Source organism: Paracoccus sp. Z118, assembly GCF_019061185.1.
Classification (GTDB): domain Bacteria; phylum Pseudomonadota; class Alphaproteobacteria; order Rhodobacterales; family Rhodobacteraceae; genus Paracoccus.
The window spans coordinates 1-56,812 of sequence record NZ_JAHQZU010000004.1 but is presented as its reverse complement, the minus strand read 5'-3'; the positions used below and the strand labels follow the sequence as shown (position 1 = coordinate 56,812).

The window sequence follows — 56,812 nt, the reverse complement described above, 5'->3', positions numbered from 1 at the left end:
GATCAGCAGCGGGACGTGGTAGTGATCGTCCTCACCCATGCCGAAGCGGATCGGCACCTCGTCCAGAAACCGCGGCTGTCCGCCTTGCGCACCTTGGGCGTCCAGCCATTCGCCGACATGGAACACCAGCTCATAGCGGCCCGCGGCGAAGCGGTCCTGCGGCAGGATCGGCCCGTCGGTGCGGCCGTCGTCGTTGGTCGTGACCTCGGCCAGCGCGCGGCGCGCGCCGTCCAGCGCGTGAAGCGTGATCCGCATTCCCGCCGCCGGGCGCCCGTTCGCCGTGTCCAGCACATGGGTCGTCAGATAGCCCGCCATGCGTCCTCCCCCTTGTCCGTTGCTTTTCGCCATCCTTAGCCCAGACGGGCCGCGCGACGATAGGCGGGACCGGCCCGGATGCAGTTTATAACTTTGCGAAAGACTGGCATGGTCGCCCCGACCGCGAAAAGGCCGACCGCGAAAGGACCGCCCGTGACCCGCACCCTCACCGCCCGCCCGCTCGACCCCAAAGCCTTCGCCCCGTTCGGCGAGGTGATCGCCGCCGAAGGGCCGCCCGACCGGATCATCAACGCAGGCCGCTGCGGGCGATTCCACGACCGCGCGCGGCTGGATGTGGACGGACGGGCGGGGATCTCGGTCTTTAGGTCGGAGTCGGTGACGCTGCCTCATGCGTTCTCGCTGGTCGAGCGGCATCCGCTGGGCAGTCAGGCGTTCCTGCCGATGACGCAGAGCCCGTTTCTGGTCATCGTCGCGCCGGATGAGGGCGGCAGGCCGGGAACGCCCGTCGCATTCGTGTCCGCGCCGGGGCAGGGGGTGAATATCGGCCGCAATGTCTGGCACGGGGTGCTGACGCCGCTGGCCGATCCGGGGCTGTTCGCCGTGGTGGACCGCTGCGCCGAGGGACCGAATCTGGAGGAATACACCTACGATCAGCCGTGGACGGTGGTGCCGGGCTGACCGCCCAGGAGCCTGCGGATTGACGTTTTCCGGCTCAGGGGGCAAGACCGCGCGAGGATTTTGCATGGGGAACGCCGAGATGTCGCACTTCACCCGCCGCGGCGCGATCGCCGCATTCGCCGCCGCCGCGACCCTCGCGGGCGCGGCTTACGCGCAGGACGCTGACTGGCCGACCGGCCCGGTGCGCGTCGTCGTCGGCTTCCCCGCCGGATCGTCGCCCGACACGCTGACCCGCCTCATCACCGAGCCGTTGGCCAAACGCCTCGGCCAGCCGGTGGTGGTGGACAACAAGCCCGGCGCGGGCGGGGTCATCGGCGTGCAGACAATGCTGATGGGCAATGACGGCCATACCTTCGCCACCACGATCAACGGGCCGCTGACGACCTCGCAGCGGCTGGTGCCGAACCTCTCCTACGATCCGGCGACGGACGTGGCGCCGGTGGCGCTGATCGCGACCAGCCCGCTGGTGCTGGCGGTCAACGCCGAATCGCCCGCGCAGGATCTGGCGGGCTTCGTGGATCTGGCGAAGGCCGAGCCGGGCGCGCTGACCTATGGCTCGGTCGGGCAGGGCTCGGGCGCGCATCTGACGGCGGAGCTGTTCGCCAGCGCGGCCGGCGTCGAGATGCTGCACATCCCCTTCACCAGCTACGCCGAGGTCACGACCTCGATCGTCGGCGGCGAGATCGACTCCGGCTTCATGGCCCCGTCCGCCGCGCTGCCGCAGGTGCAGGCGGGCGCGCTGCGCCTGCTGGGCGTAACCTCGCCCGAGCCGTCCGCCGTCGCGCCTGACGTTCCGGTGATGGCGGGGCAGGCGGGCCTGCCGGCGGATTTCCAGGCCGAACTGTGGAACGCCTTCATCGCCCCCGCCGGCACCGATCCGGCGATCATCGAGCGCTTGAACACCGAGATCAACGAGATCCTTCAGGACCCCGCCGTGACCGAGCCGCTGCTGGCGATGGGCTGGCAGGCCCAGCCCGGCACGCCCGAGGAACTGGCGACCCGCATCGAGGCCGACACCGCCATGTGGGGCGGGGTCATCGACCGGGTCGGCGCGGCGGCGAACTGAGCCGACCGGCGCGATGCAGCGGGACCATCACGACCTCTGGGGCGGCCTGACGCTGGCCGCCGCGGGCCTTGGCGTCGCCGTCTGGTCAGGGGTGCATTACGACTTCGGCGCGCTCCGCGCGATGGGGCCGGGGTTCTTCCCGACGATTCTGGGGGCGCTGCTGGCGGTTCTGGGGCTGCTGGTCGCGATCCCCGCGTGGACCCGCGCGGGCGTCCCGAGCCCGATCCACTGGCCCGAGGCCTTGGCGGTGCTGGGCGCGATCGTGCTGTTCGGCTTCGGCATGCACCGGCTGGGGCTGGTGCTGACGACTGCGCTGGCCGTGCTGCTGGCAAGCTGGCCGGCCGAGCGGCCCGGCTGGGTCTGGCGGCTGGCGCTGTGCGCGGCGGTCACGGCGCTGGTCTGGCTGGTCTTCGGGGTCGGGCTGAAGATGTCGATCCCGCTCTGGCCGCAGCTTTCGCGACTGGGGATCGGCTGAGATGGGCGCCTGGGAAGGGCTGCTCTACGGGCTGGGCGTCGCCCTCCAGCCGGAGATCATGCTTTACTGCCTCATCGGCGTGGTGCTGGGCACTCTCATCGGCGTGCTGCCGGGGATCGGGGCGATGGCGGCGATCTCGCTGCTGCTGCCGATCACCTATTACATCACGCCGGAAGCCGCGCTGGTGATGCTGGCCGGGGTCTATTACGGCTCGCAATACGGCGGCGCGGTGTCCTCGATCCTGCTGCGGCTGCCGGGAACGCCGCAGTCGGCGGTGACGGCGCTCGACGGCTATCCGATGGCGCGGCAGGGGCGGGCGGGACAGGCACTGTTCGCGTCGATGGTGTCCAGCTTCGTCGGCTCGATCCTCGGGATCGTGGTGCTGGTGCTGCTGGCAAGCTGGCTGGGGCGGGTGGCAACCCAGTTCGGTGCGGCGGATTACGCGGCGATGATGATCCTGGGGCTGGTCGCAGCATCCACCATCGGCGGGGGTGCGCCGGCCAAGAGCTTTGCGATGGTGGTGCTGGGGCTGATCCTCGGCACCGTTGGAACAGACGTGAACAGCGGCGTGCAGCGGCTGACCTTCGGGTCCACGCAGCTGATGGACGGGGTGAACCTCGTGGCGCTGGCGATGGGGCTGTTCGGGGTGGCCGAGGTGATCGGCAACATCCGCGGCAGCGATCACGGCTCGCCCGACAAGGTGACGTTCGCGCAGATGAAGCCGACCCGCGACGATTCGCGGCGCATGGTGATGCCGACGCTGCGCGGCTCGGCCCTCGGCAGCTTCTTCGGCTCGCTCCCCGGCACCGGGTCCACGATTTCATCGTTCCTCAGCTACGCGATGGAACGCCGCGTCGCCCGCCAGCCGGAACGCTTCGGCAGCGGCGCAATCGAGGGCGTGGCTGGCCCCGAGGCCGCCAACAACGCCGCCGCCATCACCGCTTTCGTGCCGACCCTGACGCTGGGTATCCCCGGCGATCCGATCATGGCGCTGATGCTGGGCGCGTTGGTGATCCACGGAGTCCAGCCCGGTCCGATGATGCTGGAGGCGCGGCCCGAGATGTTCTGGGGCCTCGTCGTCAGCTTCGGCATCGGCAACCTGCTGCTGCTGATCCTGAACCTGCCGCTGATCGGGATCTGGGTTTCGCTGCTGCGGCTGCCGTTCCGCTGGCTTTATCCGGCGATCATCGTGTTCGTCTGCCTCGGCGTCTATTCCGTGCGCGGCAGCAGCTTCGACGTGCTGGCGGTCGCAATGATCGGGGCGGTCGGCTATCTGCTGGCGCTGGCCCGGTTCAGCCCGGCGCTGCTGCTGCTGGGCTTCGTCCTCGGCCCGCTGATCGAGACGAACCTGCGCCGCGCCATGCTGATCTCGCGCGGGGACCCGATGGTGTTCCTCGAACGGCCGATCGCGGCGGGTTTCATCCTAGCGAGCGCGGCGCTGATCCTGTGGTCGGTCTGGGGAGCGGTGCGCTCGGCCCGGCGCAGGTCGGCAACGCGGTGAGATCAAGCGAAATGCGCAGCCCCGAAGGGCTGCGCACGAGGGTCGGGAGAAGACCCTGCCCAATCCGCACCCGTCGCCGCCGTCACGAGGTAACCAGCGACAAAAAAACAAACATGGCGGTCGGTGCGGACCAGCCGGGTCTTGCAGTTGCGCGGCGAATCTGCGCCGCGACGCCCCGATCCTCTTCAGGGGACCGCCGGGGACGGGGCGAGCCGTCCGGCGACCGTCGATCCTGTCGCGACCCGGCCGGCGCCAGCGCCGGATTCGCTCCGGCAGACGGATGGCGCGTAACCTGCCGTTGCACGGCGATGGGTCGCAGTTGATCTTGTATAGTTATCGATCAATTGCCGCGCGAAGTGCTTGCATTTATTCCGGGCTGGCGCAGGCTGATTGCGAGAAGTTCGCATAAGTATGTGGTTGCATGACGCTCGCTGATCTCGACTCGTTCGACGTGGCACTTCTGATCGCGCTGCAGCGGGACGGCGCGATGACGGCTGCGGCCCTGTCGCAGGTGGTGAATCTGTCCCCCAGCCAATGCGCCCGCCGCCGCGCGGCGCTCGAGGCTTCCGGCGTGATCCAGGGATACAACGCGCGCCTGAACCCCATCGCGCTCGGCCTCGGGTTGCGGGCGATGGTGCGGATCAACCTGCGCCGCGACGGCCCGGACAGCGACGAGGAGTTCATGCGCTTCGTCGATGGGCTGCCACAGGTGGAATCGGCGTTCTCGGTCGCGGGCGATGCCGATTATGTGCTGGACGTGCGTTTCCGCGACATGGAATCCTTCGGCAGCTTCGTCCACGAGACGCTGCTGTCGCATCCGCGGGTCAGTCAGGTCCGTGCGGACGTGGTGATGCGGACGCTGAAGGATCGCGCCGCGCTGGACCTTCGCGGCAACGGAAGATAGGGGAACGGGCATCGCCGAACTGGGGGCCCGCATGACCCGAACCATCACGCCGCGCCGCGCGCTGATCTCCGTCTCCGACAAGACCGGGCTGGAGGATTTCGCCCGCGAGCTTTCGCGCCGTGGCATCGACCTGCTGTCCACCGGCGGCACCGCCGCCGCGCTGCGGGGCGCGGGGCTGGACGTGCGCGACGTGGCCGACCTGACCGGCTTTCCCGAGATGATGGACGGCCGGGTCAAGACGCTGCATCCCAAGGTCCATGGCGGCCTGCTGGCGCTGCGCGACGACCCCGCGCACCGGGCCAGCATGGACGAGCACGGGATCGAGGAGATCGACCTGCTGATCGTCAACCTCTATCCGTTCGAGGCGACGGTGGCGAAGGGCGCGGGATATGACGACTGCGTCGAGAACATCGACATCGGCGGCCCGGCGATGATCCGCGCGGCGGCCAAGAACCACGCCTTCGTCACCACCATCGTCGATGTTCAGGACTACGCGGCCCTGCTGGCCGAACTCGACACGAACGCTGGCGCTGTGACCTGGGCCTTCCGTCAGCGCATGGCGCAGGCGGCCTATGCCCGCACGGCGGCCTATGACGCGGCGGTGTCCACCTGGATGGCGGGCGCAATCGGTGAGCAGACCCCGCGCCGCCGCGTCTTCGCCGGAACGCTGGCCCAGCCCTTGCGCTATGGCGAGAACCCGCATCAGCGGGCCGCGTTCTATACCGACGGCTCCACCCGCCCCGGCGTCGCCACGGCGCGGCAGTGGCAGGGCAAGGAGCTGTCCTACAACAACATCAACGACACCGATGCGGCGTTCGAGCTGGTGGCCGAGTTCGCCGAAGGCCCGGCGGTCGCGATCATCAAGCACGCCAATCCCTGCGGCGTCGCGCAAGGCGATTCGTTCGAGGCGGCCTATCGCCGCGCCTATGACTGCGACCGCACCTCGGCCTTCGGCGGGATCGTGGCACTGAACGGCACGCTGGACGAGGCGACCGCCCGCGCCATCACCGAGATCTTCACCGAGGTCGTGATCGCCCCCGATGCGACCGACACAGCGCGCGCGGTCTTTGCGGCCAAGAAGAACCTGCGCCTGCTGACCACCGGCGGGCTGCCCGATCCGCGCGCCGGCGGGCTGGCCTTCCGGCAGGTGGCGGGCGGCTTCCTCGTGCAGGACCGCGACTCGGGGCATGTCGCCCGCGCCGACCTGAAGGTCGTGACCAAGCGCCAGCCGGATGCGGCGGAGCTGGACGACCTGCTGTTCGCCTGGACCGTCGCCAAGCACGTCAAGTCCAACGCCATCGTCTATGCGAAGGGCCGCGCAACCGTGGGTATCGGCGCCGGGCAGATGAGCCGGGTCGATTCCACCCGCATCGGCCGCCGCAAGTCCGAGGACATGGCCGAGGCGCTCGGCCTTGCCGCGCCGCTGACCGAAGGGGCGGCGGTTGCCTCGGACGCGTTCTTCCCCTTTGCGGACGGGATCGAGGCGCTTGCCGCCGCGGGCGCGCGGGCGGTGATCCAGCCCGGCGGGTCGATGCGCGACGCCGAGGTGATCGCGGCCGCCGACCGGCTGGGCCTTGCGATGGTGTTCACCGGCCAGCGGCATTTCCGGCACTGACGGGCCAGATCACGCATGACCGACAGCGACGACACAGCCCACGCCGCACCGAAGGAGCCTGCACCGCAGGCCACCCCGCCCAAGGAAGGGCCGCCGAAGGAGCCGAAACCCCGCAAGCCGCGGGCGACGACGCAAAAAAAAACCGCAGGCAGCGCCCCCGCCCGCAAGACGGGCGGCAGGGGCTCGCGCAAGGCCCCGCCACCGCCGCAGGGAACGGCGCTGCGGGCAGCGCTGATCGTCGCAGCCGTCATCATCGCCATCGACCAGCTGACGAAATACATCGTCGTCCACGCGCTGAACCTGAAGGTGATCCAGGAGCTCACCGTCTGGGAGCCCTGGCTGAACTTGCGGATGGCCTGGAATCAGGGCGTCAACTTCGGGCTGTTCAGCTCGGACGTGGAGGTGATGCGCTGGGTGCTGATCGCCGTCGCGCTCGCCGTCTGCCTGTGGGTTGCGGTCTGGCTGTGGCGGGCGCGGCCGGGGCGCTTGGCGCGGATCGCATCCGGCCTGCTGATCGGCGGGGCTTTGGGCAATGTCATCGACCGCGTGGCCTATGGCGCGGTGGCGGATTTCCTGAACATGTCGCTGCCCGGCTGGCGTAACCCCTACAGCTTCAACGTGGCCGACATCGCCATCTTCGCGGGGGCGCTGGGGCTCGTATTCCTGCCGGCGCGCGAGATCGAGCCCGACAAGACCCGTGACGGGCGGCGCAAGACGCGCTAAACCCTCCCCGACAAGGAACCGGAGAGTGACATGCGGGCAATCGTGCTGAGCCTATCCGTGGTCGTGCTGGCCGCATGTTCGGGCGACGGAAGGCTGATGAACCTGACCAGCGGCAACGGGCCGGACGAGTTCGCGATCGTCCCGACAAAGACGCTGCAGATGCCCCCCGACCTGAACCAGCTTCCCCCGCCGACCCCCGGCGGCGGCAACATCACCGACCCCACGCCGGAAGCGGATGCGGTGGCGGCGCTCGGCGGCAACCCGGCGCAGCTTGCCGCGCAGGGGATCGGACCGGGCGACGCGGCGCTGATCGCCTATGCCGGGCGCGGCGGCGTGCAGCCGGGCATCCGCGAGATGACGGCGGTCGAGGACGCGGAATACCGTTCGCAGCACCGCCGCCGCCCGCTGGAGGTGCTGGCACGGACCAACGTCTATTACCGCGCCTACGAGCCGCAGACGCTGGACAGCTGGGCCGAGCTGGAACGCTGGCGCCCGACCGGCGTGCAGACCCCCTCGGCGCCGCCGCAAGGGCAGGCGACCGCCCGCGGCCGGGTGCTGCCGACGCGCTCTGCTCCCGTGGAAGACCGGATGTCCGACTGACGGGGGTCACCCTCGCCCTTCCGGGGCGGACCCTCTGACACGCCGCGGCCCGTCGGGGTGGCCGGACGCTGGCCGGTTCTGAGGCTTGCAAACCTTGACAGCGGCTCCCGCCCGCCGTAAGCGAGCCCCGTTCCGCCCGCCTTTCCGGCCGCGCGGGGCCGAGTTGTCCGCGACCTTGTAAAACGGAAATTCCCATGCCCGTCCTTCTGCCCGCCATTCTGGCGATGGCATCCGTCGTCGTTGCCTCCAACATCCTCGTCCAGTTCATGCTGGGCGACTGGCTGACCTGGGGCGCGATGACCTATCCCTTTGCCTTCCTCGTCACCGACATCACCAACCGCGTCCACGGCGCCCCCGCCGCCCGCAAGGTGGTGATCGCGGGGTTTTCGGTCGGGCTGCTCTGTTCGCTGATCGCCGCCGGGCTGGACGCGACCACGCTGCGGATCGCCTGCGGCTCCGGCGCCGCGTTCCTGGCCGCGCAGATGCTGGACGTGGCCGTGTTCGACCGCCTGCGCCACGGCAGCTGGTGGAAGGCGCCGTTCCTGTCCTCGCTGATCGGCGCGGCGCTGGACACGCTGCTGTTCTTCACCATCGCCTTCGCCGCGTTCCTGCCCGTGGACGCGAATACCGGCTGGGCGAACGAGGCCGTGCCGCTGCTCGGGGTCGGGCCGCTCGCGCCCGTCTGGATGTCGCTCGGAGTCGCGGACTGGCTGGTCAAGATCGCGCTCGCACTACTTGCGCTTGTGCCCTTCCGGTTCGCCGTCCGCAAAATACTGTCCCGCCCCACGTGAATTTGCGTTGACTAACGGATCAGCTGTGGCAGGCTTGGGTCAGCGTCAACGCAGTGAAAGGAGGTGGTCCAGTGTCGAGAGTGATGTTGGAGAGAGGTGTCGGAACAGTCAGGGGAAGGACCGCCTGAGGGCAGCCCCAAGGGTGACAACCCCTGCCTGGGACCGGATTCGTTCCGTCCCTAACCGGACCATCTTCCCGGATCTCGCGGGCCGCTCCCAAGGGGCGGCCCGTTCGGTTTTTCGGCCCCTCGGGCAGCCGCGCGACCGACGGCAGGGTAGCCGCGATGCTCATGCCGCAGAACGGCCGCCATGCCCCCCGGTCGTTTATCTGCGGAGGGGGCATCTGCACGTCGGTCCGCGACGGCACCCCGATCATCATCAATCCCTGACGACTCCGCCGAAGCGAGCCTGGGCATCTTCTGTCCAGAAATATCTCGGGGGCTCGGGGGCTGGCCCCCGAAGCGGCCCCTTAAAGGTAACCCCCGGAACCTCCGGTTGCTCCATGCCCACGGCCATTGAGGCGTCGGCGCTGGGGATCATCTTCGGGGCTGACTGCTTGGGCCGGATGCCGCTTTCGGGCCGCGCGATCCATGTGGATGCGGCGCAATCACCGGCTTGCGGGCAGGAGATGGCGACGGGCGATCCAGTCTGCCCCGACAGCCTGCGCCGGCCACCCGAACGAAAAAGCCCGGCCGCATCGCTGCAGCCGGGCCTCGAAGTCATTGGCTCGAGCCGATCAGATCCGCTCGATGGCGATGGCGATGCCCTGGCCGCCGCCGATGCACATGGTGATCAGCGCCTTCTTTCCGTCGATCCGGTCCAGCTCATACATCGCCTTCACGGTCAGGATGGCGCCGGTCGCGCCGACCGGGTGGCCGAGGGCGATGGCGCCGCCGTTCGGGTTCACCTTGGCCGGGTCCATGCCCAGTTCCTTGCCGACGGCGAGCGCCTGCGCGGCGAAGGCCTCGTTCGATTCGATCACGTCGAAGTCGCCGATCGACAGGCCGGTCTGCTCCATCAGCTTGCGGACGGCCGGGATCGGGCCGTTGCCCATGACGCGCGCCGGGACGCCCGCGACGGCATAGCCGAGGATGCGCGCCTTCGGCTTCAGGCCGGCCGCCTCGGCGGCTTCGGCCCGCGCCAGCACCAGCGCCGCCGCGCCGTCGTTGATGCCGCTGGCGTTGCCGGCCGTGACGCTGCCGCCGTCCTTCTTGAAGGCGGGGCGCAGGCCGGCGAGCTTCTCGGCGCTGGTGGCCTTGGGATGCTCGTCGGTGTCGAAGGTCACGGTGCCCTTGCGGGTCTTGATCTCGACGGGGACGATCTGCTCCTTGAAGCGGCCTTCCTCGATCGCGCGGGCGGCGCGGTTCTGGCTTTCCAGCGCGAAGGCGTCCTGGTCCTCGCGGGTGACGCTGGCCTCGCTGGCCACGTTCTCGGCGGTGATGCCCATGTGGCCGGTGCCCATCGGGCAGGTCAGCGCGCCGACCATCATGTCAACGGCGGACTGGTCGCCCATCTTGGCGCCGTGGCGCATCGAGGGGAGGATGTAGGGGCCGCGGCTCATCGATTCCGCGCCGCCGGCTATGGCGAAGTCGGCATCGCCCAGCATCAGCGCCTGCGCCGCCGACACGATCGCCTGCGCGCCCGAGCCGCAGAGCCGGTTGACGTTCATCGCCGGGGTCGCGTCGGGAATGCCCGCGTTCAGCATCGCCACGCGGCCCAGATACATGTCGCGCGGCTCGGTGTTGATGACATGGCCGAAGACGACCGTGCCGATCTGGTCGGGCTGGACTCCGGCGCGTTCCATCGCGGCCCTGGTGACGGTCGTCGCGAGGTCGATGGGCGCGACGCTTGCGAGGCTGCCGCCGAAGCCGCCGATGGCGGTCCGGGCGCCGGACAGGATGACGATCTCGTTCTCGGCCATGTCTGGTCCTTTCGAAGATGGGTGGCTTGGGCCAACCCTAGACGCAGCGGCGGGCTTGGGAAAGTCCGATGATGCCGCAGGGCAGCAAAAGCGGAACTCCGCCTCCTGACGCATTCCTGATTTCCCTGAAGCGCGGAATCGCCCTACATTCGCCGTCAAAAAAGACGACCAAGAAAAAAATACGAGGCGGCAGATGAACAGGTATCTGAAACTGGGGATCATTCTCCTGGTGGCGTCGTGCGGCGGGGGCGGAGGCGGCAAGGCGCCGCGCAATCTCGACAACGCCTGCGCGCTGGTCGCGGAACGGCCGGCCTATCTGCAGGCGATGCGCCAGGCCGAACGGCGTTGGGGCGTGCCGGTGCATGTGCAGATGGCGACGATCCACCAGGAATCGCGATTCGTGGGGAACGCCCGCACCCCGCATCAGTTCGCGCTGGGGATCATCCCGCTGGGGCGGCAAAGCTCGGCCTACGGCTATTCGCAGGCGCTGGACGGCACGTGGGAGGAATATCTCAAATCCACCGGCAAGCGCCGCGCCCGCCGCGACAACATCCGGGACGCGACCGACTTCATGGGCTGGTACATGAACGGCACGACGCGCAGCCTTGGCGTCCCGCCTCACGACGCGCGCAGCCAGTATCTCGCCTATCACGAGGGGCGGACCGGCTTCGCGCGGGGGTCCTATAACAACAAGGCGTGGCTGGTGACGGTCGCCGACAATGTGGGCAGCCGGTCCGAGCGTTACCGCCAGCAGCTCGCCTCCTGCCGGAGGCGGTGACGGAAAGGGCCAACGCCTCGATGGCCGTGGCATGGCTCAGCCGGAGGTTCCGGCGTTCCTTTCAGGGCCGGTTCGGGGGCCAGCCCCCGGGCCCCCGGGATATTTCCGGACAGAAGATGCCCTGCGTCGCTTCGGCGGGGTAGTGAGGGATCGAGATGCCCCGCCGACAGGCTGACGGGGCCCCTTTCGCTTACTGGATGATGAAGCGCGAGGAGGGGATGCTCACGCCCGTCTGCATCTCGCCCAGGATGACGGTGGTCTTCTTGCCCGCGTCGTCGGTCACGACCCACTGGCGCAGCTGCGTCGGGTTGGCGGTGAACACCAGCTGAATGTTGCCGTATTGCGGGTTCGCGGGGTCCTGAGCGGTGACGACCGTGGTGTTCTTCTGCTCGGAATGGCCCGTCACCATGTTGGCGCGGCCGAGATTGATGTTGTCGGCCAGGATGATCGACAGCGGCGTGCGTGACAGCGGGTATTGCTGCGGACGGCCCGAGTTCGACTTGCCGTCATAGACCGCGACCTGTCCCGCCGAGGCCAGCACCAGCGTATCGTCGCCGTTATACTCGAACCGCACCCGGTTCGGGCGGTGGATAAACACCTTGCCCGTCGTCACGGACCCGTTCGGGTTGACCTGCGTGAAGTCGGCCACCGCGGTCCTGAACGAGTTCAGGTAGCGCGACAGTTCGTTGAGGGGAATCTTCTCGGCCGCCGCCGGCAAGGCCGAGGCGAGGGCGAAGACGACGGCGAAGGCGGGCGCAAGTGCGAGCGAGCGAAGGTTCATGGATAGGATCATACCGCCTGGTCAAAGGGTTGCACGTCACGAAACCGGGACGGCCCGGCCCTGAACGCTCGCGCGCATGTGAGGGTTCCGAGCGGAGGATTGCCGCGGGCGGTTACAGCGGGCGCCCGGTCAGCAGCCGCGGCATCGGGTCCATCGTCAGCCCCGCCGCCTGCCGCATGAAGCGGCGGCGCAGCGGGCCGACCGCGGTGATCGCGCCCATGCCGAGGCCGCGCGCCGTCCGCAGCAGCGGGTTTCCGTTCGAGAACAGCCGGTTCACCCCGTCCATCCCAAGCCCCAGCGCGGTCCCGTCGAAGCGCCGCCAGCGCTGATAGCGGGCCAGCACGTCCGGGGCCCCGATATCCTCGCCGCGCCGCCATGCCGCCACCAGCACCTCGGCGAGCGCCGCGACGTCGCGCAGCCCGAGATTGAGGCCCTGCCCCGCGACGGGGTGGACGCCATGCGCCGAATCGCCCGCCAGCGCGACGCGCGGGGCGACGTAGTCATGGGCGATGCTGAGGCTCAGCGGATAGGTGAAGCGCGGGCCGGTCAGGCGCAGATCGCCCCGGAAATCCCCGAAGCGGGGGCGGACGACGTCGAGGAAGGCCGCGTCGTCCAGCGCGGCGATGGCGCGGGCGCGGGCCTCGTCCTCGGACCAGACGATCGAACTGCGGTTGCCGGGCAGCGGCAGGACCGCCAGCGGGCCGGTCGGCATGAAGAACTGATGCGCCTCGCCGTGATGGGGAAGCTCGTGGTCGAGCGCGGCGACCAGCGCCGTCTGGCCATAGCGCCAGCCCGCCCGCCCGATCCCGGCGCGGGTGGCGACGCCCGATTGCCGCCCGTCCGCGCCGACCAGCAGTCGCGCGGTCAGGCGGCGGCCGTCCGAAAGCTGAACCGCGACGCCGCCCGGACCGGCCTCCTGCCCCGTGACCGAGGTGCCGGGGATGTGGGTCACGCGGCCCTGCATCGCCGACATGAGGCCGCGATAGAGGAAGCGGTCCTCCAGCATGTGGCCGAAGGTGCCTTCCTCGATCTCGGCGCTGTCGAAGACCAGCGCGAAGCGGTCCGCGCCTTCGCCGGGGATGCCCTGCGTCGCGATCACCTTGTTGATCGGCTGCGCGTTGGGGGCGAGGTCCTGCCACAGGCCCAAGGCCATCAGCAGCCGCCGCGAGGCCAGCGCCAGCGCATAGGCGCGGCCGTCGAAATCATCCGCCGCGCGGTCACTGGCCGGGCGCGCATCCACCACCGCGACCGACAGCCCCGCCGCCGCCAGCGCCAGCGCCAGCGCCGGCCCGTTCAGCCCGCCGCCGGCGATGATGACGTCGTGATCGTGGCGCATGGGTGGCCTCCTGCTGTCGGCGGCAGCTTACCCGCGGGGCAGGGGAGGGTCCATGCGGCTTCGCCGCAGTTGAAGGGGCGCAGCGCCGCCGCTAGCGTGTCGGAAGGCGGACGGGAAGGAACGGGCATGGACTGGCTGACATCATCGGCGACCGAGCAGGGGCGGGCCATCCTCGCGGGGCTGGTCAGTCCGATGGATCTGGCCGACGGCTATCTGGACGCCATCTCGCGCCACCCCTACGGCAGCCGCATCTATGCCCGCGTCACCGAGGACCGCGCGAAGACCGAGGCGATGGCCGCCCATGACCGCGCCCGCGCCGGGCTGCGGCGGGGGCTGCTGGACGGCGTCGCGCTGAGCTGGAAGGACAATATCGACAGCGCCAATATCGGCACCGAGGGCGGCTCGCGCCTGCTGGACGGGCGCATTCCGACGGCGGATGCCGAGATGCTGGCGGGGGCGTCGTTGCAGGGCCTCGTCTGCCTCGGCAAGACCCACATGACGGAGCTGGCGTTTTCCGGGTTGGGGGTGAACCCCGGCACCGCGACGCCGCCCAACAGCCTCGATCCGGGGCTGTGTCCGGGCGGCTCGTCGTCGGGCGCGGCGGTGTCGGTGGCATTGGGGCTGGCGGCGGCGGCGATCGGGTCGGATACCGGCGGCTCGATCCGTCTGCCGGCGGCGTGGAACAACCTCGTCGGGTTCAAGCCGACCTCCGGCGCGCTGCCGATGGGGGGCGTGCTGCCGCTCTGCACCAGCTTCGACATCGTCGGCCCCATCGCCCGCACGGTCGAGGACTGCGCCGAGATCATGGCCGTCCTGGCGCGGGGCAAGGTCGCCGACCTGCGCGGCGCGGCCGCGCGCGGGCTGCGGCTGCTGGTGCTTGGCGGGTTGCCCTATGCCGACGCGCAGGAGGCCCCGGTGCAGGCGTTCGAGGAGGCGGTCGCCCGCCTCTCCGCCGCCGGCGCCGTCATCACCCATGCCGAGCCGCCCCAGGCCGCGCAGGCGATGGCGCTGGGGACGCCGCTTTACGCGGCCGAGGCGCTCGGCCTCTGGCGCGCGCAGATCGAGGCCGCGCCGGACCTGATGAACCCGGTCACGCTGACCCGCTTCCGCAGCGGCGCGCAGATGTCCGCGCCCGAGTTCGTCGAACGCTGGGCCGACCTGCGCCGGGCGCAGGCGGCATGGGCCGAGGCCGTGAGCGCGTTCGACGCGGTGATCCTGCCGACCGCGCCGATCCTGCCGCCCGACGCAGCACGGGCCGAGGCGGAAGCCGACTATTTCACCCAGCAGAACATGCTGTCCCTGCGGAACACCCGGATCGCCAACGTGCTGGGCCTGCCCTCGGTCAGCGTCCCAACGGGGCGGCCCGCCTGCGGGATCATGCTGATGGGCCGCGCCGGGCAGGACCGGGCGCTGCTGCGCGTCGCCGCCGGGGTCGAGGCGGCGCTGAAACCGTCCGCGTGACGGGCCGGCAGTCTGGACGCAATGGCGTTTTGCCGGTAGTCTCGCCGCAAACGGGGCGAAAACGATCCCGTAAACCCGAGGCAGACATGGCATATCCCGAGCGGTTCTCGAACCTGCCCGATTACGCGTTCCCGCGTCTTCGCCGGCTTCTGGCCGACCTGACCCCGCCTGCGGGCGTCGCGCCCGTCGTGATGACCATCGGCGAGCCGCGCCATGCGATCCCCGATTTCGTTGCGCCCACCGTGGCGAGAACCGTGGGGGAGCTGGCCAAGTATCCCCCCAACGAGGGCACGCCCGAGCTGCTGGCCGCGATCTCGGGCTGGCTGAAGCGCCGCCACGGCATCGAGGTGGGCACGGATCGCATCACCGCCCTGAACGGCACCCGCGAGGGGTTGTTCAACGCCGCGCTGGCGCTGTGCCCGGAAACCAAGAACGGCGGCCAGCCGGCGGTGCTGATCCCCAACCCGTTCTATCAGGTCTATGCCGTCGCCGCTGCCGCGGTGGGCGCACGGCCGGTCTATGTCCCGGCGACCGCCGAGACCGGCCATCTGCCCGATTTCGCCGGTCTGGATGCCGCGACGCTGGACGCCACCGCGATCTGCTACATCTGCTCGCCCGCCAACCCGCAGGGAACGGTGGCGGACCGCGACTATCTTGAGACGTTGATCGCGTTGGCCGAAAAGCACGATTTCCTGATCTTCGCGGACGAGTGCTATTCCGAGATCTGGCGCGACACCCCGCCCACCGGCGCGCTGGCCGTGGCCGAGGCAATGGGTCTGGCGGGCCGCGTGGTGATGTTCAACTCGCTGTCGAAACGCTCGAATCTGCCGGGGCTGCGGGCGGGCTTCGCGGCGGGATCGGCGGAGAATATCGCCCGCTTCCGGGTGCTGCGCAGCTATGCGGGCGCGCCGCTGCCGCTGCCGATGCAGCGGGTGGCGGAAGTCGCCTGGGCCGACGAGGATCACGTCACCGAAAGCCGCGCGCTCTATCAGGAAAAATACGCCATCGCCGACCGCATTCTCGGCAATGTCCCCGGCTATCTGCCGCCAGAAGGCGGGTTCTTCCTGTGGCTCCCGGTGGATGACGGCGAGGCGGCGGCCCGGCGGCTCTGGTCCGAGGCGGGGGTGCAGGTGCTGCCCGGCGCGTATCTGTCGCGCGAGGTGGACGGACGCAACCCCGGCGCCGGCTTCATCCGCGTGGCGCTGGTGGGACCGGCGGGAGAGACCGAAGAGGCGCTCACCCGCATCCGCGATTTGCTCTACGGGGAGGGATGACGCCGATGGCAAGCTGGCAGGCGAAACAACGCAACCCCCTGTTCGACCAGTCCACGCAGGCCGCCCTTGAACGGCGCGGCAAGGAGTTGGCCGGCGCGCTGCTGATCGCCCTCGGCGTGCTGATCGCGATGATGCTGCTGAGCCATTCGCCCGAAGACCCCAGCTTCCAGTCCGCGACCGACGCCCCGGCGCGGAACCTGCTGGGCGGGATCGGCGCCTATGTCTCGTCGGCGCTGTTCATGATCACCGGCTACGGCAGCTACATGCTGTCGGTCGGCGCGATCGGCTGGGGCCTGCGGCTGATCCTGCATCGCGGCGAGGAGCGGCTGATGCGGGCCGTGTTCCTGCCCATCGCGATGGTGCTGGTGTCGGTCTATGCCACCTCGATCGTGCCGCCGCCGGGCTGGACGGAAAGCTTCGGCCTCGGCGGGCATCTGGGCGACATGCTGATGGGCGCGATGCTGGGGCTGGTGCCGCTGAAGGCATCCGTCGCCATCAAGGTCCTCGCGCTGCTGGTGGCGATCGGTGCGGTGGCGTTCACGGCCTTCACGCTGGGCTTTTCCAGGGGAGAGGCCACGGCCATCGGGCGCTTCCTGCTGGACGGGCTGCGGACCGCCTTCGATCTGGCGCGGATCGCGGTCGGGCGCGGCGTGGGCGGCTCGGTCGCCGCCGCGCAGGCGCTGCGCCGCCGCGCGCAGGAGCGTCGGGCAAGGACGGCGGCCGCCGCGGGCGCCGAGGTCGCGCTGCCCGACGAGGACACCGCCCGCCCCCGCGCGGGCCGGCTGCTGGGTCGTTATCGGCTGGGGGCCCCGCCCGAGGAGACGCCGGAGCCCGAGTCGGAACTGGTGGACAACTTCCGCAGCTACGAGGATGACGACGAGGCACCCTCGCAGGACGAGATCAACAGCCGGATCACCGACGCGATCAGCGCCCGGTCGTCGCAGGGCGGCACCCGCGCGGCGCTGTCGGCGCTGACCGCGCGTCTGGGCCGCAACCGCCCCGACGAGGCGGCCGAGCCCGCCGTGCCCGAGCCCTTCGGCGCGGACCGCGAGCGGGTGGTCGTGCCGCCGATGCGCAAGCCCGCGCCCTCGAAACAGGCGCGCAGCGAGGCGCAGCCCGGCCTCGAATTCGACAGCACCGCGCCGCATTACGAACGCCCGCCGCTTGCGCTGCTCGCCTCGCCCTCGACCGTCGAGCGGCACACGCCCAGCGAAGAGGCGCTGATGGAAAACGCCCGGATGCTGGAGGCGGTGCTGGACGATTACGGCGTCAAGGGCCAGATCACCGCCGTCCATCCCGGCCCGGTGGTCACGCTGTATGAGCTGGAGCCCGCGCCGGGGCTGAAGGCCAGCCGGGTGATCGGCCTGTCGGACGACATCGCCCGGTCCATGTCGGCGCTGTCGGCGCGTGTCTCCACGGTGCCGGGGCGGACGGTCATCGGGATCGAACTGCCGAACCAGCGCCGCGAAAAGGTGGTGCTGCGGGAAATCCTCGCTGCGCGCGCCTTCGGGGACTCGTCCATGCCGCTGCCGCTGGCGCTCGGCAAGGACATCGGCGGCGAGCCGGTGGTGGCGAACCTCGCCAAGATGCCGCATCTGCTGATCGCGGGGACCACGGGCTCGGGGAAGTCGGTCGCCATCAACACGATGATCCTCAGCCTGCTCTACAAGCTGACGCCCGAGGAATGCCGGCTCATCATGATCGACCCCAAGATGCTGGAACTCAGCGTCTATGACGGCATCCCGCATCTGCTGTCCCCCGTCGTGACCGACCCCAAGAAGGCCGTCGTGGCCCTCAAATGGGTCGTGTCGGAGATGGAGGAACGCTATCGCAAGATGTCCAAGATGGGCGTGCGCAACATCGAAGGCTATAACGGCCGCGTCCGCGAGGCGCTGGACAAGGGCGAGCTGTTCCGCCGCACCATGCAGACCGGCTTCGACGAGGATACCGGTGAGCCCGTCTTCGAGACCGAGGAGTTCCAGCCCGAAGCCTTCCCCTATATCGTCGTCATCGTGGACGAGATGGCCGACCTGATGATGGTCGCGGGGAAAGAGATCGAGGCCTGCATCCAGCGCCTCGCGCAGATGGCGCGGGCGTCGGGCATCCACATCGTCATGGCGACGCAGCGTCCGTCCGTCGATGTGATCACAGGCACGATCAAGGCCAACTTCCCGACCCGGATCAGCTTTCAGGTCACGTCGAAGATCGACTCGCGCACCATCCTCGGCGAGCAGGGGGCCGAGCAGCTGCTGGGGATGGGCGACATGCTCTACATGGCCGGCGGCAGCCGCATCACCCGCGTTCACGGGCCGTTCGTGTCCGACGAGGAAGTCGAGGAAGTGGTGAACCACCTCAAATCCTTCGGCCCGCCCAGCTACATGTCGGGCGTCGTGGAAGGGCCCGAGGATGACGTCGCCTCGGACATCGACGCGGTGCTGGGCCTCGGCGGCGACAACTCGGACGACCAGCTTTACGACATGGCGGTGGCGATCGTCGCCAAGGACCGCAAATGCTCGACCAGCTACATCCAGCGCAAGCTGGCCATCGGCTACAACAAGGCCGCGCGTCTGGTGGAGCAGATGGAGGATCAGGGCGTCGTCAGCAGCGCCAACCATGTCGGCAAGCGCGAGGTGCTGGTGCCGGAGGTGTGACCGGCGCCGGGGCGGGGCGCTCTCGCGCACATGGTGCTTGGCGCGGCAGCGGTGTGACCCGCCTCTCGCATCTGCAATCCACGGCTCGCAGCCGCGCGCCTCGCCGCTGATTAATGTGAAGCCGCGCGGCACGCCGGAACCCCCGCGCGCGCCCGCGTGTTCCCTGCCTGCCAACGGGGCGGGAGGGTTAATCGTGCATCTGCGCTGCAGCCGATCGGGGCCTTCCCGCTCGCCGGACCGCCAACCCGCCATGTGATCCGCACGGCCGCGCGAGCCTTGGCGCGGGCGTCGCGCCGACTCTCGCCGGACCGCCACCGACAGAGAGGAAGCAAGCGATGACCACCAAGGACGGCAAACCCCTGCCCCCCGCCCAGCTGAAGTCAGCGAACCCCACCGAAGCGGCTTCGTTGCAGAAGGGCTCGAACAGCGACGCGGTCGATGCGGCCTATCGCCAGCAGGTCGGCAAGGGCGGCGAGCCGCAGGAGACCACGACCGACCGCAAGGGCCGCCTCACCACCAATTTCGGCGTGCCGATCAGCGACAACCAGAACAGCCTGAAGGCAGGATCGCGCGGGCCGACGCTGCTGGAAGACTTCGTGCTGCGCGAGAAGATCTTCCACTTCGACCACGAGCGCATCCCGGAACGGATCGTCCATGCCCGCGGCTCGGGCGCGCACGGCACCTTCACCGTGACCCGCGCCATCCCCGAACTGACCCGCGCCGCGCTGTTCCAGAAGAAGGGCAACAGCTGCGACACCTTCACCCGCTTCTCGACCGTGGCGGGGTCGAAGGGGTCCAAGGACACGCCCCGCGACGTGCGCGGCTTCGCCACCAAGCTCTATACCGAGGAAGGCAACTGGGACCTCGTCGCCAACAACTTCGCGCCGTTCTTCATCCAGGACGCGATCAAGTTTCCCGACATCGTCCACGCGGTGAAGCCCGAGCAGGACCGGATGATGCCGCAGGCGGCCTCGGCCCATGACACGTTCTGGGATTTCGTCTCGCTGGTGCCCGAAAACCAGCACATGGTGATGTGGCTGATGTCCGATCGCGCCATCCCCCGCAGCTTCCGCATGATGGAGGGGTTCGGCGTCCACACCTTCCATCTGGTGAACGACCGCGATCAGGTCAGCTTCGTCAAGTTTCACTGGAAGCCCCGCCTTGGGATGCAGTCGCTGCTGTGGGACGAGGCAGTCAAGATTTCCGGTGCCGATCCCGATTTCAACCGCCGCGACCTGTGGGAATCGATCGACCGGGGCGACTATCCCGAATGGGATCTTGGCATTCAGGTGTTCGACGAGAAATTCGCCGCCGCCCAGCCCTATGACGTGCTGGACGCGACCAAGCTGATCCCGGAAGAGGACGTGCCGATCGAGTTCATCGGCACGCTGCAACTGAACCGCAACCCCGACAATTTCTTCGCGGAAACCGAGCAGGTCGCCTTCCTGCCCACCAACGTTCCGCCGGGGATCGACTTCTCCAACGACCCGCTGCTGCAGGGGCGGCTGTTCAGCTATCTCGACACGCAGAAATCGCGGCTGGGGACGACCAACTTCCACCAGATCCCGATCAACGCGCCGCGCTGCCCGATGCGCAACTTCCACCGCGACGGGATGATGCAGACGCAGATCCCCAAGGGCCGCGCGAATTACGAGCCGAACTCGCTGGCCGAGGGGGGCGAGCCGTCCGGCCCGCGCGTCGATGTCGATCACGGCTTCCGCACCATTGCCCTGCTGGACGAGCTGGGCAACGAGCCGACCGCGAAGCTGCGGGTCCGGGCCGAGCGTTTCGCGGACCATTTCACCCAGACGCGGCAGTTCTACCTGTCGCAGAGCGAGGTCGAGCAGGGCCACATCGTCAGCGCCTTCATCTTCGAGCTGTCGAAATGCGAGATGCCGCATATCCGCGAGCGGCAGCTTTCGCAGCTTCTCAATGTCGATGAGGATCTGGCGCGGCGGGTGGCCGCCGGTTTGGGGATGGACCTGCCCAAGGCCGCGCCGGCGGCGAAACCGGCGGTGAAGGTGCCGCCCTCGCCCGAGCTGTCGATCCAGAAGGACAAGCGCACGCCCAAGGGGCGCAAGCTGGGCATCCTCGTGACCGACGGCGCGGACGGCCGGATCGTCGAGGCGCTGAAATCGGCGGCCGAGGCGGCTGGCGCGGCGGTGATGGTCGTCTCGGACAAGGTGGCGGGGCCGAAGCTTGCCAGCGGCAAGCAACTGCCGGCCGACGGGCTGATCGACGGGCAGCCCTCGACCGTCTTCGACGCGGTGGCGGTGGTCGCGTCCGAGGCGGGGTGCCAGCAGCTGATGGGCCACAAGCCGGCGGTGGACTGGGTGTCGGACGCCTTTGCCCATCTCAAGGCCATCGCCGCGACCGACGAGGCGATGCCGCTGCTTCAGAAGGCGAATGTCGAGCCGGACGATTTCGTCATGGCTGCGAGCTCGCCGGATCAGCTGGTCAAGCTGCTCTGCGAACGCAACTGGGCGCGCGAGAAGAAGACCTGGATGCAGCACTGACCCGAAGCGATGCGTTGAAAGGGGGCCGGCGTTCCGCGCCCGCCCCGCTCACCTCCGCCGCCTGCGCGGCCCGCGCGCCGCATAGGCCAGCCCCATCAGCGCGCCCGCCACCGCCCCGCCCAGATGCGCCTGCCAGGCGATCTGCGGCACCATCAGCGCCAGCGCCACGTTCAGCGCGACCAGAACCGCGGCCGAGCGGATCAGCGGCCCCATGGGCTGGTTCCGCCGCCGCAGCGCGACGAAGCCATAGGCGATCAGCGCCCCGGCCAGCCCGAAGACGGCCCCCGACGCCCCCACCATCACCGCCCCGCCGGGCGCGAGCCACGCCTGCGCGAGCGCCGCCGCGATCTGCGAGACGCCATAGACCAGCAGCATCGCGCGGCCTGACATGACGCGGGCAAGCTCCTGCGCCAGTTGCGCCAGCGCCAGCATGTTCATCCCGAGGTGCAGCAGCCCGGCATGAAGGAAGCCGTAGGTGACGAACATGGTGATCGGCTGGCCGGGAAAGAGGCCGTGCCAGCTGTCCAGAAGCTGCGCAAAGAACCCGCCATAGAGGAACGCCACCTGCCGCAGCGCCGGAAAGCCCAGCAGGCCGGCGAGCGTCAGCGCGGCCTCGACCGCGACGCAAAGGCCGATGATGACCCGGAACGGCATGGGCATGGCGGGACACTTTCGGCTGCGGCGGTCAGGGCCGATAGTAGTCGCGGAACCACTCGACATAAAGCCGGACGCCCTCGGCGATGTCGGTGGCGGGGGCATAGCCGGTCAGCCCGCGCAGAAGCGTCGTGTCGGCCCATGTCGCGGGCACGTCGCCCGGCTGGATCGGCAGCAGCTGCCGCTCGGCCCGGCGGCCCGTCGCCGCCTCGATGGCGGCGATGAAGTCCAGCAGCCGCACCGGCGCGCCGTTGCCGATATTGACGACCCGGAACGGCGCGACCGGCGAAAGGCTGTCGAAAGCGCCCGCAGGGACATCGCCCGGCGGCACGTCCACCAGCAGGCGGATCGCGCGCACGAGATCGGCGACGAAGGTGAAGTCGCGCTTCATGTCGCCGTGGTTGAAGACCTTGATCGGCCGCCCGTCGAGGATCGCGCTGGTGAACAGCGACGGCGCCATGTCGGGCCGTCCCCACGGGCCATAGACGGTGAAGAAGCGGAACATCGTCACCGGCAGCCCGAACAGATGGGCATGGGAATGGGCCAGCGCCTCGGTCGATTTCTTGGTGGCGGCATAGAACGACATCTGCGTGTCGGCCTTGTCCGTCTCGCGATACGGCATTTTCGTGTTCGCGCCATAGACGCTGCTGGTCGAGGCGAGCAGCAGATGCGCGGGCGGATGGGCGCGGGCGGCCTCCAGCAGCTCGAAGGTGCCGAGCAGGTTCGCCGCGACATAAGCGCGCGGGTTCTCGATGGAATGGCGCACCCCCGCCTGCGCGGCGAGGTGGACGACCGCCTCGGGACGCTCGGCGGCGAGGATGTCCGTCAGCAGGCCTGGCGTTTCGACCTTTCCGCGCACGGCGCGGTAGGCCGGGCTGGCCGCCAGCCGGGCTTCGCGGGCGGCCTTCAGCGCGGGGTCGTAATAGTCGTTGTGGCTGTCCAGCCCGACGACGCGCCAGCCTTCGTCCAGCAGCAGCCGCGAGAGATGGAACCCGATGAAGCCCGCGGCCCCGGTGACGAGCGCGGTGCGCATCAGGGCTTCTTCTGGCGGGGCGGGGTCATCGTCCGGCCATGGATTCCGGCACGATCACCTTTGTTCCCGGCGCAGCGCGGGCGGCGATCCAGTGCAGATGCGGGCGGGCGAAGGCGATGCAGCCCGCCGTGGGCGCGCCCGGCCTGCGCCATTGGTGCAGGAAGATCGCCGACCCCATGCCGGGGCGGGCAACGGGCCAGTTCCAGTCGGTGACCAGCACCAGATCATACAGCGGATCGGCCCGGCGCAGATCCTCGTGGCTGGCGGCGAAGGGCGCGCGCACATGGTGATTGTAGGCCGGATCGTCCGCCGCGTCGCACCACAGATCGCCGGGCCCGATCGGCTCGGCCCAGGGTGCGGGACGGGGCAGGCGATCGGGCCGATACAGCAGCCCGGCGATGCGGTGGGTGCCTGTCGGCGTCGCCCCGTCCCCCTCGCGCTTGTCCCGGCGCACCCCGCCCCGACCGATGGAACAGGGCCAGAGCCGCCCGGCATAGCGGACGCCGGTGGGCGTCAGGACCAGATCGTCCACACTCAAAACAGATGCCCCGATTTTTCGGCCTTCACCGTCAGGTAGTCGTCGTTGAAGCGGTTGCGGCCGACGATCAGCGGCACCCGCTCCACCACCTCGATCCCGTGTTCCCGCATCATGGCGACCTTGCGCGGGTTGTTGGTCAGCAGCCGCACGGACGAAAACCCCATCTCGCGCAGCATCGCCGCGCCCAGGCGGAAGTCGCGCTCGTCATCCTCGAAGCCCAGCCGGTGGTTCGCCTCGACGGTGTCGAACCCCTGATTCTGCAAGCCATAGGCGCGCATCTTGTTGGCCAGCCCGATCCCGCGCCCCTCCTGGTTGAGATACAGCAGCACCCCCGCGCCTTCCCGCCCCATGACGGTCAGCGCGGCGTGAAGCTGCGGGCCGCAGTCGCATTTGAGGCTGCCCAGCACGTCGCCGGTAAAGCAGGCGGAATGGAGCCGCGCCAGAACCGGAAGCTCGCGCGGGGGGCTGCCGATCTCGACCGCGTAATGCTCGGACGCGCCGTCATCGGGGCGGAAGATGTGCAGCCGGCTGTTCTCGGCCGCCAGCAGCGGCAGGCGGGCGGCGGCGACGGGGGCCAGCGCCGCCTCGGCCGCCAGTTGCGCCAGCAGCGGGCCGGCGGGCAGGGTGGTCAGGCCGGGAGGGGCGCCCTCCACCGGCACCATCACCAGCGCGGGCAGAAGCTGCGCCGACTTCGCCAGCCCCAGCGCGGCGCGGTGGGCGGTCACGTCGCCGCCGCGTTCGGTGAAGAACGGCCCCTTCATCGGCGTCATCAGATCGCCCGAGGGGTCCGCGACCGCCCTGAGCCACGGCACGTCCGCATCGCCGTCCAGCCGCACGCGGGCCAGATCGCCGTCATAAGCGCGGGCCTTCAGCGTCTCGGCCCGGCGGCCGGTGATCGCCAGCACGGCGGGGCCGGCGGCGCGCAGGTCGGCCAGCCGCGCGGGGGTCAGCGTCTCGACCGCCGCCGTCAGATGGCCGCCGATCACCACGGGCAGCCCGACTCGCAGGTCGGTGCGGGCGCGGGCGGCGGTTTCGGCGAGGGTGGGGATCAGCGACATCGGCTTCCTTCTGAAACAATCCGTAACATAACGGGCCTGTGGGACAACTGCATGTGAGAAATATGGCAACATGCTGGACCGCGATGCGCGCTGCCCTCACCTTCCGCTCAAACGCAAGTGAACGGAGGCTGACATGGCCGGTCTGAAGAAGATCCTGCTGGTGGACGACGAGGACGACCTGCGCGAGGCGCTGGCCGAGCAGCTGGTCGAGACCGAGGATTTCGACGTGTTCGAAGCCGCCACCGGCGCCGAGGCGGTCGAAAAGACCAAGGGCGCGATCTTCGATCTGGTGGTGCTGGACGTGGGCCTGCCCGACACGGACGGGCGCGAGCTGTGCAAGCGGCTGCGCAAGCAGGGGGTGAAATGCCCCGTGGTCATGCTGACCGGGCACGACACCGACGCGGACACGATTCTGGGTCTCGATTCGGGGGCCAACGACTACATCACCAAGCCGTTCAAGTTCCCGGTGCTTCTGGCCCGCCTGCGGGCGCAGCTGCGCACGCATGAGCAGTCGGAAGACGCGATCTTCCAGCTTGGCCCCTATACCTTCAAGCCGTCGATGAAGCTGCTGACCGACGCCAAGGACCGCAAGATCCGCCTGACCGAGAAGGAAACCAACATCCTCAAGTTCCTGTATCGCGCGCAGGACGGGGTGGTGCCGCGCGATGTGCTGCTGCACGAGGTCTGGGGTTACAATGCCGGCGTGACGACCCATACGCTGGAAACCCACATCTACCGCCTGCGGCAGAAGATCGAGCCCGATCCCTCGAACGCACGGCTGCTGGTGACGGAAAGCGGCGGCTATCGGCTTGTCGCGTGATAGTTGCACCGGCGCGGGAACCTTTGCCGCACCGCCGGGTTGAGGCCACGAAGCCCAGTGGTCCGGGGATGCGGCCACAACTCTCTCTCTTCCCTCCCTCCCTGACTGGCCCCGGTTTCGCACCGGGGCCTTTTCTTTGGCGGGCGGGGACCGATATCTAGGCACGGCAGTCAGAAGGGGAATGGATCATGGCGCACAAGGTGTTCATCGACGGTGAAGCAGGCACGACCGGGCTGCAGATCCGCGAGCGGCTGGAACGCCGCGCCGACATCGACCTGGTGCAGCCGGACCCCGCCCGCCGCAAGGACCCCGCCGCCCGCCGCGAGGCGCTCGAGGCCGCCGATGTCGCCATCCTCTGCCTGCCCGATGCCGCCGCCCGCGAGGCGGTCGCGCTGGCCGAGGGGCTGCCGGTGCGGATCATCGACGCCTCGACCGCGCATCGGGTCGCCGATGGCTGGCTCTACGGCTTCCCCGAACTCTCGGCCGGGACCCGCGCCGCGCTGCCCGGCGCCCGGCTGGTGTCGAATCCCGGCTGCTATTCGACGGGAGCGATCGCCTTGGCCGCGCCGCTGGTGCGGGCGGGTCTGATCGCGGCGGACGAGCCGCTCAGCATCAACGCCGTCAGCGGCTATACGGGCGGCGGCAAGGAGCTGATCGCGGAATACGAATCCGGCGCCGCGCCCGATTTCTTCGTCTATGCGCTGGCGCAGGCGCACAAGCACCTGCCCGAGATCATGGTCCAGTCCGGCCTGACCGCACGCCCGGTCTTCGCGCCTTCGGTGGGCGATTTCGCCCAAGGGATGGCGGTGCAGATCCCGCTGCACCTGAACGGCCGCCGCATCGCCGACCTGCGGGACGCGCTGGCCGCCCATTACGGCGGCGCGCGGTTCGTCAAGGTTGTGGACCCGCAAGCCCGCGTGGTGCCGACGACGCTGAACGACACCAACAGGATCGAGCTGTCAGTCCATGGCAGCGACGAGCACGGCGTGGCGGTGCTGGTGGCGGTGCTGGACAATCTCGGCAAGGGCGCGTCGGGGGCGGCGGTGCAGAACCTCAATCTGATGATCGGCGCGGACGAGGGCGCGGGGCTGTAACCCCGCCCGGCATTATCGCGGGGGAGGAGCGGCGATGAGCAGGACGGTCGAAGATCTGGCGCATCGCTGGCTGAAGCGCCCGCCAGCGGCGCTGAACCCGCATGAGCACCGGGTGCTGCAAAGCTCGATGGAGCGGCGGCCGATCTCGCGCAATATCGGACAGGATTACGGCGCGAACCAGACTTTCGGCGAGCGGCTGGCGGACGCGGTGGCCCGGTTCGGCGGGTCGTGGCGCTTCATCGTCGGCTTCGCGGCGTTTCTGGTGCTGTGGATCGGGGGAAACGCCTGGCTGCTGGGGCGCGAGGCGTTCGACCCCTACCCGTTCATCTTCCTCAACCTGATGCTGTCGATGCTGGCGGCGATCCAGGCGCCGGTCATCATGATGAGCCAGAACCGGCAGGCGCAGCGCGACCGGCTCGACGCGGCCCATGACTACGAGGTCAACCTCAAGGCCGAGATCGAGATCATGGCGCTGCACGAGAAGCTGGACGAGCTGCGCCACAGCGAGTTGCTGACGATGCGCGACGACATCGCCCGGATCGCCGCGCGGCTGGACGAGATCGCGCGGGCCGTTCCGAAAGGGGAAGGGCAGGGCTGAGCGGCGCGGGCTTTCACCGGCCATGTCCGGGAAGCGTCGCGCGGAGCGGCGAGGCCGGACGCTCCGCGGGGGATATTTGAGGACAGAAGATGGGCGGGGCGCCGCGACCGATCAGCACGGGGCGCGAATCAGCGCGGATTGCGGCCGCCCGGCGGCGTCAGTCCGCCTTGATCTGCCGGGCCTCGCCCACGAGCATGATCGGAATGCCCTCGCGGATCGGGAAGGCCAGCCCGGCGGTCCGCGAGATCAGCTCCTGCCGCTGGGCGTCGTAGTCCAGCCGCCCGTGCGTGACCGGGCAGACCAGCGCCTCCAACATGTGACGGTCGAAGGCGCGTTCGGGGGTCTTCGGCTCGGTCAATGGACCGTCTCCTCGTCGTCGGGGCCGCCGTGCAGGGCGTATTCCAGCAGGCCGTCCAGCAGCTCGCGGCGTTCGGGTAGGGTCTCGGCCTCCAGCAGCGCCTGTTTCTCCTCGGTGCCGAGGGGCAGCAGCATGGACAGGCTGTTGATCAGCATCTCGTCGTCGGCGGCGCGGGCGGCCTCCCAGTCGGTCGAAAGCTCGCGCGCCTGCATGTAGCGCAGGAGCTTGTCCAGCATTGAATCGCGGTCCAGCCCCGGATCGGTGGCGGCGCGCGCGTCCCGGTCGGCTTCGAATCCCGACCAGTCCACCTCTCCGCGCAGATAGGGGGTGAAGCCTTCCTCGACCGTGTCCAGCGTGAAGCGGGACGCCGCCCGCAGCACGATGTCCAGCCGCCCGTCCTCATGTTCGGAAAACATCACCACCCGCCCCGCGCAGCCGATGCTGGCCAGACCCTCGCCCAAGGGCTGGATCATGCCGATCAGCCGCTCGGGCGTCTTCAGCGTGTCGTCGAGCATCTGCAGATAGCGCGGCTCGAAGATATGCAGCGGCAGGCTGGCGCGCGGCAGCAGGATCGCGCCCGGCAGCGGGAACAGCGGGATCGCCCGCGGAAGGTCGCGGCCGCGCAGCGCCATCAGGCGAAGATCAGCGACGACAGCCGCCGCCGGCCTTTCTGCGCGATGGGATCGGTGGGTTTCATCGCGTCGAAGATGGTGATGAGCTGCGCCTTGATCGCGCCGTCGTTCCAGTCGCGGTCGCGGCGGAAGCCTTCGAGCAGCTGGTCGATCGCCTCCTCGACCCGGCCCGAGGCGTGGAGCGCGGTGGCATAGTCCAGCCGCGCCTGCTGGTCGGCGGGATCGGCGTTCACCTTCGCCTCCAGGTCGCCGAGCGGTCCGGCCCCCGCCGCCTGACGGGCGAGGGCGAGCTGTGCGCGGGCCGCCTCGACCGGGGCGGATGTCGCGGCCGCCGGTGGCACCTGCGCCAGCGCGGCGTCGGCCTGGTCCAGATCGCCTGCCGCGAGATGGGTGCGGACCAGCCCGCCCCAGGCCTGCGGGTTCTCGGGCTCCTCGCCCAGGATCGCCTGGAAGGTTTCGGCGGCGTCGGCATGAGCGCCCTCGGTCAGCATCGCCTCGGCCGCTTCCAGCGCGGCGCCAAGGCCGCCGTCATCGCCGCCGAGCGCCAGCAGCTTTTCGACGAACTGCTTGATCTGGCTTTGTGGGATCGCCCCCTGGAAGGCATCGACCGGCTGGCCCTGGAAGAAGGCATAGACGGTCGGGATCGACTGCACGCGCAGCTGCGCGGCGATCATCTGGTTCTCGTCCACGTTGACCTTGGCCATGACCACGCGGCCCTTGGCCTTCGCCACCTCGGCTTCCAGCTGCGGGCCGAGCGTCTTGCACGGGCCGCACCACGGCGCCCAGAAATCGACGATGACGGGGACGGTCATCGACTTGTCGATCACCTCGGCCATGAAATCGGCCTCGGTCACGTCCTTGATGAAATCGCCGGCCGGCGCCGGCTGATCGTTCGCGCCCTGCAGCAGCATAGCGAACTCCTGAACCTTGATTTGCGTTGGGGGGAATATGGCGCGGCACACGACCGGTTGAAAGGGCCGTGAATGCGCGGGTTCAGTTTTGCGGCCTGCGGGCGTAAGCTGGCGCGACCTTGATGCAACCATTGCAGGAGCACGCATTTGCCCGACCCGACAGCCCCGGCCGACGAGACCGCGACCCAAGGCCCCCGCACGCTGCCCTCGTTGGGCGTGGCGCTGCTGCCGATCGTCTTCACGCTGGGGCTGCTGGCGTTGCAGCTGTTCTATTACGGCGACTTCACGCCGCATATCCCGCTGGCGCTGGGGCTGGCCTTCACCGGGCTGGTGGGGGTGGTGCGCGGGCAGACCTGGATGGACGTGCGGGCGGGCGTCTTCCACGTGATCCATGTTTCCATGCCGTCTCTGTCCGTTCTGGTCGTAGTGGGGATGCTGATCGGGGTCTGGATCGCCGCCGGGACGGTGCCGACGCTGATCTATTACGGGCTGACGATCCTCAACCCGACGGTGTTCCTGCCGGCGGCGATGCTTCTGTGTTCCATCGTGTCGGTGTCGCTGGGGACCAGTTGGGGAACAGTGGGCACGGTGGGTTTGGCGCTGATGGGAATCGGCGCCGGGTTCGGCGTGCCGGTCGTCTGGACGGCGGGCGCGGTGGTGTCGGGATCGTTCTTCGGCGACAAGATCTCGCCGCTGTCGGATTCCACGAACCTCGCCCCCGCCGTTACCGGTCAGAACGTCTTCGACCATATCCGCAACATGCTGCCCACCACGGTTCCGGCGATGCTGATCGCACTGGTGATCTATGCGGTGGCCGGCTACGCGCTGGTCGAGCCGGGGCAGACGTCCTTCGAGCAGATCACCCTCATCACGACCCGGCTGGACGAGGAGTTCAACCTCGGCCTGATCCCGCTGATCCCGGCCTTCGCGGTGCTGATCCTCGCGGTGACGAAGAAGCCGCCGCTGCCCGCGCTGTTCGCGGGCGTGCTGCTGGGCGGTGCCGTCGCGATCTTCCATCAGGGCGCCGGGCTGCATGACGTCTTCGCCTATGCCCAGTCCGGCTATGAGATCGAGACCGGGGTCGAGGCGATCGACTCGCTGCTGAACACCGGCGGGATGCAGTCGATGATGTGGACGATCTCGCTGATGCTGATCGCGCTGGGCTTCGGCGGCGCGCTGGAGCGGACGGGTTGTCTGGAGGCCGTCATCCTGGCCATCGTCACGCGGGTGAAGACCTTTGCGGCGGTGCAGATTTCCGCCATCGGCACGTCCTTCACCACGAACCTTGTCGCGGGCGATCCCTATATCTCGATCGCGCTGCCGGGGCGGATGTTCTCTCCGCTCTATCGGGGGATGGGGTATTCGACGCTGAACCTGTCCCGCGCAGTGGAAGAGGGCGGCACGCTGATGTCGCCGCTGATCCCGTGGAACGCGGGCGGGGCGTTCGTGATCTCGGCGCTGGGGCTGGGGGTGATGGACGGGAATCTCGCCCATCTGGCGTATATCCCGCTGAGCTTCGCGTGCTGGGTCTCGCCGGTGATCGGGATCATCTATGCGCTGACGGGCTGGTTCTCGCCTCATGCGAGCGACGAGGAGCGGGCGCAGTGGGCGGCCGAGGACCATGATGTCATGGACCTGACCGATTACGAGTTGAGCGACGTGGGGGAGGAGACGGCGGCGGCGGAAGCCACGGCCGAGGAGACGCTCAAGACGCAGGGGCCGCATTGATGGCGGGCGGCGGCGGGCCTCTGCGAGAGCGGCGGCGCGGATCGGCCCCACGCCGCTGAGGCGGTCAGACCGTCAGGTCGAAGCTCGCCAGCACGGGAACGTGGTCGCTCGGCTGTTCCCAGCCGCGCACCGGGCGCAGGATGCGGCTGGCGTGACCCGAGGCGGCGATGTCGCTCGTGGCCCAGATGTGGTCGAGCCTGCGGCCCCGGTCCGAGGCGTTCCAGTCGCGGTTGCGGTAGCTCCACCAGCTGAAAAGCGGCCCCGAGGGGATGTCCTGCCGGGTGATGTCCACCCAGTTGCCGGCCTCCTGCGCGTCGGCCAGATGCGCGACCTCGATGGGCGTGTGGCTGACGATCTTCAGCAGTTGCTTGTGCGACCAGACATCATCCTCGCGCGGGGCGATGTTCAGGTCGCCGACGAGGATCGAACGGCTCGGCGGCTCGGCGTGGAAGGCGTCGCGCATGTCGGTGAGATAGTCGAGTTTCTGGCCGAACTTCTCGTTGACCGTGCGATCCGGCGTGTCGCCGCCGGCGGGAACGTAGAAGTTGTGGACGGTGACACCGTTTTCCAGCCGCGCGGCGACGTGGCGGGCGTGGCCGAGATTCGCGTGGTCGCGCTCGCCCGCGTCCTCGATCGGCAGGCGCGAGAGGATCGCGACGCCGTTATAGCCGCGCTGGCCCCGCGCGACCGACCAGCGGTAGCCCATGTCCGCGAAAAGCTGCAGCGGCAGCTTGTCCACGGGCGACTTGCATTCCTGCAGGCAGATGATGTCGGGCGCTTCCTCGGTCAGAAGCCGCGCGACGAGACCGGACCGAAGCCGGAGCGAGTTGATATTCCAGGTGGCGATGGTGAACATGGGCGGTATGTGGCCCATCGCGGCGGGAAACGGAACCCCGCCGAGGGTGCGGATCAGGGGCGGGCCGCCAGCCGCTGTTCGAGGAAGCGAAGCACCTGGGCTTCCTCGGGGCGAAGGCCGGTGCCGTCCAGCTCGTCCGCGATCTCCTCGCGCATCTCCAGCACCAGATCGTCGGCCAGATAGCTGTCGATCACCTGCGGGTGGATATAGCATTTGCGGCAGATCGTGGGGGTGTTGCCCAGCCGGGCGGCCACGCGGTCGATGGCCTCGCGCACATTGCGCTTGGCGGCGGCCTCGCTGCCGGCCGCCTCGTATTCGGCCAGCGCCATCGCCGCCAGAACCGTGCCGGTCCAGGTGCGGAAGTCCTTGGCGGTAATGTCGCTGCCGGTGATGTCCTTGAGATAGGCGTTGACGTCGCCCGACGTGACCTCGCGCCGCTCGCCGTCCTCATCGAGATACTGGAACAGATGCTGCCCCGGCAGATCCTGGCTTTTCCGCACGATATTGGCGATGCGGCGGTCGCGGACGGACAGGTCCCATTGCTTGCCCGACTTGCCCTTGAACCGGAACCGCACCTCGGCGCCCGAGATGTCCACATGCCGGTCGCGCAGGGTGGTCAGGCCGTGGGACTTGTTCTGCCTGGCGTAATCCTCGTTGCCGACGCGGATCATTGTGGTTTCCAGCAGCCGCACGACGGTCGCCAGCACCTTCTGGCGCGGGATGCCCCGGCGGGACAGGTCCGCGTCCACCCGCTCGCGCAGGGCGGGCAGGGCGCGGGCGAAGTCGAGCATCCGTTCGTATTTGGCGCTGTCGCGCACCTCGCGGAAGCGGGGGTGATAGCGGTATTGCTTGCGCCCCCGCGCGTCGCGGCCGGTGGCCTGAAGATGGCCGTTCGGGTCGGGGCAGATCCAGACGTCGGTATAGGCGGGCGGGATCGCCAGCGCCCTGATGCGCGCCAGTTCGCCCTTGTCGCGGATCGGCTTGCCATCGAGGCCGCGGAAGCTCCACCCCTTGCCGGCGCGGCGGCGGGTGATGCCGGGCTCGGCGTCGCTGACATAGACCAGCCCGGCGCCCTCTGCGGCATCCTGGGGATCGACGACTGTTCCTGTGTCACTGGGCATTCACCTACCCGAACGAGGCCAGTTCGGAACGGCGGATGCCCCGGTTTCGTTCCGCCGGGCGGGTCAGGAGGGATTGCCGCCCGCCGCCCCGTAATGCTCGCCCGCCGGTTCGCGGATGCGGTATTCCACGATCTCGGTGCGTTGCAGGAAGACGAAGTTGTCGTCGGAGATCATCGTCAGGCGCAGGCCCAGCCCGTCATCCCAGACCGACAGCCCTTCGAGGTTGTCATACTGCCGGAACCGCGTCGTCAGCAGGATGCGCCCCGGCCCCAGCGCACCCTCGCCCAGATCGAAGCGGCGCACGCGCGAGGCGAAACCCATCAGGCCCTTGAAGTCCCGCTCCAGCAGATAGAGCCGACCGTCCGGGCCGATATCGGCGGCGACGGGGGCGAAGCCGTCCAGATGCGGGATCGTCCACGGGATCGTCCACTCGCCGTCCCGCCGGACCCAGACGGGGTATTCCTTCGCCCCGGCGGGCCGTGCTTCGGGGATCGTCAGCAGCGCGCCGCCGGGCAGGATCGCCAGCGCCTCCAATGCGGTGTTGCGGCTGAGCTTGCGGAAGCCGGGATGTCCCTCGATGGGGGTCGAGGGGGAATCGGGCGTGTCGTAGCGGGCGACACGGACCATCCCCTCGAAGCTGACATAGATCTCACCCTCCGGGCCGATGGCCATGCCTTCGGAATCGCCGATCCAGCCGGGCGGAAGGGGCTTGCCCTTCTGGTCGCGCAGCCGGGCGGCGCCGGCGGCGGTCATTTCGCGGATGCGGCCCTGCCGGTCGCGGTGGATGCTGCCCCAGCGCAGCATCGCCCGGTCGGAAAGGACGGTGTAGGTCGATCCGTCGTCCGACACCTCGATCCCGGAAAAGCCGCCGAAATCCTCCTCGGGCACCCGCCAGACGAAGGTGCCCACATGCTCCACGCTGAGCGGCGCGGGGGCGGGGGAGGAGGCGAGCGGCGGGGGCGCGGCGGACGAGACCGGCACCGCCCCCGCGCAGGCGGCGGCCAGTCCCAGCGCGAGCGCCGCCGTCAGCGCGAGACGAGGGCCTGACATGCGCGTGGCAGTTCGCTCATCCGGTAGCTGCGGGGGTGGCGGTAATCGGGATTCGGCGGCGCGGGCGGCGGCGGGTCGATGCGGTTGCGAATCCACTGCGCGGCCTCTTCGCAGCCGTCGCCGGGGGGCGGGGCGGCCTGGTTCTCGCAGCCGGGCGATCCCGCCTGGCAGGCGAGCCGGACGTGGAAGTGATAGTCGTGCCCGCCAATGGGGCGGATCTTGCGCAGATAGGCGCGGTCGCCGCGCTCGGCGTTGCACATCATCACCTTTGCCACCGGATCGACGAAGATGCGGGCGACGCGCGGGTCGCTGGCGGCGGCGCGGATGATGCCGTGATGGGCCGCCGACCACAGGTCGCTGGCCGCGACCCCGCCGCGCACGACCGATTGCGACGAGATGTTCTCGCGCTGCTGGGGCGACAGACGCAGGGACGAGGGCGGCAGCATCCAGATGTCCGCGTCCAGCCCGATCTGGTGGCTGGCATGGCCGGTCAGCATCGGCCCGCCCATCGGCTGGCTCATGTCGCCGATGTAAAGACCGGGCCAGCCATATTGCGTCGCCGCCCGCGACAGGCCGATTAGGAAGCCGACCAGCTCGGGCTGGCCCCAGTTGCGGTTGCGCGACAGCCGCATGGCCTGCCAGGTCGGGCCGCTTTCCGGCAACTGCACGTTGCCCGACGCGCAGCCCCGCGAATAGCCGCCGATGGCCTGCGGCTGGGCGCGGTTGGCGACGCTCTGGGCGCCGAAGACGTCCTTGGCCAGCGGCTCGGCCAGGACGGGCTGCGCCATGACGGCGGCAAGCGCCAGCGCCATGGCGGCTTTCAGGGTCTTGCGGATCACTGCTCGCTCTCTCCCTCAGGGTTGACCCATCTTAGCAGCAGCAGCGACAGAAGGAACATCACGATCAGCGGCGAAATGCCGAGGCGCTGGTTGCCGGAGATCTGGGTGACGGCGGCGATGCTGGCGGGTGCGAGGAACGCCGTCGCCTTGCCGGACAGGGCGTAGAGGCCGAACGCCTCGGTCGCGCGTTCGGGATGGGCGTGGCGCACCATCATCGTTCGGCTGGCGGCGGCCAACGCCCCGCCCGCGCCGCCGATGGCGACGCCGCACAGCAGGAAGATCGCGTCGGGCGCGCGCGAGCCGGGGGCGAAGGGCGCGCCGAAGATCGCCTCGCGCCCCATGCCGACCAGCAGCGTGCAGACGGCGGCGAGGACCAGTGTGCAGCCGATGATGACCGGCTTCGGCCCCCAGCGCCGGTCGGCCCGCCCGCCCAGCCAGCTGATGAGCGCGGCGGCCAGCGCGCTGATGACGCCGAAGACGCCCGACCAGATCACCGGCCAGCCGAGAACCGTTCCCGCATAGACCCCGCCGAAGGCGTAGAGCCCGTTCAGCCCGTCCCGCGACAGCATCGACGACACGAGCCACGCCGCCAGCGAGTGCCGGTGCCGCAGGCTGCGGAGCAGCCGGCCCAGATCGGCCAACGCAGGCCCGATCCGAACCGGGCGGCGCGGCCCGGCAGGCTCGCGCACCCAGGCGAAGAACGGGATCATGAACACCGCATACCAGAGGGCGGTGAACGGGCCGACGAAGCGTGTACCTTCCCGCGCCCCGGCATCCAGCCCAAGCGCGGGCGGGTTCCCCAGCAGCGTCAGCCCGCTGACGGCGCTTTCCGCGAACAGCGCCAGCATGATCGCCAGCGACAGCACCCCGCCCAGATAGCCGAAGGCGAAGCCGCCGCCCGACAGCCGCCCGACCTCCTCGCGCGGCCCGAGCGAGGGCAGCAGGGCGTTGGTGAAGATGGTGGCGAACTCCATCCCGATCAGGCCGAGGCCGAAGAAGACCAGCGCGGGAACCAGCGGCGGATCGGTGGGGGCGAGGATCCACAGCCCCGCCGCGCCGATGATGTAGAACAGCGAGAACAGCCTGATCCACGGCATCCGCCGCCCCGACGTGTCGGCGACCGCGCCAAGCACCGGGGCGAGCACGGCGATGAAAACCCCGGAGAGGGCGAGCGCATAGCCCCACAGCGTCTGCGCCCTTGCGCCCGCCGCCTCGGGTGTCATGCCCTGTGCGACAAACGCGCCCCGCGCCACTTCCGCGAAGTAGATCGAGAAGATGAAGGTCAGCAGCAGCGTGGCATAGGGCTGGCTCGCCCAGTCGAAGAACCACCAGCCCCAGATGCGCCGGCGCGTGTCCCGATCCGTCATGCCGCCCCCGAGTGCTGCGGGGACTGGCCCCATGCGGGCGCATAAGGCCGAAGCGGAGTCAGGCTGGCAAGTCCCCGGTGCGCTCGCCCACCGGGATCGCGGGCAGGACCGGCGGCCACGGGCGCTGGGACTCCGATCGGGTCCAGGTCTGCACCCATTCGGGCAGTGGCGGGCTCGGCTCGGTGATGCCGAGGGCGGCGACCAGTTCGGCGGGCGGGACGATGCCGGACCGGCCCTTGCCGCCCACGATGGCGACGCGCAGAAGGATGTGGTTGCAGCACTCGCCCCCGCTCCAGATCGACTGCTCCATATACAGGAAGCGGTGATCCCAGCCCATCATCCGCGAGACCTGCGTGAAACGCTGCATCGCCCTGATGCGGCGGCGGTAGCGGACCGAGTTGCCGGCGACGGTGAAGCCCCAGTTCTTCTCGCGGAAGGTGTCGAACAACCCCATCCGCAGCACCATCGGCACTCGGCCGAGATCATACAGCGTCAGGGTGCGGCCGTTGTTCAGCTCCATCCACGGGTCGAGGTCCCACGGCCAGCAGCGATGGGTCGAGACATGCGCGTCGAACGGCCCGATGCGGGGTGCGCGGCGGGCGGCGGACATGCCGCGGAGGAAGCGGAAGATCGGATACATGCGGGCGTCCTTTCCCGTTCACGGGCTAGTGAGGGCGCGTGGCCGGGTCAAGCACGACGGAACGGCATGTCCGCCGCCTGCTTGCGCGGCGGGCCGCAACGGCCTACCTGAACGCGAACGCCCGTCAAAGATGCCGAGAGGAAGGACGCGATGACCACGCTCTACCAGGCCCTGATGCTGATTCTGGACATCGTCTGGTGGATCATGATCGCGCATATCATCATGTCGTGGCTCATCAACTTCCAGGTGCTGAACCTGCGCCAGCCGCTCGTCGCGCAGATCTGGGACGGGCTGAGCCGCCTGCTGGAGCCGATCTATCAGCCGATCCGCAACATCCTGCCGAACACCGGCGGTCTGGATCTCGCGCCGCTGGTCCTGTTCATCGCGATCATCATCCTGCAGCAGGCGCTGCGCAACAACGCCGGCTTCTTCCTGGGCTACTGATGCCCACCGAGCTTCTCCGCGAAGTCTGGGGCTTCGACGATTTCCGCCCCGGCCAGCAGGAGATCGTGCAGGCCGTGGCCGAGGGCCGCGACGTGCTGGCGATCATGCCGACGGGCGGGGGCAAGTCGCTCTGCTACCAGCTTCCGGCGCTGATGCGGGACGGGGTGACGGTGGTCATCTCGCCGCTGATCGCCCTGATGCGCGATCAGGTGCGGTCCCTGCGCGAGGCGGGGGTGGCGGCCGGCGCGCTGACCTCCGGCAATACCGAGGAGGAAAGCGCGCAGGTCTTCGAGGCGCTGCAAGCCGGGGCGCTGAAGGTTCTCTACATGGCGCCCGAGCGGCTGGCATCCGGCGCGACGGTGCCGATGCTTCGCCGCGCGGGCGTCACGGCCATCGCGGTGGACGAGGCGCATTGCGTCAGCCAGTGGGGCCATGATTTCCGCCCCGATTACCTGCGGGTGGGCGAGCTGCGCCGGGCGCTTGACGTGCCGCTGGCCGCCTTCACCGCGACCGCCGACGCGGAAACGCGGGGCGAGATCGTGGCGCGGCTGTTCGGCGAGGCGGCTCCGCTCACGTTCCTGCGCGGCTTCGACCGGCCGAACATCCACCTGGCGTTCCAGCCCAAGGACGGGCCGCGTCGGCAGATCATGGATTTCGCGGCGGCACGGCGCGGACAGTCCGGCATCGTCTACTGCGCGACCCGCGCCAAGACCGAGACGCTGGAAAGGGCCCTGAACGACGCCGGCATCCCCGCCGTCGCCTATCACGGCGGGATGGAGGCCGAGCTGCGCCGCGAGGTCGAAGGCCGCTTCCAGCGCGAGGATGGGCTGGTGGTCACCGCCACCGTCGCCTTCGGCATGGGCATCGACAAGCCCGACATCCGCTGGGTCGCCCATGCCGACCTGCCGAAATCCATCGAATCCTACTATCAGGAAATCGGCCGCGCGGGCCGTGACGGCGCGCCTGCGGAAACGCTGACGCTCTACGGCCCCGACGACATCCGCCTGCGCCGGACCCAGATCGACGAGGGGCTGGCCCCGCCCGAGCGCAAGCAGGCCGATCATGGCCGTCTCAACACCCTGCTGGGGCTGGCGGAGGCGACCGCCTGCCGCCGTCAGGTGCTGCTGGGTTATTTCGGCGAGGAAGCCGAGCCCTGCGGCAATTGCGATCTCTGCGACACCCCGCCCGAGGTCTTCGACGCGACCCAGCCGGTGCGGATGGCGCTGTCGGCGATCCTGCGGACGGGCGAGTGGTTCGGGCAGGGGCATGTCATCGACGTGCTGACCGGCAACGCGACAGAGAAGGTGACGCAGCGCGGGCATGACCAGCTGCCGACCTTCGGGGTGGGAAAGGGCACACCGAAAGCTGAATGGCAGGCAATCCTGCGGCAGATGCTCGGCCGCGACCTGATCCGCCCCGACCCGGAACGCCACGGCGGGCTGCGGATCACCGAGGCCGCGCATCCGGTGCTGCGGGGCGAGGAAACCGTGACGCTGCGCCGCGACCTGATCCGCAAGGCGCGGCCCTCGACCGTCGTCAAGGCCCAGGTGGACGAGGAGGACGCGCCGCTGCTGTCCGCGCTGAAGGCCAAGCGCCGCGAACTGGCCGAATCGCAGGGCGTGCCCGCCTATGTGATCTTTCCTGACAAGACGCTGATCGAGATGGCGCAGTCGCGCCCCTCGACGCTGGACGGAATGGCCCGCATCGGCGGCGTCGGCGCGAAGAAGCTGGAAAGCTATGGCGAGGCGTTCCTGCGCGTGATCGCAGGCGACACGCCACCGATGCATCCCGCCCGCCGCGCCCTGGCCGGGCGCGAGGCGGGGGCGCTGTTCGACCGGCTGGAGGCCGCCGCCCGCGATCTGGCGCGCGGCGAGGACGGGACCGGCAAGCCGCTGTCGCTGTCGGCCTCGCTCATCCGGCGGATCGCGCAGGACCGGCCGGGCGATCTGTCGCGCTATCTCGGCCCGGCGCAGCTCGACCGCTTCGGCGCCGCCTTCCGGCGCGAGATGGAACAGGGCTGATCCAACGCCGCCCGATTCCCCTTGATCCGGGCGCGCGGCTAGATTATGCCCACGCTCGGCCTAGGGGTATAGCTCAGTTGGTAGAGCATCGGTCTCCAAAACCGAGGGTCGTGGGTTCGAGTCCCCCTGCCCCTGCCAGCCATTCCGAAATCGGTCGCCCCGTCACGGCCGCGCTTGCATCGCGGGCGCGGGGCCTTTATCTGGACGGCTGCACACGCAAGGGACTGCCATGACCAACCCCGCCCAGCTCATCAGTCAGGTCCGCGCCGAAGCCGCCAAGATCACGTGGCCGGGCCGGCGCGAGGTGATGACCACCACGCTGATGGTCTTCGTGATGGCCGGGCTGTTCAGCCTGTTCTTCTTTCTGGTCGACCTGCTGATCCGCACCGGGGTCAGCACCGTGCTGCGGACCGTTTCCGGCTAAGGCCGGCGCGCAGCGTTCAGGCTTGCCAAACCGGCGCGGCGGCGCTAGGTCCGTTGACCTTGCCGGCCTTCCCCTGGCGTGCGCCGAATCGGCTGCGCGCCCTTTGCGTTCGGGGAAGCGGGCCGGGCGATTGCGAATTTCAGCGGGCCGCGCGTCCGCCCTCAGGGACGAACAAGGAACGATCTGGCAATGGCAAAACGGTGGTATTCGGTCAGCGTCCTCTCCAACTTCGAGAAGAAGGTGGCCGAGGCGATCCGTCAGGCCGTGGCCGAGAAGGGCCTCGAGGACGAGATCGACGAGGTGCTGGTCCCGACCGAGGAAGTGATCGAGATCCGCCGCGGCAAGAAGGTCACGTCCGAACGCCGCTTCATGCCGGGCTACGTGCTGGTCCACATGGACCTGTCGGACCGCACCTATCACCTGGTCAACTCGATCAACCGCGTCACCGGGTTCCTCGGCGCACAGGGCAAGCCGATGCCGATGCGCGACGACGAGGTGAACCTGATGCTCAACCGCACGGGCGAGGGCGCGCCGGCCGAGCCGCGCAACCTGATCCGCTTCGAGGTCGGCGAGAACGTGAACGTGACCGATGGCCCGTTCGAGGGCTTCTCGGGCATGGTCGAGGAAGTGGACGACGTGTCGGGCCGCATCAAGGTCACGGTGTCGATCTTCGGCCGGCCGACGCCGGTCGAACTGGAATTCACGCAGGTCAGCAAGACCTCGTGATGTCGCGCGGGAGGCAGGGCCCCACGGGGCCCGCCGCACCGCTATGTCGGTCCGCATGGCGCGGACGTGATGAAAAGGAGAAGGCCAGATGGCCAAGAAAGTCGTCGGCAGCCTCAAGCTGCAAGTGAAGGCGGGGCAGGCGAATCCGTCCCCGCCCATCGGCCCGGCGCTGGGTCAGCGCGGGATCAACATCATGGAATTCTGCAAGGCGTTCAACGCCCGCACGCAGGAGTTGGAGCCGGGCGCCCCGACCCCGACCGTGATCACCTATTACGCCGACAAGTCGTTCACCTTCGAGACTAAGACCCCGCCCGCGGCGTTCCTGCTCAAGAAGGCCGCCGGCCTGAAGCCGCAGGGCAAGCGCAACCGTGCCAAGGGCGCGGAAAAGCCGGGCCGTGGCGGCTCGGCCGGGTCCGTGACCGTCGCGCAGGTCCGCGAGATCGCCGAAACGAAGATGAAGGACCTGTCCGCGACCGACGTCGAGTCCGCGATGCAGATCATCCTCGGCTCGGCCAAATCGATCGGCATCGAGGTGAAGGGCTAAGTCATGGCAAAGCTGTCCAAGAAGAAAGCCGCCGCCCGCGAGGCGTTCGCCGGCAAGTCGAACCTCGCCGTCGAGGAAGCCCTGGCGCTGGTCAAGGCCAACGCGACCGCCAAGTTCGATGAAACGGTCGAGATCGCGATGAACCTGGGCGTCGATCCGCGCCACGCCGACCAGATGGTCCGCGGCGTCGTGACGCTGCCCAACGGCACCGGCAAGGACGTGCGCGTCGCCGTCTTCGCGCGCGGCGCCAAGGCGGACGAGGCGAAGGCCGCCGGCGCCGAAGTCGTCGGCGCCGAAGACCTGGTGGAAAGCATCCAGGGCGGGAATATCGACTTCGACCGCGTGATCGCGACGCCGGACATGATGCCGCTGGTCGGTCGTCTGGGCAAGATCCTCGGCCCGCGCAACCTGATGCCGAACCCCAAGGTCGGCACCGTGACGATGGACGTGAAGTCCGCCGTCGAGGCGGCGAAAGGCGGCGAGGTCCAGTTCAAGGCCGAGAAGGCGGGCGTCGTCCATGCCGGCGTCGGCAAGACCTCGTTCGACGCCGAGAAACTGGCCCAGAACATCCGCGCCTTCGTGGACGCGGTGAACCGGGCGAAGCCTTCGGGCGCCAAGGGCACCTATCTGAAGAAGGTCTCGATCAGCTCGACCATGGGTCCGGGCGTGTCGCTGGACCTGACCTCGGCCACCCAGGCCTGATTTCCCGGCGGGCCGCCGGCGCTGCCGCGCGGCCTGCCGCTTGCCATCCGGCCCATGCGGACGTATGAGGCCGGTTCCATCCCGAATCTTCCCGATTCGGGATGCCTGTCCGAGACGGAGGGCCGGTGCGTGAACACCGCTAAGTCCTTCCCGAGATGGAAGTCGAGCATTTTTCCGAAGGTTCCACCTTTGGGCGATCTCGGGTCCATCATGCGGACCCGACCGGCTGCCCTTCTGGCGGCCGGACAAGAGAGCCGGGGGGGAACCCCCATACGTGGAGTGAACCGTGGATAGAGCCCAAAAAGAACAGGTGGTCGATGAACTCGGCCAGATCTTTGCAAGCTCTGGCGTCGTGGTGGTTGCCCGCTACGAAGGGATGACGGTTGCCGAGATGCAGGCCCTGCGCGCGCAGATGCGCGAGGCGGGGGGTGCAGTCCGCGTTGCCAAGAACAGGCTCGCCAAGATCGCCCTGGAGGGGAAACCGGCCGCTTCGATCGCCGATTACCTGACGGGCATGACCGTGCTCGCCTTCTCCGAAGACCCCGTGGCTGCGGCCAAGGTCTCGGACGCGTATGCCAAGACGAACGACAAGTTCGTCATCCTTGGCGGCGCGATGGGCGAGAACGCTCTCGACCCGGCCGGTGTGAAGGCCGTGGCGCAGATGCCGTCGCGCGAGGAGCTTATCGCTTCGATCGTGGCTGCCATCGGTGCCCCGGCGTCGAACATCGCGGGCGCGATCGGCGCACCTGCCAGCAACATCGCGGGCATCCTCACGACTCTGGAAGAGCGCGAGGCCGCCTGAGGCAATCCCGTCCCCTCGTGGGGTGTTTGCCCCGACGTTGGAACATCTTGAGTGAAAGAACGGAAAAATGGCTGATCTGAAACAACTCGCCGAACAAATCGTCGGTCTGACCCTGCTGGAAGCGCAGGAGCTGAAGACGATCCTGAAAGACGAATACGGCATCGAGCCGGCTGCCGGTGGCGCCGTCATGATGGCCGGCCCCGCTGCGGGCGCGGCTGAAGCCGTGGAAGAAAAGACCGAATTCGACGTCGTGCTGACCGAGGCGGGCGCCAACAAGATCAACGTGATCAAGGAAGTGCGCGCGATCACCGGCCTGGGCCTGAAGGAAGCCAAGGACCTGGTCGAAGCCGGCGGCAAGGTCAAGGAAGGCGCGGCCAAGGCCGATGCCGAGGAAATGAAGAAGAAGCTCGAAGCGGCTGGCGCCAAGGTCGAGCTGAAGTAATCCGCCCCTCGCGGATTGCGTTGACAGACCAGGCAGGGTCCGGGAATTTTCCGGTCCCTGCCGAGCCCGTCTTGAAGGACGCTCGGCGTGCCCCTACATAGGGCGGCCCGAGCTTCCCTCAGGGCGTGTTCGCGGTTCGGGAGCCGTGCGGTGGGACGCATGGCGCGAATTGGACCGTGACCCCTGACATTCGTAAGCGTGCCGCCGATCGTGCCCCGACGATCCGCCGCGCGCGATGACGAAAGGCGAAAATATCCCATGGCGCAAGCTTACGTCGGCCAGAAGCGCATCCGGCGCTATTACGGCAATATCCGCGAAGTGCTGGAGATGCCGAACCTGATCGAGGTTCAGAAAAGTTCCTACGACCTGTTCCTGGCCTCGGGCGAGGGCGCTGGCCACAACGACGGCGAAGGCATTCAGGGCGTCTTTCAGTCGGTCTTCCCCGTCAAGGACTTCAACGAGACCGCGACGCTCGAGTTCGTGAAATACGAGCTGGAGCGGCCGAAATACGACGTCGAGGAGTGCCAGCAGCGCGACATGACCTATGCCGCGCCGCTGAAGGTGACGCTGCGCCTGATCGTGTTCGACGTGGACGAGAACACCGGCGCCAAGGCGGTCAAGGACATCAAGGAACAGGACGTCTACATGGGCGACATGCCCCTGATGACGCAGAACGGCACGTTCATCGTGAACGGGACCGAGCGGGTGGTCGTCAGCCAGATGCACCGCTCGCCGGGCGTGTTCTTCGACCATGACCGCGGCAAGACCCATTCCTCGGGCAAGCTGCTCTTCGCGTGCCGGATCATCCCCTATCGCGGCTCGTGGCTCGATTTCGAGTTCGACGCCAAGGATCTGGTGTTCGCGCGCATCGACCGTCGCCGGAAGCTGCCGGTGACGACGCTGCTCTATTCCCTCGGGATGGATCAGGAAGGCATCATGGATGCCTTCTACGACACCGTGGATTACGAGTTGCAGGGCTCGCGCGCCGAGCCCGGCGGCTGGGTCACGCGGTTCTTCCCCGAGCGTGTGCGCGGCACCCGCCCGGCCTTCGACCTGATCGACGCCGATACCGGCGAGGTCATCACCAAGGCCGGCGAGAAGGTGACGCCGCGTCTCGTCAAGAAGCTGATCGAGTCCGGCGAGGTCTCGCGCCTGCTGATGCCGTTCGAGCGGATCATCGGCCGCTTCGTCGCGCGCGACATCATCAACGAGCAGACCGGCCTGATCTATGCCGAGGCGGGCGACGAGATCACCGCCGAATACAGCAAGGACGGCACGGAACTGACCGGCGGCCTGCTGAAGGTGCTGCTGGACAACGACATCACCACCATTCCGGTGCTGGACATCGACCACGTCAACGTGGGCCCGTATATCCGCAACACGCTGGCGGCCGACAAGAACATGAACCGCGACGGTGCCCTGATGGACATCTATCGCGTCATGCGCCCCGGCGAGCCGCCGACCGTGGAAGCCGCCTCGGCCCTGTTCGAATCGCTGTTCTTCGACAGCGAACGCTATGACCTGTCCGCCGTCGGCCGGGTCAAGATGAACATGCGCCTCGATCTCGACGCGCCGGACACCCAGCGCACGCTGCGCCGCGAGGACATCATCTCGTGTATCCGCGGGCTGGTGGAACTGCGCGACGGCAAGGGCGAGATCGACGACATCGACCACCTCGGCAACCGCCGGGTGCGCTCGGTCGGCGAGTTGATGGAGAACCAGTATCGCATCGGCCTGCTGCGCATGGAGCGGGCGATCCGGGAGCGCATGTCGGGGGTCGAGATCGACAACGTAATGCCGCAGGACCTCATCAACGCCAAGCCCGCGGCGGCGGCGGTGCGCGAGTTCTTCGGCTCCTCGCAGCTGTCGCAGTTCATGGACCAGACCAACCCGCTGTCGGAAGTGACGCACAAACGCCGCCTGTCGGCCCTCGGGCCGGGCGGTCTGACGCGCGAGCGCGCGGGCTTCGAGGTGCGCGACGTTCACCCGACCCATTACGGCCGGATGTGCCCGATCGAGACGCCGGAAGGCCAGAACATCGGCCTCATCAACAGCCTCGCGACCTATGCCCGTGTGAACAAGTATGGCTTCATCGAGACCCCTTACCGCAAGGTGATCGAGGGGCAGGTGACGGACGACGTGGTCTATATCTCGGCCACCGAGGAGATGCGCCACACCGTCGCCCAGGCGAACGCCGAGCTGGATCAGGACGGCCGCTTCGTGGATGAGCTGATCAGCACGCGGCAGGCGGGCGATTTCACCATGAACCCGGTCGAAGCCGTGGACCTGATCGACGTGTCTCCGAAGCAGCTTGTTTCGGTGGCGGCGGCGCTGATCCCGTTCCTGGAAAACGACGACGCCAACCGCGCGCTGATGGGCGCCAACATGCAGCGTCAGGCTGTCCCGCTGCTGCGGGCCGAGGCGCCGTATGTCGGCACCGGCATGGAGGCGACCGTGGCCCGCGATTCGGGGGCCGCGATCATGGCCCGCCGTGGCGGGGTCATCGACCAGGTCGATGCGTCGCGGATCGTCGTCCGGGCGACCGAAGGTCTGGGCGCCGGGGACGCGGGCGTGGACATCTATCGCCTGCGCAAGTTCAAGCGCTCGAACCAGTCCTCGACCATCAACCAGCGTCCGCTGGTGAAGGTGGGCGAGCGGGTGCAGACCGGGCAGGTGATCGCGGACGGCCCCTCGACCGATCAGGGCGAGCTGGCCATCGGCCGCAACGTGGTCGTCGCGTTCATGCCGTGGAACGGCTACAACTACGAGGACTCGATCCTCGTGAGCGAGCGCATCCACCGCGACGACGTCTATACCTCGATCCACATCGACGAATACGAAGTGGCGGCCCGCGACACCAAGCTCGGCCCGGAGGAGATCACCCGCGACATCCCGAACGTCGGCGAGGAAGCCTTGCGCAACCTCGACGAGGCCGGCATCGTCTATATCGGCGCCGAGGTCGGGCCGGGCGACATCCTCGTGGGCAAGATCACCCCCAAGGGCGAGTCCCCGATGACGCCCGAGGAAAAGCTGCTGCGCGCCATCTTCGGCGAAAAAGCGTCGGACGTGCGGGACACCTCGCTGCGCCTGCCGCCGGGTGCCTATGGCACCATCGTCGAGGTGCGGGTCTTCAACCGCCACGGCGTCGAAAAGGACGAACGTGCGCTGCAGATCGAACGGGAAGAGGTCGAACGCCTCGCCCGCGACCGCGATGACGAGCAGGCGATCCTCGACCGCAACATCTACGCGCGGCTGAAGTCGCTGATCCTCGGCAAGAAGGCGGTGAAGGGGCCGAAGGGCGTCCGCTCGGGCACCAGCATCGACGAGGATCTGCTCGGCAGCCTCAGCCGCGGCCAGTGGTGGCAGCTGGCGGTCGCCGAGGAGGACACCGCCAAGGAAGTCGAGGCGCTGAACCAGCAATACGACGTGCAGAAGAAGGCGCTGGAAGCCCGCTTCGAGGACAAGGTCGAGAAGGTCCGCCAGGGCGACGACCTGCCCCCCGGCGTGATGAAGATGGTCAAGGTGTTCGTCGCCGTGAAGCGCAAGCTTCAGGCCGGCGACAAGATGGCCGGTCGTCACGGCAACAAGGGCGTCGTGTCCAAGGTGGTCCCGATGGAGGACATGCCGTTCCTCGCCGACGGCACCCCCGTCGATCTGGTGCTGAACCCGCTGGGCGTGCCCTCGCGCATGAACGTGGGCCAGATCCTTGAGGTGCACATGGGCTGGGCCAGCCGCGGGCTGGGGCTTCAGATCAACGAGGCGCTGGAGGATTACCGGCGCAGCGGCGACATGACCCCCGTGCGGGACGCGATGAAGAACGGCTATGGCGACGACATGTTCGCCGCCGAGTTCGCCGACATGGATGACGACCGTCTGGTCGAGCACGCCGAGTCGGTGCGCGAGGGCGTTCCCATCGCCACCCCGGTCTTCGACGGTGCCAAGGAAGCCGACATCAACGACGCGCTGCGGCGCGCCGGGTTCGACACCTCGGGCCAGTCGATCGTGTTCGACGGCCGCACCGGCGAGGCGTTCGCGCGTCCCGTCACGGTCGGGGTGAAATACTTCCTGAAGCTCCACCACCTCGTGGATGACAAGATGCACGCCCGTTCGACCGGCCCCTACAGCCTCGTCACCCAGCAGCCGCTGGGCGGGAAGGCGCAGTTCGGCGGTCAGCGCCTGGGCGAGATGGAGGTCTGGGCTCTGGAAGCCTACGGCGCCGCCTACACCCTGCAGGAGATGCTGACGGTGAAATCGGACGACGTGGCGGGCCGGACCAAGGTCTATGAGAGCATCGTCAAGGGCGAGGACAACTTCGAGGCCGGCGTGCCGGAATCGTTCAACGTTCTGGTCAAGGAGGTCCGGGGTCTGGGCCTCAACATGGAACTCCTGGATGCGGAGGAGGGGGAATAACGGCGCCTGCGGGCGCGTACCCTGCAACCCGCAGGGTGCGCGCCCGCCACGCACCATCCCCCCTCATCCGCGCCACCTCATAAGGTATTCAAATGAACCAGGAACTCAGCACCAATCCGTTCAACCCGATTGCCCCTCCGCGCCAGTTCGACGAGATCAAGATCTCGCTCGCCTCGCCGGAGGAAATCCTCGCCTGGTCGTTCGGCGAGGTGAAGAAGCCCGAAACCATCAACTACCGCACGTTCAAGCCTGAGCGTGACGGGCTGTTCTGCGCGCGCATCTTCGGTCCGATCAAGGACTACGAATGCCTGTGCGGCAAATACAAGCGCATGAAGTATCGCGGCCTCGTCTGCGAGAAATGCGGCGTGGAGGTCACGCTGCAGAAGGTCCGGCGCGAGCGCATGGGCCATATCGAGCTGGCCTCGCCGGTCGCGCATATCTGGTTCCTCAAGTCGCTGCCCTCGCGCATCGGCCTGATGCTGGACATGACGCTGCGCGATCTTGAGCGGATTCTCTACTTCGAGAACTACGTCGTCATCGAGCCGGGTCTGACCGACCTGAGCTATGGCCAGCTGCTGTCCGAGGAAGAGTTCCTCGACGCGCAGGACCAGTATGGCGCCGACGCCTTCACCGCCAATATCGGCGCCGAGGCGATCCGCGAGATGCTGTCGAACATCGACCTGCAGGCGACCGCCGATCAGCTTCGGGAAGACCTGAAGGAAGCCACCGGCGAACTGAAGCCCAAGAAGATCATCAAGCGGCTGAAGATCGTCGAATCGTTCCTCGAGTCGGGCAACCGGCCCGAGTGGATGGTCATGACCGTGATCCCGGTCATTCCGCCGGAACTGCGCCCGCTGGTCCCGCTGGACGGCGGCCGGTTCGCCACCTCCGACCTCAACGACCTCTATCGCCGGGTCATCAACCGGAACAACCGCCTCAAGCGGCTGATCGAACTGCGCGCGCCCGACATCATCGTCCGCAACGAAAAGCGGATGCTGCAGGAGTCGGTCGATGCGCTGTTCGACAACGGCCGCCGCGGCCGCGTCATCACGGGCAACAACAAGCGCCCGCTGAAGTCGCTGTCGGACATGCTGAAGGGCAAGCAGGGCCGGTTCCGGCAGAACCTGCTGGGCAAGCGCGTGGACTTCTCGGGGCGCTCGGTCATCGTGACCGGGCCGGAGCTGAAGCTGCACCAGTGCGGGCTGCCGAAGAAGATGGCCTTGGAGCTGTTCAAGCCGTTCATCTATTCGCGGCTTGAGGCCAAGGGCTATTCGTCCACCGTCAAGCAGGCCAAGAAGCTGGTCGAGAAGGAGCGCCCGGAAGTCTGGGACATCCTCGACGAGGTGATCCGCGAGCATCCGGTGCTGCTGAACCGCGCGCCCACGCTGCACCGCCTCGGCATCCAGGCGTTCGAGCCGATCCTGATCGAGGGCAAGGCGATCCAGCTTCACCCGCTGGTCTGCTCGGCCTTCAACGCCGACTTCGACGGCGACCAGATGGCCGTGCACGTCCCGCTGTCGCTTGAAGCGCAGCTGGAAGCGCGCGTCCTGATGATGTCCACGAACAACGTGCTGTCGCCCGCCAACGGCGCGCCGATCATCGTACCGTCGCAGGATATGGTGCTTGGCCTCTATTACGGCACCATGCAGCGTGACGGTATGGTCGGCGAAGGCATGGCCTTCGGCAACGTGGACGAGGTGGAGCACGCGCTCGCCGCGGGCGCCGTGCATCTGCACGCCGCCATCACCTGCCGGCTGCCGCAGATCGACGAGGACGGCAACGAGGTCATCAAGCGCTTCGAGACGACGCCCGGCCGGGTCCGTCTGGGCGCGCTGCTGCCCAAGAACGCCAAGGCCCCGTTCGAGCTGGTGAACCGCCTGCTGCGCAAGCGGGACGTGCAGAACGTCATCGACACCGTCTACCGCTATTGCGGCCAGAAGGAATCGGTCATCTTCTGCGACCAGATCATGGGCTTCGGCTTCCGCGAGGCGTTCCGCGCCGGCATCAGCTTCGGCAAGAACGACATGGTGGTGCCCGACAACAAGTGGGACATCGTCGGCGAAGTCCAGGACCAGGTGAAGGAGTTCGAGCAGCAGTATCTCGACGGTCTCATCACCCAAGGCGAGAAGTACAACAAGGTCGTGGACGCGTGGTCGAAGTGCAACGACCGCGTGACCGAGTCGATGATGGCGACCATCTCCTCCGCCAAGAAGGACGAGAACGGGGCCGAGGCCGAGCCGAACAGCGTCTATATGATGGCGCATTCGGGCGCGCGGGGCTCGGTCAGCCAGATGAAGCAGCTCGGCGGGATGCGCGGCCTGATGGCCAAGCCCTCGGGCGAGATCATCGAGACGCCGATCATCTCGAACTTCAAGGAAGGCCTGACCGTTCTTGAATACTTCAACTCGACCCACGGCGCCCGGAAGGGCCTGTCGGACACGGCGCTGAAGACGGCGAACTCGGGCTATCTGACCCGGCGTCTGGTGGACGTGGCGCAGGACTGCATCATCCGCGACCATGACTGCGGAACCGAGCGGGCCATCACCGCCTCGGCCGCCGTCAACGATGGCGAGGTGATCGCGCCGCTGGCCGAGCGTATCCTGGGCCGTGTCGCGGCCGAGGACGTGCTGGTTCCCGGCACCGACGAGGTGATCCTGGGCCGCAACGAGCTGATCGACGAGCGCAAGGCTGACGCCATCGAGGCGGCGGGCGTGCTGAACGTGCGGATCCGCTCGGCCCTCACCTGCGAGGCCGAGGACGGCGTCTGCGCGCTCTGCTACGGGCGCGACCTCGCGCGCGGCACGCTGGTCAACATCGGCGAGGCGGTGGGCATCATCGCCGCGCAGTCGATCGGCGAGCCGGGCACGCAGCTGACGATGCGGACCTTCCACATCGGCGGCATCGCGCAGGGTGGCCAGCAGTCGTTCGTCGCCGCGAACCAGGAAGGGACCGTCAGGTTCGAGAACGAGTCGGTTCTGGAGAACGCCGCGGGCGAGCTGATCGTGACCAGCCGCACGATGATGCTGCACGTCTTCAATGACCAGGGCACCGCGCTGGCCAGCCACAAGCTGACCTACGGCTCGAAGCTGCTGGTCCGCGACGGCGAGCAGGTCGGGCGCGGCGCCAAGCTGTTCGAATGGGACCCCTACACCCTGCCGATCATCGCCGAGACGGCCGGCATCGCGCGCTTCGTCGATCTGCTCAGCGGGCTGTCGGTGCGCGACGAGACCGACGAGGCGACGGGCATGACCCAGAAGATCGTCACCGACTGGCGGTCGGCGCCGAAAGGCAGCGACCTCAAGCCCGAGATCATCGTCATGGATGAGACCGGCGAGCCGGTGCGGAACGAGCAGGGCAACCCGATCAGCTATCCGATGTCGGTGGATGCGGTCCTGTCGATCGAGGACGGGCAGGAGATCAAGGCAGGCGACGTGATCGCGCGGATCCCGCGAGAGGGCGCACGGACCAAGGACATCACCGGGGGTCTTCCCCGCGTGGCGGAACTGTTCGAAGCGCGCCGTCCCAAGGACCACGCCATCATCGCCGAGGCCGATGGCACGGTGAAGTTCGGCAAGGACTACAAGAACAAGCGCCGGATCATCGTTCAGCCCGCCGACGAGAACCTCGAGCCCGTCGAATACATGGTGCCGAAAGGCAAGCACATCCCGGTGCAGGAAGGCGACTTCGTGCAGAAGGGTGAGTACATCATGGACGGCAACCCGGCTCCGCACGACATCCTGCGGATCATGGGGATCGAGGCGCTGGCCGACTACCTGATCGACGAGGTGCAGGACGTCTATCGATTGCAAGGCGTGAAGATCAACGACAAGCACATCGAGGTGATCGTCCGCCAGATGCTGCAGAAGATCGAGATCCTGGACAGCGGCGAGACCACGCTGCTCAAGGGGGAACACGTGGACCGCGAGGAGTTCGAGGAAGAGAACGCCAAGATCGAGGCCCGCGGCGGCCGCCCGGCACAGGGCGAGCCGGTTCTGCTCGGCATCACCAAGGCGAGCCTGCAGACCCGCAGCTTCATCAGCGCCGCGTCGTTCCAGGAAACGACCCGCGTGCTGACCGAGGCCGCGGTTCAGGGCAAGCGCGACAAGCTGGTGGGGCTGAAGGAGAACGTCATCGTCGGCCGGCTGATCCCCGCCGGCACCGGCGGCGCCACCCATCGCGTCACCCGCATCGCCGAGGACCGCGACAACGAGGTGATCGAGATGCGCAAGGCCGAGGCCGAGGCTGCGGCGGCCCTTGCCGTCCCGGTTCAGGACGGCGCGGCGGATGTCGATATCGACACGGTCATCACCTCGCCTGAGGAGTGATCGGACCGCCATCGGATCACGGGGCCCGGCGGAAACGCCGGGCCTTTTTCGTTTCATGCGAAGGCCCTGCCGGCCGGGCTTTCCTTTGCGCGAAGTTCATGGCTTAGCTGTGCCGCATAACCGGACACCGCCATGCGAACCCCGATCATCACCCCCAGCCGCCGGCTTCGGCCGCGCTCCGAACCGCGCGCCCGCACGCAGGAGGGCGACAACCTGCTCGGCGCCGGGCTGATGATGCTGTCGGCCACGGCGACCGTGTCGAACGACACGGCGATGAAGTTCGTCAGCCAGGCGCTGCCGCTGTCTGAGGCGATGTTCATCCGGGGGCTGATCATCATGACGCTGCTGTGGCTGCTCGCGCGGCGCGACGGCGGCATGGTATGGTGGCCAGAACGGCCGCGCGACCGCTGGCTGCTGGCCCTGCGGAGCATCGGCGAGGTGGGGGCGACGGTGCTCTATCTTTCCGCGCTTCAGCACATGGAGATCGGGATGCTGTCGGCGATCATGCAGTCGCTGCCGCTGCTCATCATGCTCGCCGCCGCCATCGTCTATGGCGATCGGCTGGGCTGGCGGCGCATGGTGGCGGTGGCCGTGGGCGTCGCCGGGGTCGTGATGATCGTGCGGCCGGGGACCGATGCGTTCGATCTGTGGTCGCTCATGGGCCTCGGCGCGGTCCTGTTCATCCTGCTGCGCGACCTTGTGACGCGCAGCCTCGGGCGCGAGATCAGGACCAGCACCATCGCCTTCAACGCCGCTCTGGGGGTGACGATCGCCGGGGTGTTCCTGCCCTCGGCCCTTCCGTGGCGGGTGCCGACGACGGGCGAATTCGGGCTGCTGTCGCTGGCCGCCGGGCTGCTGATGGTGGGCTATATCAGCGCCGTGGCAACGATGCGGGTGGGCGAGGTCGGGTTCGTCGCCCCGTTCCGCTATACCCAGCTGATCGTCGCGGGCATCCTTGGGTTCATCGTCTTCGGTGAGCGGCCCGACGGCTGGACGCTGGCCGGGGCGGCGCTGATCGTGTCGGCGGGGCTCTATTCGATCTGGCGCGAAACCCGGCTGCGGAAGGCGCCATGACCCGGATCCAGATGCTCGGGCTCTGCCGGTTCTCGTATCTCGGCGGCGCAGGCTTTCAGATCGAGCACGACACGATCGAGCAGCGGCGCGCGTTCCTTTACGAACCCGCGCGGCTGGCCCGGCGCTGGTTCTGGTTCGAGAACGTCGCGCTGCCCGGCCTGATCGCGCAGACCGACCCCGACTTCACGCTGGTCGTGATGACCGGCCCCGACCTGCCCGAGCCTTATCTGGGGATGCTGCGCGACCTCGCCGCGACCGTTCCGCAGATCGAGCTGGAACTGGTCGAGCCGATGGAGGCGCATCTGGACGCCTGCATGGCCGCCATCGCGCCGCATGTCGAGCCGTCCGCCGCTATCGTGGGACATTTCCGCCACGACGATGACGACGCCGTGTCGGTGGACTATATCGCCGCCGCCCGCGCGGACTTCCCGCTGGTCCAGCTCGCCTTCGCCCGCTCGCGCCGCGCGTCGATCGACTATCCGCGCGGCCTGGTGCTGCATGCGGACGACAAGGGGCTGCGGATTGAGGCCCGGATGATCCATAATGCCGTCGCGGGGCTGACGATCTATCTGGGGGCCGAGCTGCCGCGCAGCGCCGTGCATTACGCGCATTGGAAGCTCGCGCTGTCGATGCCGGGGCTCGTGCTCGGCTCGCAGCCGCGCTTCGTGCGGGTGCTGCATGGCGATAACGATTCCGGGGCGGTCGGGGCAAGCTATCCGTGGCGGATCGGGACGGCCGAGGCCGAGGCGATGCTTGCCGACAGGTTCCGGCTGGACCTGCCGGCGCTGAGGCAGGGCATGCGCGAGCTTCCGCGGCAGCCGGAAGCCAGCGAACCGCCGGCGGATTGAGAGGAACAGGGCAGGCACGCGCGTTGACACTGCCCCCGATTCTGCCTATATGCGCCGACACCGGCGGGAAACCGTGCGGTGCCCAGAACCTTCCGTGGTCACGATCCGGGCCCGATTTCGCCCGATCCTCTGGAATCATGCCCGTCCATCCCGCAAGCCGGGGTCGGATGGGTTTGGCATTTTGCGATGGGCGCAGAGTGTTGTCGAGAAGTGGCGCGCCTAGGCCCGGGTGCGAGTATTGACGAAAGCAAGGCGGGGAACCGAATGCCGACGATCCAACAGCTGATCCGCAAGCCGCGGCAGCCCAAGGTGCAGCGATCCAAGTCGCAGCACCTGCAAGGAAACCCTCAGAAGCGCGGCGTATGCACGCGCGTCTATACCACGACGCCGAAAAAGCCGAACTCGGCCATGCGGAAGGTCGCCAAGGTGCGGCTGACCAACGGATTCGAGGTCATCAGCTACATTCCCGGTGAAAAGCACAACCTGCAGGAACACAGCGTCGTGCTGATCCGCGGCGGCCGGGTCAAGGACCTTCCGGGTGTGCGCTATCACATCCTGCGCGGCGTCCTGGATACCCAGGGTGTCAAAGACCGTCGTCAGCGCCGTTCGAAATACGGCGCCAAGCGTCCGAAGTGAGGGTTTAGATAGATGTCCCGTCGTCACGCCGCTGAAAAGCGCGAAATCCTGCCCGACGCCAAGTATGGCGATCGCGTGCTGACCAAATTCATGAACAACCTGATGGTGGATGGCAAGAAATCCACCGCCGAGCGCATTGTCTACAACGCGCTCGACCGGGTTCAGGGCCGCCTCAAGCGCGAGCCGATCGAGGTCTTCCACGAAGCCCTCGACAACGTGAAGCCCTCGGTCGAGGTGCGTTCGCGCCGCGTCGGCGGTGCCACGTATCAGGTGCCGGTCGAAGTCCGTCCGATCCGCCGCGAGGCGCTGGGGATCCGCTGGCTCATCGACGCCGCCAAGAAGCGCAACGAACACACCATGGAGGAACGGCTCGCAGGCGAGCTGGCCGACGCGGTGAACAACCGCGGCACCGCGGTGAAGAAGCGCGAAGACACCCACAAGATGGCCGACGCCAACAAGGCGTTCAGCCACTACCGCTGGTAAGGAACTCTCATGGCACGCGAATATCCGATTCAGCGCTACCGCAACTTCGGGATCATGGCCCATATCGACGCGGGCAAGACCACGACGACCGAGCGGATCCTGTTCTACACCGGCAAGAACCACAAGATGGGCGAGACGCATGAAGGCGCCTCGACCATGGACTTCATGGAACAGGAAGCCGAGCGCGGGATCACCATCTCGTCCGCCGCGACCACGACCTTCTGGCAGCGCCAGGAAGATCCGACCGCGGAAGGCACTTCCGACACCAAATACCGCTTCAACATCATCGACACCCCCGGCCACGTGGACTTCACCATTGAGGTCGAGCGGTCGCTGGCGGTCCTCGACGGCGCGATCGCGCTGCTGGACGCGAACGCCGGTGTCGAGCCGCAGACCGAGACGGTGTGGCGTCAGGCCGACCGCTACAAGGTTCCGCGGCTGGTGTTCGTCAACAAGATGGACAAGATCGGCGCGGACTTCTTCAAGTGCGTCCAGATGATCAAGGACCGCACCGGGGGCACCCCGGCACCGATCGCCCTGCCGATCGGCGCCGAGGACTACCTGGAAGGCATCGTCGATCTCATCAAGATGGAAGAATGGGTCTGGAAAGGCGAGGACCTCGGTGCCTCGTGGGTCCGTCAGCCCATCCGGGAAGAGCTTCAGGACCTCGCCGACGAATGGCGCGGCAAGCTGATCGAACTCGCCGTCGAACAGGACGACGAGGCGATGGAAGCCTATCTGGAAGGCAACGAGCCGGACGAGGCGACGCTGCGCAAGCTGATCCGCAAGGGCACGCTGGCACTGGCGTTCTTCCCCGTCACCGCCGGCTCCGCCTTCAAGAACAAGGGCGTCCAGCCGCTGCTGAACGCGGTCATCGACTTCCTGCCCGCCCCTTCGGACGTGCCGGAGCTGATGGGCTTCTCGCCCGACGACGAGACGGAAACCCGCAACATCGCGCGCCATGCCGATGACAGCGAGCCCTTCTCGGCGCTGGCCTTCAAGATCATGAACGACCCCTTCGTCGGCTCGCTGACCTTCACGCGGATCTATTCCGGCGCGCTCAAGAAGGGCGACGCGATGCTGAATTCGACCAAGGGCAAGCGCGAGCGCGTCGGCCGGATGATGCTGATGCACGCCGCGAGCCGGGCCGAGATTGACGAAGCCTTCGCCGGTGACATCATCGCGCTGGCGGGGCTGAAGGAGACGACGACTGGCGACACGCTCTGCGATCCCGCCAAATCCGTGGTCCTGGAAACCATGACCTTCCCGCAGCCGGTGATCGAGATCGCGGTGGAGCCGAAGTCGAAGGCCGACCAGGAGAAGATGGGCCTCGCCCTTCAACGCCTGGCCGCCGAGGACCCGTCCTTCCGCGTCGAGACCGACATCGAATCGGGCCAGACGATCATGAAGGGCATGGGCGAGCTTCACCTCGACATCCTCGTCGATCGCATGCGGCGCGAGTTCAAGGTCGAGGCGAATATCGGCGCCCCGCAGGTGGCTTACCGCGAGACCATCTCGACCGCGGCCGAGATCGACTACACGCACAAGAAACAGACCGGCGGCACCGGCCAGTTCGCGCGCGTGAAGCTGATCATTTCGCCCACGGAGCCGGGCGAGGGCTACTCGTTCGAATCGAAGATCGTGGGCGGCGCGGTGCCGAAGGAATACATCCCCGGCGTCGAGAAGGGCATCAAGTCGGTCATGGACTCCGGTCCGCTGGCGGGCTTCCCGGTGATCGACTTCAAGGTCGCGCTGATCGACGGCGCCTTCCACGACGTGGACTCGTCGGTGCTGGCGTTCGAGATCGCGTCCCGTGCGGCGATGCGCGAGGGCCTGAAGAAGGCCGGCGCGAAGCTGCTGGAGCCGATCATGAAGGTCGAAGTGGTGACCCCCGAGGAATACACCGGCGGCATCATCGGCGACCTGACCTCGCGGCGGGGCATGGTCCGCGGCCAGGATACCCGCGGCAACGCCAACGTCATCGACGCGATGGTGCCGCTGGCCAACATGTTCGGCTACATCAACAACCTGCGCTCCATGTCTTCGGGCCGCGCGGTGTTCACGATGCAGTTCGACCATTACGACGCCGTGCCGCAGAACATCTCGGACGAGATCCAGAAGAAATACGCCTGATGTTGCGGGGCGGGGCGCAGGCCCCGCCCGCCTTCACCTGACATTCAAGGAGAGCTTTGCGATGGCAAAGGCAAAATTCGAACGGACGAAACCGCACGTCAACATCGGGACGATCGGTCACGTCGATCACGGCAAGACCACGCTGACGGCGGCG

At 68.2% G+C, this 56,812-nt stretch carries 51 protein-coding genes and 1 tRNA gene (1 of these 52 cut by a window edge); 35 read left to right on the top strand and 17 right to left on the bottom strand.

Annotation, left to right across the window (positions count from 1 at the left end; translation table 11 throughout):
- Positions 1–315, bottom strand: the 5' portion of a protein-coding gene (gene uraH / locus KTN05_RS04345; RefSeq protein WP_217328161.1) for a hydroxyisourate hydrolase. It extends 36 nt beyond the left edge of the window; 315 of the gene's 351 nt are visible here — the first part of the coding sequence; its start codon is at positions 313–315; its stop codon lies beyond the left edge, outside the window.
- A gap of 153 nt (positions 316–468) precedes the next feature.
- Between uraH and KTN05_RS04340 the strand changes: the two genes are divergently transcribed.
- The 9 genes from KTN05_RS04340 to KTN05_RS04300 all read left to right on the top strand — a co-directional run bounded on the left by KTN05_RS04340 (position 469) and on the right by KTN05_RS04300 (position 8,629).
- Positions 469–954, top strand: coding sequence for an ureidoglycolate lyase (locus KTN05_RS04340; protein ID WP_371823271.1), 486 nt, complete (start codon positions 469–471; stop codon positions 952–954).
- A gap of 64 nt (positions 955–1,018) precedes the next feature.
- The gene (locus tag KTN05_RS04335) at positions 1,019–2,020 is read left to right on the top strand and encodes a tripartite tricarboxylate transporter substrate binding protein (RefSeq protein ID WP_217328159.1); all 1,002 of its coding nucleotides are present in this window, start codon (positions 1,019–1,021) and stop codon (positions 2,018–2,020) included.
- 13 nt (positions 2,021–2,033) lie between these two features.
- Positions 2,034–2,495, top strand: a complete 462-nt coding sequence (locus tag KTN05_RS04330) for a tripartite tricarboxylate transporter TctB family protein (RefSeq protein ID WP_217328158.1) — start codon at positions 2,034–2,036, stop codon at positions 2,493–2,495.
- Position 2,496: 1 nt separating this feature from the next.
- Positions 2,497–3,996 (top strand): tripartite tricarboxylate transporter permease, encoded by a 1,500-nt coding sequence (locus KTN05_RS04325; protein ID WP_217328157.1) that lies wholly within the window; start codon positions 2,497–2,499, stop codon positions 3,994–3,996.
- A gap of 421 nt (positions 3,997–4,417) precedes the next feature.
- Positions 4,418–4,900, top strand: a complete 483-nt coding sequence (locus tag KTN05_RS04320; protein WP_217328156.1) for an Lrp/AsnC family transcriptional regulator — start codon at positions 4,418–4,420, stop codon at positions 4,898–4,900.
- Positions 4,901–4,931: 31 nt separating this feature from the next.
- Positions 4,932–6,515 (top strand): bifunctional phosphoribosylaminoimidazolecarboxamide formyltransferase/IMP cyclohydrolase, encoded by a 1,584-nt coding sequence (purH, locus tag KTN05_RS04315; protein ID WP_217328155.1) that lies wholly within the window; start codon positions 4,932–4,934, stop codon positions 6,513–6,515.
- Positions 6,516–6,530: 15 nt separating this feature from the next.
- Entirely contained in the window at positions 6,531–7,238 is a 708-nt protein-coding gene (gene lspA, locus KTN05_RS04310) for a signal peptidase II (protein ID WP_217328154.1), read from the top strand.
- Positions 7,239–7,268: 30 nt separating this feature from the next.
- Entirely contained in the window at positions 7,269–7,838 is a 570-nt protein-coding gene (locus KTN05_RS04305; RefSeq protein ID WP_217328153.1) for a DUF3035 domain-containing protein, read from the top strand.
- A gap of 194 nt (positions 7,839–8,032) precedes the next feature.
- A complete protein-coding gene (locus KTN05_RS04300; protein WP_217328152.1) occupies positions 8,033–8,629 on the top strand; it encodes a VUT family protein in 597 nt (198 codons plus the stop codon).
- A 736-nt stretch (positions 8,630–9,365) separates the two neighbouring features.
- On the opposite strand, the gene KTN05_RS04295 is transcribed toward KTN05_RS04300, so the two are convergent.
- Positions 9,366–10,550 carry an acetyl-CoA C-acyltransferase family protein gene (locus tag KTN05_RS04295; protein WP_217328151.1) on the bottom strand — a complete coding sequence of 395 codons (1,185 nt, stop codon included), beginning with the start codon at positions 10,548–10,550 and terminating at the stop codon, positions 9,366–9,368.
- Between the two features lie 193 nt (positions 10,551–10,743).
- On the opposite strand from KTN05_RS04295, the gene KTN05_RS04290 reads away from it, so the two are divergent.
- Positions 10,744–11,328 carry a lytic transglycosylase gene (locus KTN05_RS04290; RefSeq protein ID WP_217328150.1) on the top strand — a complete coding sequence of 195 codons (585 nt, stop codon included), beginning with the start codon at positions 10,744–10,746 and terminating at the stop codon, positions 11,326–11,328.
- A gap of 190 nt (positions 11,329–11,518) precedes the next feature.
- Here KTN05_RS04290 and KTN05_RS04285 read toward each other — a convergent pair whose 3' ends face one another.
- Positions 11,519–12,109 (bottom strand): outer membrane lipoprotein carrier protein LolA, encoded by a 591-nt coding sequence (locus tag KTN05_RS04285; protein WP_217328149.1) that lies wholly within the window; start codon positions 12,107–12,109, stop codon positions 11,519–11,521.
- Between the two features lie 112 nt (positions 12,110–12,221).
- Positions 12,222–13,445 carry a UbiH/UbiF/VisC/COQ6 family ubiquinone biosynthesis hydroxylase gene (locus tag KTN05_RS04280; protein ID WP_217328148.1) on the bottom strand — a complete coding sequence of 408 codons (1,224 nt, stop codon included), beginning with the start codon at positions 13,443–13,445 and terminating at the stop codon, positions 12,222–12,224.
- Between the two features lie 126 nt (positions 13,446–13,571).
- Here KTN05_RS04280 and KTN05_RS04275 point away from each other — a divergent pair, with 126 nt between their 5' ends.
- The 4 genes from KTN05_RS04275 to KTN05_RS04260 all read left to right on the top strand — a co-directional run bounded on the left by KTN05_RS04275 (position 13,572) and on the right by KTN05_RS04260 (position 21,347).
- Positions 13,572–14,906, top strand: coding sequence for an amidase (locus KTN05_RS04275; protein WP_217328147.1), 1,335 nt, complete (start codon positions 13,572–13,574; stop codon positions 14,904–14,906).
- Positions 14,907–14,992: 86 nt separating this feature from the next.
- The gene (locus tag KTN05_RS04270; protein WP_217328146.1) at positions 14,993–16,180 is read left to right on the top strand and encodes an aminotransferase class I/II-fold pyridoxal phosphate-dependent enzyme; all 1,188 of its coding nucleotides are present in this window, start codon (positions 14,993–14,995) and stop codon (positions 16,178–16,180) included.
- Between the two features lie 5 nt (positions 16,181–16,185).
- Positions 16,186–18,831 (top strand): DNA translocase FtsK, encoded by a 2,646-nt coding sequence (locus KTN05_RS04265; protein WP_217328145.1) that lies wholly within the window; start codon positions 16,186–16,188, stop codon positions 18,829–18,831.
- A 335-nt stretch (positions 18,832–19,166) separates the two neighbouring features.
- A complete protein-coding gene (locus KTN05_RS04260; protein ID WP_217328144.1) occupies positions 19,167–21,347 on the top strand; it encodes a catalase in 2,181 nt (726 codons plus the stop codon).
- A 48-nt stretch (positions 21,348–21,395) separates the two neighbouring features.
- On the opposite strand, the gene KTN05_RS04255 is transcribed toward KTN05_RS04260, so the two are convergent.
- Genes KTN05_RS04255 through ribA form a run of 4 tightly spaced genes read right to left on the bottom strand, consistent with a single transcriptional unit; the run spans position 21,396 to position 24,630 of the window.
- Positions 21,396–22,007: a rhomboid family intramembrane serine protease gene (locus KTN05_RS04255; protein ID WP_217328143.1), complete on the bottom strand. Its 612-nt coding sequence runs from the start codon at positions 22,005–22,007 to the stop codon at positions 21,396–21,398.
- 25 nt (positions 22,008–22,032) lie between these two features.
- Entirely contained in the window at positions 22,033–23,034 is a 1,002-nt protein-coding gene (locus KTN05_RS04250) for an NAD-dependent epimerase/dehydratase family protein (RefSeq protein ID WP_217328142.1), read from the bottom strand.
- Between the two features lie 25 nt (positions 23,035–23,059).
- Positions 23,060–23,572 (bottom strand): L,D-transpeptidase, encoded by a 513-nt coding sequence (locus tag KTN05_RS04245; protein ID WP_217328141.1) that lies wholly within the window; start codon positions 23,570–23,572, stop codon positions 23,060–23,062.
- Positions 23,569–24,630, bottom strand: coding sequence for a GTP cyclohydrolase II (gene ribA / locus KTN05_RS04240; RefSeq protein ID WP_217328140.1), 1,062 nt, complete (start codon positions 24,628–24,630; stop codon positions 23,569–23,571). The genes KTN05_RS04245 and ribA overlap by 4 nt, the downstream gene beginning before the upstream one ends.
- A gap of 133 nt (positions 24,631–24,763) precedes the next feature.
- Here ribA and KTN05_RS04235 point away from each other — a divergent pair, with 133 nt between their 5' ends.
- From KTN05_RS04235 to KTN05_RS04225, 3 genes are all read left to right on the top strand, one after another.
- Positions 24,764–25,450 (top strand): response regulator transcription factor, encoded by a 687-nt coding sequence (locus tag KTN05_RS04235; protein WP_217328139.1) that lies wholly within the window; start codon positions 24,764–24,766, stop codon positions 25,448–25,450.
- 188 nt (positions 25,451–25,638) lie between these two features.
- Entirely contained in the window at positions 25,639–26,544 is a 906-nt protein-coding gene (gene argC / locus KTN05_RS04230; RefSeq protein WP_217328138.1) for an N-acetyl-gamma-glutamyl-phosphate reductase, read from the top strand.
- A 34-nt stretch (positions 26,545–26,578) separates the two neighbouring features.
- The gene (locus tag KTN05_RS04225) at positions 26,579–27,142 is read left to right on the top strand and encodes a DUF1003 domain-containing protein (RefSeq protein WP_217328137.1); all 564 of its coding nucleotides are present in this window, start codon (positions 26,579–26,581) and stop codon (positions 27,140–27,142) included.
- Positions 27,143–27,299: 157 nt separating this feature from the next.
- On the opposite strand, the gene KTN05_RS04220 is transcribed toward KTN05_RS04225, so the two are convergent.
- Genes KTN05_RS04220 through trxA form a run of 3 tightly spaced genes read right to left on the bottom strand, consistent with a single transcriptional unit; the run spans position 27,300 to position 29,043 of the window.
- Complete coding sequence (locus tag KTN05_RS04220) at positions 27,300–27,458, bottom strand: Trm112 family protein (protein WP_217328324.1); 159 nt, start codon at positions 27,456–27,458, stop codon at positions 27,300–27,302.
- A gap of 38 nt (positions 27,459–27,496) precedes the next feature.
- Positions 27,497–28,132: an LON peptidase substrate-binding domain-containing protein gene (locus KTN05_RS04215; RefSeq protein WP_217328136.1), complete on the bottom strand. Its 636-nt coding sequence runs from the start codon at positions 28,130–28,132 to the stop codon at positions 27,497–27,499.
- The gene (trxA, locus tag KTN05_RS04210) at positions 28,132–29,043 is read right to left on the bottom strand and encodes a thioredoxin (RefSeq protein WP_217328135.1); all 912 of its coding nucleotides are present in this window, start codon (positions 29,041–29,043) and stop codon (positions 28,132–28,134) included. Before trxA ends, KTN05_RS04215 begins: the two co-directional genes overlap by 1 nt.
- 147 nt (positions 29,044–29,190) lie before the next feature.
- On the opposite strand from trxA, the gene nhaC reads away from it, so the two are divergent.
- Positions 29,191–30,771, top strand: coding sequence for a Na+/H+ antiporter NhaC (nhaC, locus tag KTN05_RS04205; RefSeq protein ID WP_254367982.1), 1,581 nt, complete (start codon positions 29,191–29,193; stop codon positions 30,769–30,771).
- A gap of 64 nt (positions 30,772–30,835) precedes the next feature.
- Here the strand turns inward: nhaC and KTN05_RS04200 are convergent, their stop codons facing one another.
- The 6 genes from KTN05_RS04200 to KTN05_RS04175 form a co-directional block, all read right to left on the bottom strand.
- Positions 30,836–31,627: an exodeoxyribonuclease III gene (locus KTN05_RS04200; protein WP_217328134.1), complete on the bottom strand. Its 792-nt coding sequence runs from the start codon at positions 31,625–31,627 to the stop codon at positions 30,836–30,838.
- A gap of 53 nt (positions 31,628–31,680) precedes the next feature.
- A complete protein-coding gene (locus tag KTN05_RS04195) occupies positions 31,681–32,748 on the bottom strand; it encodes a DNA topoisomerase IB (RefSeq protein WP_217328133.1) in 1,068 nt (355 codons plus the stop codon).
- 63 nt (positions 32,749–32,811) lie between these two features.
- Positions 32,812–33,798: an esterase-like activity of phytase family protein gene (locus KTN05_RS04190; RefSeq protein ID WP_254367981.1), complete on the bottom strand. Its 987-nt coding sequence runs from the start codon at positions 33,796–33,798 to the stop codon at positions 32,812–32,814.
- Positions 33,774–34,637, bottom strand: a complete 864-nt coding sequence (gene mepA / locus KTN05_RS04185) for a penicillin-insensitive murein endopeptidase (protein ID WP_371823270.1) — start codon at positions 34,635–34,637, stop codon at positions 33,774–33,776. Before mepA ends, KTN05_RS04190 begins: the two co-directional genes overlap by 25 nt.
- Positions 34,634–36,004 carry an MFS transporter gene (locus KTN05_RS04180; RefSeq protein ID WP_217328132.1) on the bottom strand — a complete coding sequence of 457 codons (1,371 nt, stop codon included), beginning with the start codon at positions 36,002–36,004 and terminating at the stop codon, positions 34,634–34,636. Before KTN05_RS04180 ends, mepA begins: the two co-directional genes overlap by 4 nt.
- A 58-nt stretch (positions 36,005–36,062) precedes the next feature.
- Positions 36,063–36,644, bottom strand: a complete 582-nt coding sequence (locus tag KTN05_RS04175; protein ID WP_217328131.1) for an acyl-CoA thioesterase — start codon at positions 36,642–36,644, stop codon at positions 36,063–36,065.
- A gap of 150 nt (positions 36,645–36,794) precedes the next feature.
- Between KTN05_RS04175 and KTN05_RS04170 the strand changes: the two genes are divergently transcribed.
- The 17 genes from KTN05_RS04170 to KTN05_RS04090 form a co-directional block, all read left to right on the top strand.
- Positions 36,795–37,088, top strand: coding sequence for a YggT family protein (locus tag KTN05_RS04170; protein WP_217328130.1), 294 nt, complete (start codon positions 36,795–36,797; stop codon positions 37,086–37,088).
- Positions 37,088–39,109 carry a DNA helicase RecQ gene (gene recQ, locus KTN05_RS04165; protein ID WP_217328129.1) on the top strand — a complete coding sequence of 674 codons (2,022 nt, stop codon included), beginning with the start codon at positions 37,088–37,090 and terminating at the stop codon, positions 39,107–39,109. Before KTN05_RS04170 ends, recQ begins: the two co-directional genes overlap by 1 nt.
- Before the next feature lie 62 nt (positions 39,110–39,171).
- Positions 39,172–39,247, top strand: a tRNA-Trp gene (locus tag KTN05_RS04160).
- A gap of 91 nt (positions 39,248–39,338) precedes the next feature.
- Positions 39,339–39,533: a preprotein translocase subunit SecE gene (gene secE / locus KTN05_RS04155; RefSeq protein ID WP_217328128.1), complete on the top strand. Its 195-nt coding sequence runs from the start codon at positions 39,339–39,341 to the stop codon at positions 39,531–39,533.
- Between the two features lie 189 nt (positions 39,534–39,722).
- Positions 39,723–40,259, top strand: a complete 537-nt coding sequence (nusG, locus tag KTN05_RS04150) for a transcription termination/antitermination protein NusG (protein ID WP_217328127.1) — start codon at positions 39,723–39,725, stop codon at positions 40,257–40,259.
- 88 nt (positions 40,260–40,347) lie between these two features.
- Positions 40,348–40,803 carry a 50S ribosomal protein L11 gene (gene rplK, locus KTN05_RS04145; RefSeq protein WP_217328126.1) on the top strand — a complete coding sequence of 152 codons (456 nt, stop codon included), beginning with the start codon at positions 40,348–40,350 and terminating at the stop codon, positions 40,801–40,803.
- A 3-nt stretch (positions 40,804–40,806) separates the two neighbouring features.
- Complete coding sequence (rplA, locus tag KTN05_RS04140) at positions 40,807–41,505, top strand: 50S ribosomal protein L1 (protein WP_217328125.1); 699 nt, start codon at positions 40,807–40,809, stop codon at positions 41,503–41,505.
- A gap of 286 nt (positions 41,506–41,791) precedes the next feature.
- Entirely contained in the window at positions 41,792–42,307 is a 516-nt protein-coding gene (gene rplJ, locus KTN05_RS04135; RefSeq protein ID WP_217328124.1) for a 50S ribosomal protein L10, read from the top strand.
- A 67-nt stretch (positions 42,308–42,374) separates the two neighbouring features.
- Positions 42,375–42,749 (top strand): 50S ribosomal protein L7/L12, encoded by a 375-nt coding sequence (gene rplL / locus KTN05_RS04130; RefSeq protein ID WP_217328123.1) that lies wholly within the window; start codon positions 42,375–42,377, stop codon positions 42,747–42,749.
- Between the two features lie 258 nt (positions 42,750–43,007).
- The gene (gene rpoB, locus KTN05_RS04125; protein ID WP_217328122.1) at positions 43,008–47,159 is read left to right on the top strand and encodes a DNA-directed RNA polymerase subunit beta; all 4,152 of its coding nucleotides are present in this window, start codon (positions 43,008–43,010) and stop codon (positions 47,157–47,159) included.
- Between the two features lie 92 nt (positions 47,160–47,251).
- Positions 47,252–51,484, top strand: a complete 4,233-nt coding sequence (gene rpoC / locus KTN05_RS04120; protein ID WP_217328121.1) for a DNA-directed RNA polymerase subunit beta' — start codon at positions 47,252–47,254, stop codon at positions 51,482–51,484.
- 132 nt (positions 51,485–51,616) lie between these two features.
- The gene (locus KTN05_RS04115) at positions 51,617–52,558 is read left to right on the top strand and encodes a DMT family transporter (RefSeq protein ID WP_217328120.1); all 942 of its coding nucleotides are present in this window, start codon (positions 51,617–51,619) and stop codon (positions 52,556–52,558) included.
- Positions 52,555–53,406, top strand: a complete 852-nt coding sequence (locus tag KTN05_RS04110) for a glycosyltransferase (protein WP_254367980.1) — start codon at positions 52,555–52,557, stop codon at positions 53,404–53,406. Before KTN05_RS04115 ends, KTN05_RS04110 begins: the two co-directional genes overlap by 4 nt.
- 264 nt (positions 53,407–53,670) lie before the next feature.
- Positions 53,671–54,042: a 30S ribosomal protein S12 gene (gene rpsL, locus KTN05_RS04105; RefSeq protein ID WP_073068257.1), complete on the top strand. Its 372-nt coding sequence runs from the start codon at positions 53,671–53,673 to the stop codon at positions 54,040–54,042.
- A 12-nt stretch (positions 54,043–54,054) separates the two neighbouring features.
- On the top strand, positions 54,055–54,525 hold the full coding sequence (gene rpsG, locus KTN05_RS04100) for a 30S ribosomal protein S7 (RefSeq protein WP_217328119.1): 471 nt from the start codon (positions 54,055–54,057) through the stop codon (positions 54,523–54,525).
- Between the two features lie 9 nt (positions 54,526–54,534).
- Positions 54,535–56,658, top strand: a complete 2,124-nt coding sequence (gene fusA, locus KTN05_RS04095; RefSeq protein ID WP_217328118.1) for an elongation factor G — start codon at positions 54,535–54,537, stop codon at positions 56,656–56,658.
- A gap of 61 nt (positions 56,659–56,719) precedes the next feature.
- Positions 56,720–56,812 (top strand): GTP-binding protein (locus KTN05_RS04090; protein WP_023878051.1); only part of this gene is annotated, 93 nt, incomplete at its 3' end.

Bases quoted from the DNA above. Each gene is read 5' to 3' on its own strand.
- KTN05_RS04335 (WP_217328159.1), top strand. From the start codon at position 1,019: ATGGGGAACGCCGAGATGTCGCACTTCACCCGCCGCGGCGCGATCGCC.
- KTN05_RS04330 (WP_217328158.1), top strand. From the start codon at position 2,034: ATGCAGCGGGACCATCACGACCTCTGGGGCGGCCTGACGCTGGCCGCC.
- KTN05_RS04325 (WP_217328157.1), top strand. From the start codon at position 2,497: ATGGGCGCCTGGGAAGGGCTGCTCTACGGGCTGGGCGTCGCCCTCCAG.
- KTN05_RS04320 (WP_217328156.1), top strand. From the start codon at position 4,418: ATGACGCTCGCTGATCTCGACTCGTTCGACGTGGCACTTCTGATCGCG.
- purH (WP_217328155.1), top strand. From the start codon at position 4,932: ATGACCCGAACCATCACGCCGCGCCGCGCGCTGATCTCCGTCTCCGAC.
- lspA (WP_217328154.1), top strand. From the start codon at position 6,531: ATGACCGACAGCGACGACACAGCCCACGCCGCACCGAAGGAGCCTGCA.
- KTN05_RS04305 (WP_217328153.1), top strand. From the start codon at position 7,269: ATGCGGGCAATCGTGCTGAGCCTATCCGTGGTCGTGCTGGCCGCATGT.
- KTN05_RS04300 (WP_217328152.1), top strand. From the start codon at position 8,033: ATGCCCGTCCTTCTGCCCGCCATTCTGGCGATGGCATCCGTCGTCGTT.
- KTN05_RS04295 (WP_217328151.1), bottom strand. From the start codon at position 10,550: ATGGCCGAGAACGAGATCGTCATCCTGTCCGGCGCCCGGACCGCCATC.
- KTN05_RS04290 (WP_217328150.1), top strand. From the start codon at position 10,744: ATGAACAGGTATCTGAAACTGGGGATCATTCTCCTGGTGGCGTCGTGC.
- KTN05_RS04285 (WP_217328149.1), bottom strand. From the start codon at position 12,109: ATGAACCTTCGCTCGCTCGCACTTGCGCCCGCCTTCGCCGTCGTCTTC.
- KTN05_RS04280 (WP_217328148.1), bottom strand. From the start codon at position 13,445: ATGCGCCACGATCACGACGTCATCATCGCCGGCGGCGGGCTGAACGGG.
- KTN05_RS04275 (WP_217328147.1), top strand. From the start codon at position 13,572: ATGGACTGGCTGACATCATCGGCGACCGAGCAGGGGCGGGCCATCCTC.
- KTN05_RS04270 (WP_217328146.1), top strand. From the start codon at position 14,993: ATGGCATATCCCGAGCGGTTCTCGAACCTGCCCGATTACGCGTTCCCG.
- KTN05_RS04265 (WP_217328145.1), top strand. From the start codon at position 16,186: ATGGCAAGCTGGCAGGCGAAACAACGCAACCCCCTGTTCGACCAGTCC.
- KTN05_RS04260 (WP_217328144.1), top strand. From the start codon at position 19,167: ATGACCACCAAGGACGGCAAACCCCTGCCCCCCGCCCAGCTGAAGTCA.
- KTN05_RS04255 (WP_217328143.1), bottom strand. From the start codon at position 22,007: ATGCCCATGCCGTTCCGGGTCATCATCGGCCTTTGCGTCGCGGTCGAG.
- KTN05_RS04250 (WP_217328142.1), bottom strand. From the start codon at position 23,034: ATGCGCACCGCGCTCGTCACCGGGGCCGCGGGCTTCATCGGGTTCCAT.
- ribA (WP_217328140.1), bottom strand. From the start codon at position 24,630: ATGTCGCTGATCCCCACCCTCGCCGAAACCGCCGCCCGCGCCCGCACC.
- KTN05_RS04235 (WP_217328139.1), top strand. From the start codon at position 24,764: ATGGCCGGTCTGAAGAAGATCCTGCTGGTGGACGACGAGGACGACCTG.
- argC (WP_217328138.1), top strand. From the start codon at position 25,639: ATGGCGCACAAGGTGTTCATCGACGGTGAAGCAGGCACGACCGGGCTG.
- KTN05_RS04225 (WP_217328137.1), top strand. From the start codon at position 26,579: ATGAGCAGGACGGTCGAAGATCTGGCGCATCGCTGGCTGAAGCGCCCG.
- KTN05_RS04220 (WP_217328324.1), bottom strand. From the start codon at position 27,458: ATGTTGGAGGCGCTGGTCTGCCCGGTCACGCACGGGCGGCTGGACTAC.
- KTN05_RS04215 (WP_217328136.1), bottom strand. From the start codon at position 28,132: ATGGCGCTGCGCGGCCGCGACCTTCCGCGGGCGATCCCGCTGTTCCCG.
- trxA (WP_217328135.1), bottom strand. From the start codon at position 29,043: ATGCTGCTGCAGGGCGCGAACGATCAGCCGGCGCCGGCCGGCGATTTC.
- KTN05_RS04200 (WP_217328134.1), bottom strand. From the start codon at position 31,627: ATGTTCACCATCGCCACCTGGAATATCAACTCGCTCCGGCTTCGGTCC.
- KTN05_RS04195 (WP_217328133.1), bottom strand. From the start codon at position 32,748: ATGCCCAGTGACACAGGAACAGTCGTCGATCCCCAGGATGCCGCAGAG.
- KTN05_RS04190 (WP_254367981.1), bottom strand. From the start codon at position 33,798: ATGTCAGGCCCTCGTCTCGCGCTGACGGCGGCGCTCGCGCTGGGACTG.
- KTN05_RS04180 (WP_217328132.1), bottom strand. From the start codon at position 36,004: ATGACGGATCGGGACACGCGCCGGCGCATCTGGGGCTGGTGGTTCTTC.
- KTN05_RS04175 (WP_217328131.1), bottom strand. From the start codon at position 36,644: ATGTATCCGATCTTCCGCTTCCTCCGCGGCATGTCCGCCGCCCGCCGC.
- KTN05_RS04170 (WP_217328130.1), top strand. From the start codon at position 36,795: ATGACCACGCTCTACCAGGCCCTGATGCTGATTCTGGACATCGTCTGG.
- recQ (WP_217328129.1), top strand. From the start codon at position 37,088: ATGCCCACCGAGCTTCTCCGCGAAGTCTGGGGCTTCGACGATTTCCGC.
- secE (WP_217328128.1), top strand. From the start codon at position 39,339: ATGACCAACCCCGCCCAGCTCATCAGTCAGGTCCGCGCCGAAGCCGCC.
- nusG (WP_217328127.1), top strand. From the start codon at position 39,723: ATGGCAAAACGGTGGTATTCGGTCAGCGTCCTCTCCAACTTCGAGAAG.
- rplK (WP_217328126.1), top strand. From the start codon at position 40,348: ATGGCCAAGAAAGTCGTCGGCAGCCTCAAGCTGCAAGTGAAGGCGGGG.
- rplA (WP_217328125.1), top strand. From the start codon at position 40,807: ATGGCAAAGCTGTCCAAGAAGAAAGCCGCCGCCCGCGAGGCGTTCGCC.
- rplL (WP_217328123.1), top strand. From the start codon at position 42,375: ATGGCTGATCTGAAACAACTCGCCGAACAAATCGTCGGTCTGACCCTG.
- rpoB (WP_217328122.1), top strand. From the start codon at position 43,008: ATGGCGCAAGCTTACGTCGGCCAGAAGCGCATCCGGCGCTATTACGGC.
- rpoC (WP_217328121.1), top strand. From the start codon at position 47,252: ATGAACCAGGAACTCAGCACCAATCCGTTCAACCCGATTGCCCCTCCG.
- KTN05_RS04115 (WP_217328120.1), top strand. From the start codon at position 51,617: ATGCGAACCCCGATCATCACCCCCAGCCGCCGGCTTCGGCCGCGCTCC.
- KTN05_RS04110 (WP_254367980.1), top strand. From the start codon at position 52,555: ATGACCCGGATCCAGATGCTCGGGCTCTGCCGGTTCTCGTATCTCGGC.
- rpsL (WP_073068257.1), top strand. From the start codon at position 53,671: ATGCCGACGATCCAACAGCTGATCCGCAAGCCGCGGCAGCCCAAGGTG.
- rpsG (WP_217328119.1), top strand. From the start codon at position 54,055: ATGTCCCGTCGTCACGCCGCTGAAAAGCGCGAAATCCTGCCCGACGCC.
- fusA (WP_217328118.1), top strand. From the start codon at position 54,535: ATGGCACGCGAATATCCGATTCAGCGCTACCGCAACTTCGGGATCATG.